General features: G+C 56.8%; 50 protein-coding genes and 3 tRNA genes (1 of these 53 running past the window's edge). 26 read left to right on the plus strand and 27 right to left on the minus strand.

Annotated elements, in window-relative coordinates; translation table 11 throughout:
• Positions 1–607: 607 nt before the first annotated feature.
• The gene (gene tyrS / locus BLV48_RS15075) at positions 608–1,903 is read right to left on the minus strand and encodes a tyrosine--tRNA ligase (protein WP_091827626.1); all 1,296 of its coding nucleotides are present in this window, start codon (positions 1,901–1,903) and stop codon (positions 608–610) included.
• A gap of 186 nt (positions 1,904–2,089) precedes the next feature.
• Between tyrS and BLV48_RS15080 the strand changes: the two genes are divergently transcribed.
• Together BLV48_RS15080 and BLV48_RS15085 are read left to right on the plus strand one after the other, a co-directional pair.
• Positions 2,090–3,484 carry an OapA family protein gene (locus tag BLV48_RS15080; protein ID WP_254775061.1) on the plus strand — a complete coding sequence of 465 codons (1,395 nt, stop codon included), beginning with the start codon at positions 2,090–2,092 and terminating at the stop codon, positions 3,482–3,484.
• Entirely contained in the window at positions 3,481–4,590 is a 1,110-nt protein-coding gene (locus BLV48_RS15085) for an anhydro-N-acetylmuramic acid kinase (RefSeq protein WP_091827628.1), read from the plus strand. Before BLV48_RS15080 ends, BLV48_RS15085 begins: the two co-directional genes overlap by 4 nt.
• A 64-nt stretch (positions 4,591–4,654) precedes the next feature.
• Here the strand turns inward: BLV48_RS15085 and erpA are convergent, their stop codons facing one another.
• Positions 4,655–5,002 carry an iron-sulfur cluster insertion protein ErpA gene (gene erpA, locus BLV48_RS15090; RefSeq protein WP_091827629.1) on the minus strand — a complete coding sequence of 116 codons (348 nt, stop codon included), beginning with the start codon at positions 5,000–5,002 and terminating at the stop codon, positions 4,655–4,657.
• 61 nt (positions 5,003–5,063) lie between these two features.
• On the minus strand, positions 5,064–6,098 hold the full coding sequence (gene argC / locus BLV48_RS15095) for an N-acetyl-gamma-glutamyl-phosphate reductase (protein ID WP_091827675.1): 1,035 nt from the start codon (positions 6,096–6,098) through the stop codon (positions 5,064–5,066).
• An 86-nt stretch (positions 6,099–6,184) separates the two neighbouring features.
• Here argC and BLV48_RS15100 point away from each other — a divergent pair, with 86 nt between their 5' ends.
• Genes BLV48_RS15100 through BLV48_RS15115 form a run of 4 tightly spaced genes read left to right on the plus strand, consistent with a single transcriptional unit; the run spans position 6,185 to position 10,461 of the window.
• Complete coding sequence (locus BLV48_RS15100; protein WP_091827630.1) at positions 6,185–7,912, plus strand: chloride channel protein; 1,728 nt, start codon at positions 6,185–6,187, stop codon at positions 7,910–7,912.
• Positions 7,912–8,559: a thiamine phosphate synthase gene (gene thiE / locus BLV48_RS15105; protein WP_091827631.1), complete on the plus strand. Its 648-nt coding sequence runs from the start codon at positions 7,912–7,914 to the stop codon at positions 8,557–8,559. Before BLV48_RS15100 ends, thiE begins: the two co-directional genes overlap by 1 nt.
• Positions 8,560–8,571: 12 nt before the next feature.
• The gene (gene hemL, locus BLV48_RS15110; protein WP_091827632.1) at positions 8,572–9,858 is read left to right on the plus strand and encodes a glutamate-1-semialdehyde 2,1-aminomutase; all 1,287 of its coding nucleotides are present in this window, start codon (positions 8,572–8,574) and stop codon (positions 9,856–9,858) included.
• Positions 9,859–9,861: 3 nt separating this feature from the next.
• The gene (locus tag BLV48_RS15115; protein WP_091827633.1) at positions 9,862–10,461 is read left to right on the plus strand and encodes a hypothetical protein; all 600 of its coding nucleotides are present in this window, start codon (positions 9,862–9,864) and stop codon (positions 10,459–10,461) included.
• Here the strand turns inward: BLV48_RS15115 and BLV48_RS15120 are convergent.
• Positions 10,455–11,033 (minus strand): tetratricopeptide repeat protein, encoded by a 579-nt coding sequence (locus tag BLV48_RS15120; protein WP_091827634.1) that lies wholly within the window; start codon positions 11,031–11,033, stop codon positions 10,455–10,457. The two genes, BLV48_RS15115 and BLV48_RS15120, sit on opposite strands and share 7 nt — an antisense overlap.
• A gap of 15 nt (positions 11,034–11,048) precedes the next feature.
• Entirely contained in the window at positions 11,049–13,382 is a 2,334-nt protein-coding gene (gene mrcB / locus BLV48_RS15125) for a penicillin-binding protein 1B (RefSeq protein WP_091827635.1), read from the minus strand.
• A 46-nt stretch (positions 13,383–13,428) separates the two neighbouring features.
• Between mrcB and BLV48_RS15130 the strand changes: the two genes are divergently transcribed.
• Positions 13,429–14,958 carry a bifunctional aminoglycoside phosphotransferase/ATP-binding protein gene (locus tag BLV48_RS15130; protein ID WP_091827636.1) on the plus strand — a complete coding sequence of 510 codons (1,530 nt, stop codon included), beginning with the start codon at positions 13,429–13,431 and terminating at the stop codon, positions 14,956–14,958.
• A 24-nt stretch (positions 14,959–14,982) separates the two neighbouring features.
• Positions 14,983–15,303, plus strand: coding sequence for a Rieske (2Fe-2S) protein (locus tag BLV48_RS15135; protein WP_091827637.1), 321 nt, complete (start codon positions 14,983–14,985; stop codon positions 15,301–15,303).
• Here the strand turns inward: BLV48_RS15135 and BLV48_RS15140 are convergent.
• Entirely contained in the window at positions 15,290–16,456 is a 1,167-nt protein-coding gene (locus BLV48_RS15140; RefSeq protein WP_091827638.1) for a pyridoxal phosphate-dependent aminotransferase, read from the minus strand. The genes BLV48_RS15135 and BLV48_RS15140 overlap by 14 nt on opposite strands.
• 240 nt (positions 16,457–16,696) lie before the next feature.
• On the opposite strand from BLV48_RS15140, the gene dksA reads away from it, so the two are divergent.
• The 10 genes from dksA to BLV48_RS15185 all read left to right on the plus strand — a co-directional run bounded on the left by dksA (position 16,697) and on the right by BLV48_RS15185 (position 28,111).
• Complete coding sequence (gene dksA, locus BLV48_RS15145; protein WP_091827639.1) at positions 16,697–17,128, plus strand: RNA polymerase-binding protein DksA; 432 nt, start codon at positions 16,697–16,699, stop codon at positions 17,126–17,128.
• A 55-nt stretch (positions 17,129–17,183) separates the two neighbouring features.
• Positions 17,184–18,068 carry a tRNA glutamyl-Q(34) synthetase GluQRS gene (gene gluQRS, locus BLV48_RS15150; RefSeq protein ID WP_091827640.1) on the plus strand — a complete coding sequence of 295 codons (885 nt, stop codon included), beginning with the start codon at positions 17,184–17,186 and terminating at the stop codon, positions 18,066–18,068.
• A 2-nt stretch (positions 18,069–18,070) separates the two neighbouring features.
• On the plus strand, positions 18,071–18,244 hold the full coding sequence (locus BLV48_RS19015) for a hypothetical protein (protein WP_175527696.1): 174 nt from the start codon (positions 18,071–18,073) through the stop codon (positions 18,242–18,244).
• Complete coding sequence (locus BLV48_RS15155) at positions 18,234–21,176, plus strand: sensor histidine kinase (RefSeq protein ID WP_091827641.1); 2,943 nt, start codon at positions 18,234–18,236, stop codon at positions 21,174–21,176. The genes BLV48_RS19015 and BLV48_RS15155 overlap by 11 nt, the downstream gene beginning before the upstream one ends.
• Positions 21,173–22,567 carry a sigma-54-dependent transcriptional regulator gene (locus tag BLV48_RS15160; RefSeq protein WP_091827642.1) on the plus strand — a complete coding sequence of 465 codons (1,395 nt, stop codon included), beginning with the start codon at positions 21,173–21,175 and terminating at the stop codon, positions 22,565–22,567. Before BLV48_RS15155 ends, BLV48_RS15160 begins: the two co-directional genes overlap by 4 nt.
• 504 nt (positions 22,568–23,071) lie before the next feature.
• Positions 23,072–24,538: a polynucleotide adenylyltransferase PcnB gene (gene pcnB / locus BLV48_RS15165; RefSeq protein WP_091827643.1), complete on the plus strand. Its 1,467-nt coding sequence runs from the start codon at positions 23,072–23,074 to the stop codon at positions 24,536–24,538.
• Complete coding sequence (gene folK / locus BLV48_RS15170; protein ID WP_091827644.1) at positions 24,531–25,025, plus strand: 2-amino-4-hydroxy-6-hydroxymethyldihydropteridine diphosphokinase; 495 nt, start codon at positions 24,531–24,533, stop codon at positions 25,023–25,025. Before pcnB ends, folK begins: the two co-directional genes overlap by 8 nt.
• A 36-nt stretch (positions 25,026–25,061) precedes the next feature.
• On the plus strand, positions 25,062–25,856 hold the full coding sequence (gene panB / locus BLV48_RS15175; protein WP_091827645.1) for a 3-methyl-2-oxobutanoate hydroxymethyltransferase: 795 nt from the start codon (positions 25,062–25,064) through the stop codon (positions 25,854–25,856).
• 1 nt (position 25,857) lies between these two features.
• Positions 25,858–26,703 carry a pantoate--beta-alanine ligase gene (panC, locus tag BLV48_RS15180; RefSeq protein ID WP_091827646.1) on the plus strand — a complete coding sequence of 282 codons (846 nt, stop codon included), beginning with the start codon at positions 25,858–25,860 and terminating at the stop codon, positions 26,701–26,703.
• A 226-nt stretch (positions 26,704–26,929) separates the two neighbouring features.
• Positions 26,930–28,111 (plus strand): acetyl-CoA C-acetyltransferase, encoded by a 1,182-nt coding sequence (locus BLV48_RS15185; protein WP_091827647.1) that lies wholly within the window; start codon positions 26,930–26,932, stop codon positions 28,109–28,111.
• 84 nt (positions 28,112–28,195) lie between these two features.
• Here the strand turns inward: BLV48_RS15185 and BLV48_RS15190 are convergent, their stop codons facing one another.
• On the minus strand, positions 28,196–29,032 hold the full coding sequence (locus tag BLV48_RS15190; RefSeq protein WP_091827648.1) for a 6-carboxytetrahydropterin synthase: 837 nt from the start codon (positions 29,030–29,032) through the stop codon (positions 28,196–28,198).
• 125 nt (positions 29,033–29,157) lie between these two features.
• Here BLV48_RS15190 and rsuA point away from each other — a divergent pair, with 125 nt between their 5' ends.
• The 3 genes from rsuA to BLV48_RS15205 are packed head-to-tail and all read left to right on the plus strand — an operon-like array spanning position 29,158 to position 31,575.
• The gene (gene rsuA / locus BLV48_RS15195) at positions 29,158–29,847 is read left to right on the plus strand and encodes a 16S rRNA pseudouridine(516) synthase RsuA (protein WP_091827649.1); all 690 of its coding nucleotides are present in this window, start codon (positions 29,158–29,160) and stop codon (positions 29,845–29,847) included.
• A 1-nt stretch (position 29,848) separates the two neighbouring features.
• A complete protein-coding gene (locus tag BLV48_RS15200; protein ID WP_091827650.1) occupies positions 29,849–30,907 on the plus strand; it encodes a class I SAM-dependent methyltransferase in 1,059 nt (352 codons plus the stop codon).
• Positions 30,904–31,575 carry a YciC family protein gene (locus BLV48_RS15205; RefSeq protein WP_091827651.1) on the plus strand — a complete coding sequence of 224 codons (672 nt, stop codon included), beginning with the start codon at positions 30,904–30,906 and terminating at the stop codon, positions 31,573–31,575. The genes BLV48_RS15200 and BLV48_RS15205 overlap by 4 nt, the downstream gene beginning before the upstream one ends.
• A 62-nt stretch (positions 31,576–31,637) precedes the next feature.
• Here BLV48_RS15205 and pnp read toward each other — a convergent pair whose 3' ends face one another.
• The 14 genes from pnp to ftsH all read right to left on the minus strand — a co-directional run bounded on the left by pnp (position 31,638) and on the right by ftsH (position 46,029).
• Positions 31,638–33,743: a polyribonucleotide nucleotidyltransferase gene (pnp, locus tag BLV48_RS15210; protein ID WP_091827652.1), complete on the minus strand. Its 2,106-nt coding sequence runs from the start codon at positions 33,741–33,743 to the stop codon at positions 31,638–31,640.
• Between the two features lie 181 nt (positions 33,744–33,924).
• Positions 33,925–34,194: a 30S ribosomal protein S15 gene (gene rpsO, locus BLV48_RS15215; RefSeq protein WP_091827653.1), complete on the minus strand. Its 270-nt coding sequence runs from the start codon at positions 34,192–34,194 to the stop codon at positions 33,925–33,927.
• Positions 34,195–34,304: 110 nt separating this feature from the next.
• Positions 34,305–35,255 (minus strand): tRNA pseudouridine(55) synthase TruB, encoded by a 951-nt coding sequence (gene truB / locus BLV48_RS15220; protein WP_091827654.1) that lies wholly within the window; start codon positions 35,253–35,255, stop codon positions 34,305–34,307.
• A 3-nt stretch (positions 35,256–35,258) separates the two neighbouring features.
• Complete coding sequence (gene rbfA / locus BLV48_RS15225) at positions 35,259–35,663, minus strand: 30S ribosome-binding factor RbfA (protein WP_091827655.1); 405 nt, start codon at positions 35,661–35,663, stop codon at positions 35,259–35,261.
• A 10-nt stretch (positions 35,664–35,673) separates the two neighbouring features.
• Positions 35,674–38,178 carry a translation initiation factor IF-2 gene (gene infB / locus BLV48_RS15230; protein ID WP_091827656.1) on the minus strand — a complete coding sequence of 835 codons (2,505 nt, stop codon included), beginning with the start codon at positions 38,176–38,178 and terminating at the stop codon, positions 35,674–35,676.
• A 27-nt stretch (positions 38,179–38,205) separates the two neighbouring features.
• Entirely contained in the window at positions 38,206–39,696 is a 1,491-nt protein-coding gene (gene nusA, locus BLV48_RS15235) for a transcription termination factor NusA (protein WP_091827657.1), read from the minus strand.
• A gap of 31 nt (positions 39,697–39,727) precedes the next feature.
• Positions 39,728–40,183 (minus strand): ribosome maturation factor RimP, encoded by a 456-nt coding sequence (gene rimP / locus BLV48_RS15240; protein ID WP_091827658.1) that lies wholly within the window; start codon positions 40,181–40,183, stop codon positions 39,728–39,730.
• A 133-nt stretch (positions 40,184–40,316) separates the two neighbouring features.
• A tRNA-Met gene (locus BLV48_RS15245) sits at positions 40,317–40,393 on the minus strand.
• Between the two features lie 46 nt (positions 40,394–40,439).
• Positions 40,440–40,525, minus strand: a tRNA-Leu gene (locus BLV48_RS15250).
• 15 nt (positions 40,526–40,540) lie between these two features.
• Positions 40,541–40,906, minus strand: a complete 366-nt coding sequence (gene secG / locus BLV48_RS15255) for a preprotein translocase subunit SecG (protein ID WP_091827659.1) — start codon at positions 40,904–40,906, stop codon at positions 40,541–40,543.
• A gap of 13 nt (positions 40,907–40,919) precedes the next feature.
• Positions 40,920–41,687 (minus strand): triose-phosphate isomerase, encoded by a 768-nt coding sequence (tpiA, locus tag BLV48_RS15260; protein WP_091827660.1) that lies wholly within the window; start codon positions 41,685–41,687, stop codon positions 40,920–40,922.
• A gap of 42 nt (positions 41,688–41,729) precedes the next feature.
• Entirely contained in the window at positions 41,730–43,082 is a 1,353-nt protein-coding gene (gene glmM / locus BLV48_RS15265; protein WP_091827661.1) for a phosphoglucosamine mutase, read from the minus strand.
• A 3-nt stretch (positions 43,083–43,085) separates the two neighbouring features.
• Positions 43,086–43,946 (minus strand): dihydropteroate synthase, encoded by an 861-nt coding sequence (gene folP / locus BLV48_RS15270; protein ID WP_091827676.1) that lies wholly within the window; start codon positions 43,944–43,946, stop codon positions 43,086–43,088.
• Between the two features lie 76 nt (positions 43,947–44,022).
• On the minus strand, positions 44,023–46,029 hold the full coding sequence (ftsH, locus tag BLV48_RS15275) for an ATP-dependent zinc metalloprotease FtsH (RefSeq protein WP_091827662.1): 2,007 nt from the start codon (positions 46,027–46,029) through the stop codon (positions 44,023–44,025).
• 313 nt (positions 46,030–46,342) lie between these two features.
• Between ftsH and BLV48_RS15280 the strand changes: the two genes are divergently transcribed.
• Positions 46,343–46,645, plus strand: coding sequence for a YhbY family RNA-binding protein (locus tag BLV48_RS15280; RefSeq protein WP_091827663.1), 303 nt, complete (start codon positions 46,343–46,345; stop codon positions 46,643–46,645).
• Positions 46,646–46,697: 52 nt separating this feature from the next.
• Here BLV48_RS15280 and greA read toward each other — a convergent pair whose 3' ends face one another.
• The 3 genes from greA to carA are packed head-to-tail and all read right to left on the minus strand — an operon-like array spanning position 46,698 to position 51,585.
• Positions 46,698–47,174 (minus strand): transcription elongation factor GreA, encoded by a 477-nt coding sequence (greA, locus tag BLV48_RS15285; RefSeq protein ID WP_091827664.1) that lies wholly within the window; start codon positions 47,172–47,174, stop codon positions 46,698–46,700.
• Entirely contained in the window at positions 47,171–50,395 is a 3,225-nt protein-coding gene (carB, locus tag BLV48_RS15290) for a carbamoyl-phosphate synthase large subunit (RefSeq protein ID WP_091827665.1), read from the minus strand. Before carB ends, greA begins: the two co-directional genes overlap by 4 nt.
• A gap of 50 nt (positions 50,396–50,445) precedes the next feature.
• Positions 50,446–51,585 carry a glutamine-hydrolyzing carbamoyl-phosphate synthase small subunit gene (carA, locus tag BLV48_RS15295; RefSeq protein ID WP_091827677.1) on the minus strand — a complete coding sequence of 380 codons (1,140 nt, stop codon included), beginning with the start codon at positions 51,583–51,585 and terminating at the stop codon, positions 50,446–50,448.
• A gap of 332 nt (positions 51,586–51,917) precedes the next feature.
• Between carA and BLV48_RS15300 the strand changes: the two genes are divergently transcribed.
• A tRNA-Phe gene (locus tag BLV48_RS15300) sits at positions 51,918–51,993 on the plus strand.
• A gap of 40 nt (positions 51,994–52,033) precedes the next feature.
• Here the strand turns inward: BLV48_RS15300 and BLV48_RS15305 are convergent.
• Positions 52,034–52,888 carry a LysR substrate-binding domain-containing protein gene (locus tag BLV48_RS15305; protein ID WP_091827666.1) on the minus strand — a complete coding sequence of 285 codons (855 nt, stop codon included), beginning with the start codon at positions 52,886–52,888 and terminating at the stop codon, positions 52,034–52,036.
• Positions 52,889–52,990: 102 nt separating this feature from the next.
• Here BLV48_RS15305 and BLV48_RS15310 point away from each other — a divergent pair, with 102 nt between their 5' ends.
• Complete coding sequence (locus tag BLV48_RS15310) at positions 52,991–54,019, plus strand: YeiH family protein (RefSeq protein WP_091827667.1); 1,029 nt, start codon at positions 52,991–52,993, stop codon at positions 54,017–54,019.
• On the opposite strand, the gene can is transcribed toward BLV48_RS15310, so the two are convergent.
• Positions 54,012–54,674 (minus strand): carbonate dehydratase, encoded by a 663-nt coding sequence (can, locus tag BLV48_RS15315; RefSeq protein ID WP_091827668.1) that lies wholly within the window; start codon positions 54,672–54,674, stop codon positions 54,012–54,014. The genes BLV48_RS15310 and can overlap by 8 nt on opposite strands.
• An 80-nt stretch (positions 54,675–54,754) precedes the next feature.
• On the minus strand, positions 54,755–55,819 hold the full coding sequence (gene hemE / locus BLV48_RS15320; protein ID WP_091827669.1) for a uroporphyrinogen decarboxylase: 1,065 nt from the start codon (positions 55,817–55,819) through the stop codon (positions 54,755–54,757).
• A gap of 160 nt (positions 55,820–55,979) precedes the next feature.
• Here hemE and BLV48_RS15325 point away from each other — a divergent pair, with 160 nt between their 5' ends.
• Both BLV48_RS15325 and putA read left to right on the plus strand, forming a co-directional pair.
• Complete coding sequence (locus BLV48_RS15325) at positions 55,980–56,780, plus strand: AraC family transcriptional regulator (protein ID WP_175527697.1); 801 nt, start codon at positions 55,980–55,982, stop codon at positions 56,778–56,780.
• A gap of 140 nt (positions 56,781–56,920) precedes the next feature.
• Positions 56,921–57,671, plus strand: the beginning of a protein-coding gene (putA, locus tag BLV48_RS15330) for a bifunctional proline dehydrogenase/L-glutamate gamma-semialdehyde dehydrogenase PutA (RefSeq protein WP_091827671.1). Its footprint extends 2,384 nt past the window's final position; the window shows 751 of its 3,135 coding nt (coding positions 1–751); it begins with the start codon at positions 56,921–56,923; the stop codon falls past the right edge of the window.

Consider the following 57,671-nt stretch of genomic DNA (forward strand, 5'->3'; position numbering starts at 1 on the left):
TGCCGCCAGCGTTCAATCTGAGCCATGATCAAACTCTTCAGTTTAAAATCTTGTGAATTCAAAGCTGCAAGCAGCTTTTCATTCGGCTCAAGGTATTACACAACGCTAAATGAATATTCAGTTAGGTTGCTTGCCTTGATTAAGCTTTGTGTGCTCAATCCTGACAAGCGCCCACACATATTACCTGATCAATTTGTTAAAGAGCGGGCTTGGCCAACCGCACCGTTCGGTGCAACCTGTTGTCTCAAGCGAGGCGCGTATTCTACCGCAACCCGTTTCAGTGTCAACCGTTTTTTTCGTTTTCTGTTTCAGTGCTGAGCACTCAAACAACGATTCGGCAGTCACTCAAGAAGCGCAATGATGAACCAAAAAACCACTTAATTCAACATCTTACCACTTGCTCAATCGATCTGCCCTGAACCGTTTCCGGTGGGGCGTCTCAAGCGAGGAGGCGAATTCTACAGACACCACTAAGGGAGTCAACACCTGCGTGTAAAAAAGTTTCAGAAAGATGAAAGCAGCCAGTAGCAACGCCTAACCCCCCAAAAAAATAACGGACGCCGAGGCGTCCGTTATTTTTAGATACACTTGGTATTCAGCCACGCAGTCAGTGCAGGTAGAACAGGTGATGCTTTTTCTTGCCCAACTTGACTAGAAAGTACTTACCGAACCGAGCCGCATCGCGTGAAAACAACTTATCTGCCGCCATATTCTGATCCATACCGCATTCTTGATCATTGATCACGACCGCGTTGCGTTGCAGCACATCCTTTACCTGCTTGCCTGAAGCGGCCAAGCCAGCCTCAACCAATAGAGTTGTCAGCGGCAGGTCAGTCAACTCAGCTGGCACCTGTGTTGCCGGCAGCCCATCCTGCTCCAGCTGGGCATAATCCGCAGCACTCAATTGAGATAGATCACCCGAAAACAAAGCTTCAGTGATGCGACGAGCCGCCTCGAGGGCTTCTTTCCCATGGACCATCTCGGTCATCTGCTCTGCCAAAACACGCTGAGCCTCGGGCCGGCCTTCACGGGCACGGTCTTCCGCCTCTATCGCGTCGATCTCGGCGACGGACAGGAAGGTAAAGAACTTCATGAAACGGTAAACATCTGCATCAGGCGTCTGTAGCCAGAACTGATAGAATGCGTAAGGAGATGTCTTTTTCGCATCCAGCCACACCGCACCGCTTTCAGTCTTGCCAAACTTGGTGCCATCAGACTTTGTAATCAGAGGTAAGGTCAACGCATGAGTGGCAGCGCCATTCACTCTGCGTGTCAGCTCAATACCGCCAACAATATTTCCCCATTGGTCGGACCCACCGATTTGGAGCGTACAGTCATACTTCTGATTCAGCTGCTGATAGTCATAGGACTGCAGAATCTGATAGGTGAATTCGGTGAATGACAAACCTGAGCCTTCACGCTCTATACGCTGCTTGACCGACTCTTTTGCAATCATTTTATTGACAGTAAAGTGCTTGCCGATGTCACGCAGGAAGCTGAGTACATCAACACTGGCTGTCCAATCGTAATTATTGGCCAATATGGCCCCATCTTCACCGTCAAAATCAATGAACCGGCTGATCTGGGATTTGAGGCATTCACTCCATTGCTGAACGATTTCAGCTGAGTTCAGCTGGCGCTCCTGATCCTTGAAACTCGGATCACCAATGAGGCCAGTCGCCCCGCCGACCAGAGCGATAGGACGATGACCTGCCTGCTGAAAACGTTTGAGCATTAACAGAGGCACCAGGTGGCCCAAGTGCAAACTGTCTGCCGTGGGGTCAAAGCCGCAATAAAGCGTCACCGGCCCCTGAGACAGATGCTCGACCAGCTCTTCTTCATTGGTCGTCTGGGCAACCAGACCCCGGGCCTTGAGATCCTCAATCAAACTGTTTGCGTTCATACCGCCTGAATCCCTCTATATGGGTTGAGTGTAAGCCGATGGCGCATTCTAAACGCTCACAGGAATGTGAACAAACTCTATCCATTACCAACGTTCCACTGACACCCGACAAATATAAAAATGTTGAATTTCCGTTATACTCCGGTGTCAACGTCAGCGAATTTTCAAAATGACATGGGTGTGTTCGTGACCTCTTTTCTCCGTACTTTGCGCCAGCTTCCTCCGATACACATTGCCGCTGCCATGATTTGTATTGCGGTGATCAGCCTGATTTTCATTTTGATGCCAACTGAAGAGGCCGAAGCGATTAACCGGCCCATTTCACATCAGGAGCCCCCTGCCTCAATCACTGTTGACGACACATCACAACTTGTGGAACCCGATACACAAAATACTTCACCAACCTCAGTGGCACTCCCCATACCCACCGAATCCGAGGCCAGCATCCATCCAGCCGAAGCAGCAAGTCCGGCCGAAAACTGGGTCGAATACCGGATCCAGTCCGGGGACAACCTGACCTCTCTGTTCAAACGAGCAGGCCTCGGTCCGCGTGATGTGTATCGAGTGTCCAGTGCCGTAAGCGGAAGCAATGCTCTCAAGCAGCTGCGCCCCGGCGAACATATCTCTCTTCTTGTCGAAGATGGCCAATTGACAAAGCTGCGCCATGTTCGCAGTCGCTTGAGCAGCACCCTGCTCGTGCAAACAGAAAAAGGCTATGAAGTTGTGGAGGAAGAGCGCACACCAGAAAAGCGCACTGCGCACGCTCAGGGCCAGATAGAAAATTCGCTGTTCCTTGATGCCGCCCGTGCAGGTCTTTCTGATAAAGTCATAATGGAGTTGGCCTCGATCTTTGGTTGGGATGTCGACTTTGCGCTCGACATTCGGCGCGGTGACAGCTTCCAAGTGCTGTTTGAGGAAGAGTTTCTGGAAGGTGAAAAAATCGGGGACGGCAAAATTCTCGCTGCTCGCTTCGTTAACCAGGGGCAGAGCTACGAAGCCGTCCGTTATACGGACAGCAAAGGCGAGACCAACTATTTCACCCCTGATGGTCGCAGCATGCGCAAGGCATTCTTGCGATCACCCGTCGACTTCCGGCGTATCAGCTCGCACTTCAAACCGGAACGCTTCCATCCAGTATTGGGCAAGAGACGCCCCCACCGAGGGGTTGATTACGCCGCCGCCACCGGCACACCAATCAAGGCTGCCGGTGATGGCAAAGTCATTTGGCGAGGCACCAAGGGCGGATATGGCCGTACCATCATCATCCAGCACGGTGGCAATATTACAACGCTGTATGCGCACATGAGTCGCTACCAAAAGGGCGTCAACAACGGCAGTCGCGTCAAGCAAGGCCAGGTCATCGGTTATGTCGGCGCATCAGGCCTCGCCACCGGCCCACACCTGCACTATGAATTCCGCATTAATGGCACTCATAAGAACCCGCTCACTGTAGCCTTGCCTCAGGCTGAATCGGTTCCGGCAAACGAGATGAATGCTTTCAACTCCCAGACAGGCAGCATCATGGCCGAGCTGAATCAGCGAACCGACACCCGCCTTGCCCTGAATGAGCCTGAACAATGACAGACCCGGAGTTTTATATCGGACTGATGTCCGGAACAAGCCTGGACAGCATAGACGCGGTACTGGTTCGATTCACACCGTCGTTCGAACTCTGCTCGGCTTACAGCCACCCCCTGCCCAGTGAGCTGCGCCACCAGATCACCCAGCTGACGCAGCCCGGCAATGATGAGATTGAACAACTGGGGCGACTGGATATAGCGCTCGGTGGAATCTTTGCAGACGCAACCCTGTGTTTGTTGCAACAGGCCGGAGTATCGACTGACGCAATCAAGGCGATAGGCTCCCATGGCCAGACCGTTCGCCACCGGCCGGGGGCTGGCTTCAGCCTTCAGATTGGCGATCCAAACACGATTACAGAGCGCACCGGTATTACTACCGTAGCTGATTTCCGTCGCCGGGACTTGGCCGCTGGTGGTCAGGGCGCCCCACTGGTACCCGCCTTTCATGAGGCGTTATTCCGCAGTCCGATTGCCGACCGGATGATCGCCAACCTTGGCGGCATGGCCAATATTACCTTATTGCCAGCTGACCCGATGAGTCCGGTGCTGGGCTACGACACTGGGCCGGCCAATGTGCTGATGGATGGATGGATCGAGCACAACCAACTCGGCTGTTACGACAGGGACGGCGCTTGGGCTGCAACGGGTACAGTCGACACCAAACTGCTGAATGCCTTGCTTGCACACCCTTTTTTTCACGCTGCGCCACCGAAAAGCACCGGACGCGAAGACTTCAACCCGAACTGGCTCAACATCATGCTTGCTCAATTCAACCATGAGCAGGCCTCTGAAAACATACAGGCGACACTGTTGGAACTGACAGCCATCACCCTGTGTGACGCCATCCGCAGCCAGCTGCTAATCCAACCTGAAGTGTATCTGTGTGGCGGAGGCAGCCATAACAGTCGCTTGGTGGAACGCATTCGCGCCCGACTCTCAGATTGCCGAGTTGACAGCACAACTGCACTTGGGCTTGACCCTGATTGGGTTGAAGCAACCGCTTTTGCATGGTTTGCCATGCGGACCCTTCAACAGCAAACCTCAAGCCTGCCAGAGGTGACAGGTGCCAAAGGCCCTCGCATACTGGGCACTATCTGTCCGGCCTGAATTCCGAAATGCAAAACGCCAGCTCAGCGGCTGGCGTTTTGACTGACTGATCGGTACAGAGAGATCAAATCGAAAAGGAAGAACCACACCCACAGGTTGTAGCGGCGTTGGGGTTGTTGATCACAAACTGCGAACCCTGCAGCCCTTCCTTATAATCTACCTCAGCGCCAGCCAGATACTGGAAGCTCATCGGGTCAACGACCAACAGCACACCATCACGCTCTACGACTGTATCGTCATCAGCCGTATTTTCATCGAAGGTGAAACCATAGGAAAAACCGGCACACCCCCCTCCGGTGATATAAACCCGCAGCTTCAGATTGTCATTTTGCTCTTCATCAAGCAAACGTCTAACTTTTCGAGCTGCCGCCTCGGTAAACGCAAGCGGAGCATCCTGTGCAGTTTCACTCATAGTCACACCAAACCTTTTCAATGCCGCGCATTTTGACTAAACCAACCAAATTAGTCAAGTATTACGGCATCAGTGCGACCTGTTCGAGGCCTGAACGCTCCGGCAGATCAAACATCAGGTTCATGATCTGCACTGCCTGACCGGATGCCCCTTTGACCAGATTGTCGATAACCGACAGCACAACAACGACATCTTCCCCCTGCGGCTGGTGCACACTGATGCGGCACATATTGGAACCTTTCACACTGCGTGTTTCAGGGTGGCTGCCGGCCGGCATCACATCAACAAATGGCTCATTGCGATAGCGCTCTTCAAACAGCGCCTGCAAATCAGGCCCCACTGGATCCTTCAGCACAGAGTACAGGGTTGCATGAATACCACGAATCATCGGCATCAGGTGTGGCGAGAAGGTTAGTCCCACCGGGCGTTCAGCGATACCGGACAGACCCTGACGAATCTCCGGCAGATGGCGATGACCGGGCACACCGTAGGCCTTGACGCTTTCGCTGGCTTCACACAGCAGAGTACCCACGCTGGCACCACGTCCCGCACCGCTGGCACCTGACTTGCAGTCCGCAATCAGGCGACGGTGATCAACCAGCTTGCTTTCCAGCAGTGGCAGATAACCCAACTGCACGGCAGTAGGATAACAGCCAGCACAACCAATCAACTCAGCACCCTTGATCTGATCACGGTTCAGCTCAGGCAGGCCATACACAGCCTTGGCCACCAAATCAGGGCATGTGTGCTTAAGGTTGTACCATTTTTCCCACAGCTCGATATCCTTGATACGGAAATCTGCGCCCAAATCGATTACACGCACACCGCGCTCGACCAGCTCTGGCGCCATGCTCATGGCAACCCCGTGAGGGGTGGCAAAGAACACTACATCACAGGCCGCCAACCGATCCACATCCGGAACCGTAAAGGTAATATCATGGTGGCCACGCAGGTTGGGATACATGTCGGCAACCGGGATACCTTCCTCGGATCGGGATGTAATGACCTCAACCCGCGCTTGCGGGTGATTGGCCAGAAGCCGCAACAATTCAACACCGGTATAACCGGTTCCGCCGACGATACCTACCTTGACCACATGCACCTCTCATCAGTATGCGAAAACTGTTAGGGTATAATACTCAGCCGTTCTGCAGATGACCACCGAGCACCCGAGAACCCATCATGCCACACCGACTGCTGTCACTGGAACACTTCCGAACCCGGCTGGCTCATGTTGATGCCTTGCCCCAGCTGGTGGTGCTTGGCGTATTGTCGGGGCTCGTGGCCGGCGGACTCATGAGCCTGTTCCGAGGCGCTTACAACCTGTTGCAGCATTGGCTGCTTTCCGGTGGCACCGAAAACTTTGAAAGCCTTCCCGAAATCAGTCGCCTGCTGTTTCCCGTGGTCGGCAGCCTGTTGCTGATTCTGCTCTACCTTTCGATCCCCGCCCATGCTCGCAGCGTGGGCATCGTCCACCTGCTGGAACGCCTCAACAACCATCAGGGTCGCATGCCCGGCAGCAACATGCTGGTCCAGCTGCTGGCCGCACTCATTGCACTGGCCAGCGGCCATTCGGTTGGCCGTGAAGGCCCGGCCGTCCATATGGGCGCCGCCTCCAGCAGCTGGCTTGGCCAACGCCTCAATCTGCCCAACAACACGCTGCGCCTGCTGGTTGGCTGCGGTGCCGCTGCCGGCATCTCAGCCGCTTTCAACACACCGCTGGCAGGTGTCATTTTTGCCATGGAAGTGATTCTGCTTGAGTACACTCTGGTCGGTTTTTTGCCCATTATGGTAGCAGCCGTGGTCGGGGATGTTGTTGTGCGCCTGACTGTAGGCGAAGCCATTGTATTCAATGCCCCGGCCCTTCAGATCCACAAGCTGTCCGAACTGCCGCTGGTAATGCTACTGGGGCTGATGACCGGGCTTCTCGCGGTCGGCTTTCATTTTCTGTATCGCCACACCTTTCGCATTTGCCAGTGGAGCATACCCACTCGCTTCCTTCTCGCTGGCACTCTCACCGGACTGGTAGCCATGCATTGGCCAGAAGTCATGGGCAGTGGCTACGATACAATCGAGGCCCTGTTCCACACCCAGCCTGCGGCAATCTGGCTGCTGGGGTTGTTGCTGGCCAAATGGCTTCTGACTCCAGTGATCATCGCACTGGGCATTCCGGCCGGGCTCATTGCACCCTCTCTGTTTATCGGTGCCTCGGCAGGCGCTTTACTTGGTGCGACAGGCAACAGCCTGGGGCTGACGGCCGACACTGCACTTTACGCCATGCTTGGCATGGGTGCGATGATGGCGGCTCTGCTCAACGCCCCGCTGGCAGCCCTGCTGGCGATGCTGGAGCTGACCCACAACACCGCGATCATCCTGCCCGGCATGCTGGCAATCGTCACCGCCAACCTCACCACCCGTTACGGTTTCGGCCTGCCTTCGATATTTCATGCCTCTTTGCAGGCACAGGGGATGGATCTACGCCAGGCACCCTTGACTCAGGTGCTGTCTCGAGCAGCCGTTGGCAGCCTGATGCAACGAAACTTTGCGGAGACTGAGAGTATCATCAGCCTGTCGTCTGCACGTGACCTGCTGACCGCAGCACCTCAGTGGCTGCTGGTGCAAAAGGGTGATAACAGCTTTTTGCTGCCGCCGGCGGACCTGAAAGTCTGGCTTGAAAATGAAACGGCAGACAAAACCGACCCCGAGCTGTCGATAAACCTGCTGGAAATACCGGCACAGCGACGGGATGTAATGCCCCTGCTCTATCGCTCCACGCTGAAGGAAGCGCTTGATCTGATGCTGCAACATCAGCTTGATTACCTGCTTGTCGTAAGCAACCAGGAGTCCCCACTGGGGCTGATCAGCAAAGAACAGATCGAGTCCTACTACAACCACAAGCAGAGCCTCTGATGCCTACATTCTCTTTATCAGGTCTTTACGGCATTACCGATGCCACCCTCATGCCCGATACCCAGACCATGCTGAACGCCTGTGAAGCGGCCATCGCTGGCGGCATGAAAGTCCTGCAGTATCGGGACAAGTCAAACAACTCAGCGCTTCGCCTCGATCAGGCCAGCGCCTTGCGTGCATTGTGCAAAAGCCATAATTGTATCTTCCTGATCAACGATGATGTGGAGCTGGCACTGTCCTGCAAGGCTGACGGCGTCCATCTGGGGCAGAAGGATGGCAGCCTCACGGAGGCACGACAGCGACTGGGCAAAACCGCCATCATCGGACAGACCTGCCATGACCGGCTTGAGCTTGCAATCAGGGCCCAGGCCGAAGGTGCCAACTATGTTGCCTTCGGCTCTTTTTTCCCCTCCAACACCAAACCAGGCGCCAGCCCGGCTCCTTTGTCACTGCTCTCCACGGCACGATCGCAACTGAGTGTACCCATGGTAGCGATAGGCGGCCTCAGCGTGGATAATGCGACACAAGTGATTGCAGCTGGCGCCGACATGACCGCAGTCGTACACGCCCTGTTCGCCGCGCAGGATATTCGCACTCGGGCTGAACAGTTCAGCCGGCTGTTCCGTATTCAGGCACAAGACCATTAAAGGAAGCGACACATGTCCCGTTCAGAATCCCTGTTCAAGGCCGCTCAGACTCACATCCCCGGTGGCGTCAATTCCCCGGTTCGCGCATTCAAGGGTGTTGGCGGCACCCCGGTTTTCTTCAAGCGAGGTGAGGGTCCTTTCCTGTATGACGAAGACGACCGCCGCTACATCGACTATGTAGGTTCGTGGGGCCCCATGTTGCTTGGGCACTCATTCCCTCCCGTGATTGAAGCGGTGCGCGCTGCATTGGATAACGGCCTCGGTTTTGGTGCCCCCACCGGCATTGAAACCGAAATGGCTGATCTGGTCTGCGAACTGGTGCCCTCCATGGAGATGGTCCGCATGGTCAGCTCCGGTACCGAGGCCACCATGAGCGCCATCCGTTTGGCCCGCGGTTACACCGGTCGTGACAAGATCGTGAAGTTCGAGGGCTGCTACCATGGTCACTCCGACTCCCTGCTCGTCAAGGCCGGCTCCGGCGCATTGACGCTGGGTGAGCCCAACTCACCCGGAGTGCCGGCCTCACTGGCCGAGCACACGATTACGCTGACTTATAACGATATTGACAATGTCCGCCAGGCCTTTGCCGAGATCGGCGATCAGGTTGCCTGCATTATTGTTGAACCCGTTGCCGGCAACATGAACTGTATTCTGCCCGCACCGGGCTTTCTGGAGTGTCTGCGCGAAGTCTGTGACGAACACGGCAGTGTACTGATTTTCGACGAGGTGATGACCGGATTCCGTGTGGCGCTGGGCGGTGCTCAGGAATATTTCAACATCAAACCGGACCTGACCACACTGGGCAAGATCATCGGTGGCGGCCTTCCGGTCGGAGCCTTCGGGGGCAAGCGTGAGATTATGCAGCATATCGCCCCGCTGGGTCCGGTGTATCAGGCCGGCACTCTGTCAGGTAACCCGCTGGCGATGGCGGCAGGTCTGACCATGCTGCAGGCACTGCGTGAGCCGGGTATCCATGAACAGCTTTCTGCCAAAACCGAATATCTGACCCAAGGGCTGGAAGCAATGGCCAAACGGCACGGTGTTGCGTTCACCACCAGCGCCATTGGCGGCATGTTCGGCCTTTTCTTCACCGAGCAGGAGACAGTCAGCAGCTTTGCTGATGTGATGCGCTGCGACGCGAAACGATTTGGTGAATTCTTCCACGGCATGCTGGACGCAGGTATCTATCTGGCGCCCTCTGCGTTTGAAGCCGGCTTTGTTTCCAATGCACACACAGAAGCCGAGCTGGATGCGACCCTGGAAGCGGCTGACAGTGTATTTGCCAAGCTGGCGGGATAACACATGGCGGGCGATATTGTACTGCTGGCAGCCGCCCTGTTCAGTGCGGTACTGATGTTCCGCCAGACGGAAGACACGTCTGAAGAGCAGAGTCTGTTGTTGAAAGTGAGCTGCCTCGCACTAGTGTTTGTGGCTCTGGCCGCACTGGGCCGCCTGACACTCACTGACAGCGGGCAGGATATCGAAACGCTGCAGCGCATGCTGGACAACTTGGCACTGTATGCTGCCCTGCCCCTGCTGGCCACCGTCATGGCAGGACAGGCGATGCAGTGGCACTGGTCCAGAGCGGGCTGGGGAAGATGGCTGCTGGGACTGTTTGCTCTGTTTGAACTGTGCCGACGCATAGGGCTTGGCGAGGCCTACACACTGGCGATGGGCATCGCCATCAGCCTTGTGCTGCTGGGTGCCGCCCTGCGCCTGCACGGCACCTTTGCACGACTGGCCTCAGCAGGCAGCGGGCTGCTGCTGGCGGTTGCCGTGTGCAGTCCGCTTCTGCCGGTGCCCCCGTTACCAGCCTTTGTGCTCAGCTCAGCACTGGCAGCGGCCCTGCCTCTGTTTGCCTTTGCCCTGTTGAGCCAGGTCAAACAGCCGTCGCCTCAATAGGCGGCGGCTCGCTGGCCCGCTTCAGCCGCACCTGCACTGTTACCTCCTTCATTGCGAATTTCGGCAACCAGCGTCCATAAACGGCGCAGGGCGCTGTCCTGCCCGGAAGCGATGCTGATTCCCTTCAAAGCAACCTGTTCCGCTTGCAAAAACTGCCCCTGTCGACGCTGCACATCCGCCAGCTGGATATAGACCTCAGGGTCACGCGGGGCGATACGCAGGGCGCGCTCCAATCGACTCTGGGCCGTGCGCAAATCGCCACTGCCGGTATCGCTGCGGGCATTTTCCAGCAAGGCAACAACCGCTGGGCTCTGTGGCTGTACCGGCAGCGTTTCAGTGATCGCCTGACCGGACATGGGCTGCGGTGCTTCACGCTGGGCACGTATCACCGGCGCTTCACCCACCGGAATCACCTGCACCCCCGGGGTTTCCTCAACCGGAACCACACTGCCAGGCGGCTCTGCAGCGGGAGCGCGCGCCCCCCTATCCTCTACAGGCGCACGATAGGGATTGGGGCCTGCACAGCCGGCAAGCAGAGCAGCAAATGCTGCCATCAAACAGATTTTTTTCATCCTGTCCTTCTTTGATCAGTTAAACCAGTTGCGGAACCAGTCAAGTGAGCGGTTAATCGGATTATGCTGACCGCAATCGACGCTTTGTTCTGGTGCTGTGCCCTTCAGGAACGGCAGCTGACGAGACCCCTCACAGCGCTCATCCGAGCGCAGACCTGTAGCCTCATCGATCCAGACATACTCAACACCGGCAGGGCGAGTTGCGATAAACGGTTCCGGACGTTCGCGTCGCATCAGCTCGGTCCAGACCCGCAGGGCTCCACTCGATCCGGTGAACGGCAGTGACGTATTATCATCACGCCCCAGCCAGACCACTGCAAGCCGATCACCCGTAAAACCAGCAAACCAACTGTCGCGCTGGTCGTTCGAGGTACCGGTCTTGCCGGCCACGTTCAGATTCGCCGGCAGAGTATTGTATACGCTGCGTGCCGTACCTTCGCGCGCAACCTCCTGCAAGGCATACTGCATCAGATGTACAATTTCCGGCTTGACCTGCTGTTTCAATGTAAACGGATAACGTGACAACTCTTTGCCTTCGGCATCGGTCACCCGGCGTATCACTCGCAAAGGCATCTTGAAGCCATTCGCCGCGATAGTCTGATAGATACTGGCCAGTTCCAGTGGCGAGAGCGCCTGCGCACCCAGGAGCAGAGAGGGAAAAGACTTGAGTTCGCGCTCGGCACCAAGACGCTCCAGCATGTCAATCACGCGCCCCAGCCCAACCTCCATACCCAAACGAGCGGTGGACTGATTATAGGAAAGCGCCAGTGAACGGTGCAACGGCACCACCCCGTGACTGCGGCGATCAAAATTCTGCGGCTGCCACAGAGATCCATCTGGCTGCTTCAGCTCAAAAGGCTCATCTTGCAGCGGCGTTGCCAGTGTATAGCCCTGCTCCAGCGCCGCCAGATATACCGCAGGCTTTACCAAAGAGCCGATTGGACGCAGCGCATCCAGCGCACGGTTGAAGCCTTCGTAGCGTGTTTCACGCCCACCAATCAGCGCCAGCACTTCACCTGTCTGAGGATCCGTTACCACCATGCTGGCCTCAAGTCCGGCAGCCTTATTGCCATAGCGCTGCTCCAGCTGCTTCAGGCTCTGTTCCAGAGCCGCCTCGGCACGGGTTTGTACCAGCGGGTCAAGGGTCGTGAAGATGCGCAGCCCTTCCGTTGCCAGATCATCATCGCGATACTCTTCCCTCAACTTGCGCTTGACGAGATCAAGATAAGCGGGATACATCCCCTTGTGCAGGCTGCGTTGCTGTACCACGCCCAGCGTCCGGCCTTGGGCTTCATCATATTCCGCCCGGCTGATGTGGCGCTGTTCAAACAGCATTTTCAGCACCAGGTTGCGGCGCTCAAGCGCGCGTTCTGGATGGCGACGCGGATCATACCAGGATGGGCCTTTCACCATCCCAACCAACAATGCCACCTGATGCAACTCCAGCTCGGTAATCGGTCGAGCAAAGAAGTACTGACTGGCCAGCCCAAAGCCGTGAATCGCGCGACTACCGGACTGCCCCAGATACACTTCATTCAGATAGGCTTCAAGAATTTCTTCCTTGGAATAGTGCAGTTCCAGCAGTACCGCCATCGGCAGCTCCAGCAGCTTGCGACTCAGGGTACGGTCCGAGGTTAGGTAGAAGTTCTTTATCAGCTGCTGGGTCAACGTACTGCCGCCCTGGGCAAAACGACCGGCACGGATATTGACCCACATGGCACGGGCGATTCCCTTGAGCGAAACGCCGTGGTGTTCATAGAACGCCCGGTCTTCGACCGTGACCAGGGCTTGCGCAAGATGAGAGGGGGCCTGCTCCAGCTTGATCAGGTCACGATCTTCATTGGAGCGAGGGTAAATACCACCGATCAGAATCGGCTCCAGCCGCACCAGCGGCAGTTGCTGTCCACCCTGAGCCCGGATGGATTCAAGCCGATCACCGGAGAAACTCAGCAGCATGTTATGCGATGGCTCAGCCCCATCAGGAAAATTGAAACCTCGACTGTGAATACGCGCCCTGCTACTTGCCCATTCGACACTTCCCGGCCGGCTGGCCTGGCGCTCAAAGCGATACCCCAGCGCTCTGAGTTCCTGTTTGAGCTCATCCATGGCCAGTTTCTGTCCGGGGTACAGCTCCAGCGGTCGTGCATATACTTTTGCCGGCAGTGCCCAGCGTTTGCCTTCAAACTTGCTGCGCACCTGGGCATCCAGATAGATCAGGCCAACGCCGGCGATAACCGACAAAACCACACCCAGTTTGAGCAGCCATCCCAACAGGCGGCGCAGACGAGAGGGTCGTTTTGCCTGACGGGAGGCAGATCGTTTTGCGGTGGTGGTTCTCTTTTTAGTCATCGCGTCAGTATAATCTTATGCCATCGCTGACAACAGCAGGAGTCTCATGTTACCCAAACTGATACAGTCACTGAGCGAGCCCGGGCATTATCCTCACCCGACCGGCCCGATCCGAGTGATTGAAACACACATCTCCTGGCTGCTGCTCACAGGCGAGTTTGCCTACAAAATCAAGAAGCCGGTCAACTTCGGCTTTCTTGACTTCACCACGCTTGAGCAGCGACGCCACTGCTGTGAAGAGGAACTGCGTCTAAACCAGCGCCTTGCACCGGATATCTACATCGATGTGGTTCCAATTGGAGGCTCTTGCACAGAACCCAAGCTGGGAGCCAGCGAGGAGATTATCGAATACGCGGTCCGAATGTATCAGTTCGATCCTGAACTTCGGCTTGACCGCCTGCTGCAGCGACAGCTGTTTGAAAGCCACTGGATCGACCTTTTGGCCGAGCAGATTGCAGAATTCCACCAAAAAATCCCGATCGTGGCTCAGGACAGCCCCTGGGGTGAGCCTGATACACTGTGGGAGGTCGTGGCTGACAACTTCCGCCATATCCCGCCTGATCATCTCGATACCGACGACTGGAGCCTGCTGCAGCGTCTGTCTGCACAGATCGCACAACAGTTCCGTGCACTGGAAGACAGGCTCAGGCAGCGCAAACGCGAGGGGCATGTCCGCGAATGCCACGGCGACCTGCACTTGGCCAACATAAACCTGTTTCACGATCAGCTGCGTCTGTTTGACTGTATTGAGTTCAATCTGGAGTTTCGCTGGATAGACACGATCTCCGATCTGGCGTTTCTGTTGATGGATTTGGAGGCCAACCAGCAATTCCGTTGGGCCAACCGCTGCCTTAACCGCTACCTGGAGCTGACCGGCGACTACTCCAGCCTGCCACTGCTGAATTTTTTCAAGGCCTACCGCTCCATGGTGCGCGCGAAGGTTGCAATGCTTGGGCTGGAGCCCGACCTTGAGACCTGCCGTCACTATCTGCAATTGACAGCCCACTACTGTCGAGAACGCAGCCCTACCGTATTCCTGATGCACGGGGTCAGCGGCAGCGGCAAAAGCTATTTGAGCGAACGCCTTGCAGAAGCGGTCGGCGTCATACGCATTCGGTCTGACGTCGAACGCAAACGCATCTACCGTGAGCTATCCCTGCAAGGCCATTCACTGGCACTGTATGGGGCCGAAATGAACACGCGGACCTTTCAGTATCTGCATGACACAACGGCTCAGGCATTGAAGGCCGGATACTCCGTGGTGGTTGATGCCACGTTCATTCGACAGCGCACCCGCAATGCCTACGTCGAGCTCGCAAAGAACCTCGGCATCCCGGTGAGAATTATCAGCTGCCACTGCGAACTCAACCTGATTGAGGCGCGTCTGAAACGACGTGAAGCGGAAGGCCGCGACCCTTCCGATGCCGATGTCAGCGTCATGCGCGAACAGATGAAAGTACAGCAACCCCTGACCAGCGAAGAGCAGCTGATCACATTGCCGGTGGACACCCGCGATGATGAAGCGATCGAACAGCTGATGGCGCAGCTGCGCGCACAACGTCTGATCACTGACTGACACCAACCGAAAGGCTGCTATCCCTTGAAACTGTGCACACTCGATGAATTACAGCTCAACAGCCCGCGGGGGTTTGATCTTGAGGATGGCACCGCTCTGTTGCTGATCCGACGCGGTGAGAGTGTTGTTGCCTGGCGCAACAGCTGTCCGCATCGTGGCATCCGATTGGAGTGGCAACCGAACCAGTTCCTCGACTACGAGAAACAGTTCATCCAGTGTGCCACCCACGGTGCTCTGTTCGGTATTGACGACGGCATCTGTATCGCGGGCCCCTGCCCCGGCGAGCAACTGGAAGCGTTGCCCGTCGAGGTCCGCGATGGCGAGGTGTGGCTTACGCGCGACTGATCCGCTGCTGCAGGCGCTCCAGCGCCAGTTCGATCCTATCCAGCCCCGTGGTATAGGAGAAGCGAATATGTCGCTCAGGCCGGTTATGACCAAAATCGGCCCCTGGTGTCACCGCGACATAATCCTCCTCCAGAAGCGACCAGCAGAAGGCAAAGCTGTCATCGGTCAGGTGAGAAGCATCGGCATAGACATAGAAAGCACCCTCCGGCATGCGAGGAATACCAAAGCCCAGCTCCCTTAACCCAGCCACAAGCCGATCACGACGTAACGCAAACGCCTGTCGGCGCTGTTCCAGTATCTCGATCGTGGCCGGCTCAAACGCGGCCAGCGCGGCATACTGTGACAGCGTTGCCGGCGAGATGAACAGGTTTTGGGCAATCTTTTCCATCTCAGCAACGGCCTCTTCCGGTGCCACCAGCCAACCCAGGCGCCAGCCGGTCATGCCGAAATACTTGGAGAAGCTGTTCAGCACCAGCGCATCCGGTGCCACACCCAACACAGTGTCCGCATCAAAGCCATAGGTGAGACCATGATAGATCTCATCCACGATCAGCGAGCCGCCACATTGGCGCACCTGATCCGCAATGGCGCGCAGATGATCCGTTGGTACAACCGACCCGGTAGGGTTTGATGGGGACGCCAGCAACACCCCTGCCGTATCGTCGGCCCAGTGTTGCTCCACCAGATCCGCATTCAACTGATAGTTCAGCTCCGGTCCCACCGGCACCAACTGCCCACGTGCTTCCAGCAGGCGTAGAAACTGACGATTGCAGGGGTAGCCCGGATCCGCCAGCATGAAACGACTGCCAGGCGCCGCCAGCAACGAGAACGCCAGCAAAAGAGCTCCAGAAGCACCGGCCGTAACCAACACCTGGCGCGGACTGATGTTGACGCCATAGCGCCGCTGGTAAAAATCCGCGATAGCTTCACGCAGCGGCATGATGCCACCTGCCGGGGTATAACGCGTATGCCCTGCATCCATGGCTCGACGTGCAGCCTGCATGATTGGCTCTGCTGTGGGAAAGTCGGGCTCCCCGGCCTCCATATGCACCACATCCCTGCCCTCGGCATCCAGCTCGGCTGCACGCTTGAGCAGATCCATCACCTTGAACGAATCAATCTCGCGTGCCCGTGCAGTCCAGTCCGATATCATCTTCACTCCTCCGATCCAGATAAGCGCCTCAGTATATCCGACAACACCTGTTGCAAGCCTCTGTTGCAGCGGGTGAAATCAATCGCGATGGCAAAAAGGCCAAACAGGTCTAGCCTAAAGACTGGGGTTCTGGTACTTTCACCGGCTTTTAAAGCACCATAGTGTTCCCATATCAGGGCGCCAGGCCGGAGCAATCGGGCTTTCCATGGTCTGAGCCCCCAATGACGTGAGGCTGCGCCCATGCCTAAAACAACAGATACCAAGTTCATGCACTTCGAACCTTACCCGCTGGATAACGGCGAAGAATACATGAACGAAGCGCAGAAAGAGCATTTCCGCAAGATTCTTCTTGGCTGGAAACGCGAGCTGATGGAGGAAGTCGACAGCACCATCACACATCTCAAGGAAGAAGCCTCCAACTTTGCTGACCCAAGCGACCGCGCCAGTCAGGAAGAGGAATTCAGCCTTGAACTGCGCACCCGTGACCGCGAGCGCAAACTGATTCGCAAAATCGACGAAGCGCTTGAGAGCATCGACTCCGATGACTACGGCTACTGCGAGGCCTGCGGTGTCGAGATCGGCATCCGCCGTCTTGAAGCACGCCCGACGGCCACTCTATGCATCGATTGCAAGACGCTGGCTGAAATCAAGGAAAAGCAGCTCGGCCGCTGAGCCCGCGCGTCGGGGCCTCTGGCCCCCGACTCCCGCCTGACATCGAGCCCTCACCTTGAGTTGCATCGGACGTTTTGCCCCGTCACCGACCGGCCCACTCCATTTCGGCTCTCTGCTTGCCGCACTGGCAAGTTATCTTGATATGCGTTCGCGCAATGGCGAGTGGCTGCTGCGGATAGAAGATCTTGACCCGCCACGCGAACAGCCCGGTGCGGTCGATTCGATTCTGCACACCCTTGACGCCTTCGGCCTGCACTGGGATGGCCCTGTGATATACCAAAGCACGCGGCTGAAGTGCTATCAGGACGCACTGGAGCAGTTACTGGACCAAGGCACTGCCTATCGCTGCAGCTGCAGTCGCAAGCAGCTCAGAACCAGAGGCGTGACGGGCTTGTATGATGGCCACTGCCGGCGTCATCCGCCATCCGCCTCTGCCAGCTGCGCCGTTCGGGTGATTCACCCACAGGCAGAGCAACAGTTTCATGACCGCATCCAGGGTTTCAGAACGTACGACTGGCAGAATGATCGCGGGGATTTTGTCGTGTTTCGCCGTGATGGACTGTTTGCCTATCAGCTGGCCGTCGTCGTTGATGACGCGGCCGCAGGTGTAACCGACATTGTGCGAGGAAGCGACCTGATCGACGAAACACCGCACCAGATCGCGCTGCAAACCCTGCTTGGCTATTCGACACCCCAGTACGCGCATATACCCGTGATCACAAACCCGGCCGGGCAGAAGCTGAGCAAACAGAACCTAGCACCGGCGATCGACCCTGGCCAACGCCAACAACTGCTGCTGCGCGCGCTGTCACTTCTCGGCCAGAAGCCACCCGCCGACCTGGCAACAGCCAGTCGAGATGAGTTGCTCTCGTGGGCCATCACGCACTGGAACATCACTGCAGTTCCCGGCACACTGAGCCTGTGTGAACCCGAGACCTGAATATGTATCTGCATCGCCTACTGCTGCTTCTGTTGCTGGCCACTCTGCTGCTGCCGGGACTGGTCGAGCTGTGGCTATTCCACAGCGGCCACTGGCTGATGCCTTTTCTGATCTGGGCGCTGCTGATCCTGCTGGCAGCGACCGCCGAATGGCGCCACCGTCACCATGAACTTTGATCTCAGTCTGCTGGCCCTGCTCGGCTGTGGCTATCTTCTCGCATTGTTCGGCGCCGCCTGGCTCACCGACAAGGGGTTACTGCCTGAACGCATCACCCGACACCCATTGGTGCATGTGTTGGCACTTGGTGTGTTTACCAGCGCCTGGAGCTTCTATGGCATCTTTGGCGTTGCGTATCATTCCGGCTATGTCTATTTGATCTCTTACATGGGGGCCTCCATCAGTTTTCTCCTTGCCCCATTGGTGCTGATTCCATTGCTGAGAATTACTCGGCGACACCAGCTCAGCTCGCTGCCGGATCTGTTTGCCTTCCGTTTTCGCAGTGGCGGTGTAGGAACGCTGACTACTTTATTAATGCTGTTTATCAGCCTGCCGCTGATCTCGATCCAGATTCAGGCACTGGCCGACTCGCTGCCCATGCTGAATGATCGCATCTCTTCCAATCGGGCGGCAGCCGGCTTCTGCATCATTCTCACCCTCTTCACCCTGCTGTTTGGTGCTCGACATGCCTCTCTTCGCAGCAGCCATCGCGGGTTGGTATTCGCCATCGCGCTTGAATCTCTGTTCAAACTGATTGCCCTGCTGCTGATTGCAGCCTATGCATTCTGGGCCTTGCTGGGTGGTGTCGATGGGCTCGGGGACTGGCTGCAGCGTAACCCGGAGGCGCTGCAGCGACTGCAACAGCCGCCGGACACCAGTCACTGGCAAATTCTGCTGCTGGCGTTTTTTGCCTGTGCCTTTGTCATGCCGCACATGTTCCACATTGCGTTCACGGAAAACCTGCCCACCGAAAGCCTGTACCGCGCCAGCTGGGGTATTCCTCTTTTCCTGCTACTACTTGCCATCACTGTTCCCCCCATTCTCTGGGCCGGCATGAAGCACGATGCGATCACCAATCCCGAATACCTGCTGCTGCAGTTGGGGCAGAACCTGCAATTGCCGTGGTTCAGTCTGTTGACGTTCATCGGCGGGCTATCGGCGGCCAGTGGCATCATCATAGTGGCCACCGTGGCGCTGGCATCGATGCTGCAAAACCATGTCGTACTGCCCTTGGTACGGGTACCGGACAATGTCCGCTTCTACGCTTGGTTGCTGTGGTTGCGACGACTGATCATTATGGCGGTAATGCTGGGCAGCTATCTGTTTTTCCGCCATATAGGTCAACAGTTTTCACTGAACCAGCTTGGGCTGCTGGCATTTATCGCCTTTCTTCAGTTTCTGCCGGGAATACTCGCAACCCTGTACTGGCCCAACGCCAGTCGCACCGGTTTTCTTCTCGGCCTGACAGGGGGGATAGGCCTCTGGGCACTGGGCATGCTGCTGCCGATGATGCTGGATGGCGCTCCGCTGGATGCCGGAGCCTTGAGTCAGTGGTACAAGGTCGCTCTATTATCGGTACTGCTTAACACGGCACTGCTGGTACTCGGCTCCCTGCTTTTCCCCGGCCACGAGGGCGAGAGACAGGCCGCCGAAGCCTGTGCGCTCAACGTCGTGCCCCGTCCTCTGGGCTTGGGCCTGGCTGCCGCCAGTGAAGCGGAGTTTGTCGCCCGCCTGACACCCAGACTGGGGGAACAGCCTGCACAGCGGGAAGTCCAGCGTGCCATGTTCACACTGCAGCTGAGCCCAGGCCAGCTGAGACCTTTGGACAGCCTGCGCCTGCGGACCCAGCTGGAACAGAACCTTTCCGCCTTGCTGGGACCTGTGGAGGCAACAGCACTGCTGCAACCATTGGAAACTGATCGCAGCGCCGGTTTCAAGGCCCGCGAGGTCCATTTGCTGGAGCAGCAACTTGAAACCTACGACCAACGCCTATCGGGCCTTGCAGCCGAGCTGGACCAGCTCAGACGCTACCATCGCGCCACCTTGCAGCGCTTGCCTATCGGGGTTTGCACGCTGGATGCAGACCACCGCATCCTGTTCTGGAATGCCGAGCTGGAGCAGTACACAGGGCTGAGTGCAGAACAGGCTCTCGGCAATCCTTTGGCACACTTACCACTGCCATGGAGCCGCCTGCTGAAGGAATTTGCAGACAACGATACCCTTCACCAGGAAGCTCAAATGATTGAGCTGCACGGCGAGCATCGCTGGTTCAGCCTGCACAAGGCACGTCTGGATGACACACCTGCGCAAGGCAAGGTCCTGCTGATTGAAGAGGAAACAGAGCATCTGATGATGGCCCGCAAGTTGGCCCACAGCGAACGCCTGGCCTCCATCGGTCGCTTTGCGGCCGGCGTCGCTCATGAGATCGGCAACCCGGTGACCGGCATCGCCTGTCTGGCCCAAAATCTGAAGCTGGAAACGGATCTGCCCGAGGTGCTGGAAACCGGCGATCAGATTGTTGATCAGACCCGTCGCATTAACCGCATCGTTCAATCGCTGGTGCGTTTTGCCCACACCGGCCGCCAGGAAGGCCCGGAGCATTTCGAGTCGCTCGATTTGCGCCACTGCATTGATGAAGCGATCCATCTGGTCACCCTCGACAGCCACAGTCGACAGCAGCATTTTGTCAATCAGGTTGATCCGTCCCTGCAGATCCGCGGCGACCTGCAACTGCTGCTGCAGGTATTCGTAAACCTGCTTAACAACGCCAGTGATGCCTCGCCACCGCAGGGGCTGATTGAAATCGAGGCACAGGGAAGCGAAACAAGCATCTGCATTCGTATTACCGATGAGGGCACTGGCATCGCCCCGGAGCACCTCACTCGCCTGTTCGAGCCATTTTTCACCACCAAGGAACCCGGACGCGGAACCGGTCTAGGCCTGCCTTTGGTCTACAACATCATTGTGCAGCATTATGGTAATATCGAGATTCTTAGCCCGGCCAACAAAAACCAGAACAAAGGCACTCAGGTCGTAATCACCTTACCCCGGCTGAACGAGGAAAATACCCTTGCATCGCCGGCTGCTCATGGAGAAGGTTTGTCCGGATGAGTCGAATTCTGATTGTCGAGGATGAAAGTATCATCCGTTCAGCGCTCAGGCGCCTGCTGGAAAAAAACGGATATGAAGTCAGTGATGCAGGCTCGGTAGCCGAAGCCTGTGGCGACTTCAGCCTGGATAGCTTTGACCTCATCATCACCGATTTGAGGTTGCCCGGTGCGCCTGGCACCGACCTCATCGGACTGGCCGGATCGGTGCCGGTATTGATCATGACCAGCTATGCCAGCCTGCGCTCCGCGGTGGATGCCATGAAGCTTGGTGCCGTCGACTATATTGCCAAGCCGTTCGATCACGACGAAATGCTGAAAACCGTGGCGGCCACGCTGTCACAGTCCCGTACTGCTTCAGACAATGAAATCGGCGGCAGCACCAGCGGTAAAGCACCCGAACAGACGCGCATCATCGGCTCCTGCAAGTCAATGCAGGAACTCTACCGCCGCATCGGCAAGGTCGCACGCACCGACGCTACCGTATTGATCCTTGGCGAATCCGGCACCGGCAAGGAGCTGGCCGCCCGCGCCATTCACGAACAGAGCAACAGAGCCAACCGCCCCATGGTCTGCGTCAACTGCGCCGCCATACCGGAGACTCTGATCGAGTCCGAACTGTTCGGGCATGAGAAGGGGGCCTTTACCGGTGCAACCAGCGGCCGCAGTGGCCTGATTGAAGCCGCCGATGGCGGCACCCTGTTTCTGGACGAAATCGGTGAACTGCCTCTGGAAGCTCAGGCTCGTCTGCTGCGTTTCCTGCAGGAGGGTGAAATTCGCCGGGTTGGGGCAGTACAACCACTCAAGGTGGATGTGCGTCTGATCGCTGCTACACATCGTGACCTCAAGACCCGCGCTCGTTCCGGCCAGTTCCGTGAAGATCTGTATTACCGCCTGTATGTGATGGAGCTGCGCATGCCTCCGCTGAGGGCACGAGAAGACGACATTTTGGAACTGGCGGAAGCCTTCCTGTCCAAGCAGGCCGAAAAGATGCGGTGTGAGTCTCTCAACTTCAGCCCCGAAGCACTGGAGCTTCTGCGCCGCTATCACTGGCCCGGCAATGTGCGAGAGCTGGAAAATGCGATTGAGCGCGCCGTCATTCTGGCCGATGGTCGGCAGATCACTCCTGATCTTCTGGGCCTTGAACTGGAACAGCAAAGCCTGGCCGACATCGAAAGCCAGTACGCCCAGCGGCACAGACTGCCACCTGTCGACAGCGACGCTTCCTCCGGCGCCCGCACAGACCTGTCCCTGGATGACTACTTCCAGCGCTTCGTCCTTGAAAACCAGGACCAGATGAGTGAAACCGAACTGGCCAAAACGCTCGGAATCAGCCGAAAAAGCCTGTGGGAACGACGCCAGAAACTGGGTATCCCCCGCAAACCCAAGGGGTAACAATCGGTAACACTCACAAGTGTTACCTTACTACCCAACACCGCCCACAAACCGTGACATTCGGTAACACTCTGTTGCCAGAAACGAAAGAATGATCGAGTTTAATATAGCCTTAATCATATAAAACAAAGGGTTATGATTTTTGGCACGCGTTCTGCTTTATTACAAGCAGAACAACAACAACGTACACCCTGAAACAGCGCCGGCAATAAAAATAAAAATGGCTCTGCGGATGAGTGACCTGCCTCGAATAAAAATAAAAATGAGGCTTAGTCGGTCGATAGAGTGGCACTGCAGCGCTCCCCAATCAGTGCTCTTAGGAAGAACAACAACAAGCTAAGCTTCATGGTGTCACTTTACGACCGACACCCCCCACCCTCCTGACTCACGCCTCACACTTTGCCACACCACGCAACCATGCCCGCTCCGAGCCTTATACTAAGCTTTAGCAGGTGTTATGATGCCCCATCCGTGATCAGCCATTACAGGGACCCCCAGTAAACGATGTCTAATACTCTGCTCATCATTCTGCTCGCATTTGCTGCAGCAGCCCTGATCGCCTTTGTCATGTTCAGTCGTCGCCGCACACCCAGTACCACAGCCCCACAGGAGAACTTGCCACCGGCACCCGTTGCCGAACAGCTGATTCCATTGGGACAGCGACGCATCGTCAACGAGTCCGAGCACCAGATTCCTCGCCGTCACCTGGACGACAATGCAATGAAGGTTGTCTACCGGCTGCAGGATGCCGGCTTCGAGGGCTACCTTGTCGGCGGATGCATTCGCGACCTGCTGCTGGGACATACTCCCAAGGATTTTGACATCGCCACATCAGCTCACCCCGAAGAAGCCGAAGAGCTGTTTCGACGTGGTCGCCTGATTGGGCGCCGCTTCAAGCTGCTGCATGTCCGTTTCGGTCGCGAGGTGATTGAGGTCGCCACCTTCAGGGCATCGCATGATCAGGAAGAGACAACTCAGGACCAAGCCCGCACGGCTGCCACCGGCATGATCCTGCGCGACAACGTATACGGCACCATCGAAGAAGATGCCCTGCGCCGCGACTTCACCATCAATGCACTTTACTACGATGTGCGTGACCATACCGTACTCGATTTTGCCAATGGCTATCCCGACCTCAAACAGCGCCAGCTGCGCATGATCGGTGATGCACGTGAACGCTACCGTGAAGACCCGGTGCGCATGCTCAGGGCTGCACGTTTTGCAGCCAAACTCGGTTTTGAAGTGGAACCCGGTACCGCAGCGCCGATTCGAGAACTGGCAGCGCTGCTTGGCAATGTATCCCCCGCACGCCTGTTTGATGAAGTGCTCAAACTGCTGCAGAGTGGACACGGTGAGGCATCCTACCGACAGCTGCAACGCTTCGGTCTGTTCGCCTTCCTTTTCCCGCAAACCGATGCGGCGCTGGAACATGACGAGTATCCGGTGGAAACCCTGCTGATCAACGCCCTGTGCAACACGGATCGACGTCTGTCTCAAGGCAAGAGCGTCACCCCGGCCTTTCTGTTTGCGGCCTTACTCTGGTATCCATTGCAGCTGAGAATCAAACAGCTGGAGCAGATCTCAGATCTGCCACCGATCCCGCTGCTGCATGAGGCCGCCAATCAGGTTCTGGCTGAGCAGGTCCGCTCAACTGCCATTCCACGCCGGTTCTCCACTCCTGTGCGTGAAATCTGGGAACTGCAGCTGCGCCTGCCGCGTCGACAGGGCAAGAAAGCCGATCAGCTTATGGAGCATCCTCGCTTCAGAGCTGCATACGATCTTCTGGTACTGCGTGAGAACAGTGGTGAGCCGCTGCAGGGCCTGAGCCAGTGGTGGACCGACTACCAGTCCTCCAATCCGATGACGCGACGTGACATGGTCCCCGCGGATCAGGATGACAAGCCGCGCCGCAAACGTCGCCGTCGCCCGCGCAACCGTCCAACGCAGGACAGCCGCCCCAGCAATGAGTAAGACTCAGTTACGCGCCTGGATTGGCCTGGGCAGCAACCTTGAGGACCCGCTGGTGCAGGTCAGCACCGCGCTGCAAGAGCTGAAGCTACTGCCTGACACCACGCTGGCTGCACGCTCGTCGCTCTACCGTTCCGATCCTGTCGGCCCCCCCGGCCAGCCCGATTACATCAACGCGGTTGCTGCTCTGGATACCCGTCTGGAGCCCGAAACCCTGCTCGATGCGCTACAGGCAATCGAGCAAATGCACCAGCGCGTGCGCAAGATCCACTGGGGACCTCGCACCCTTGACCTGGACCTGCTGCTGTATGGTGACCAGGTGATATCGACGCCGCGCCTGACCGTTCCCCATGCCTACATGACCGAGCGCAATTTTGTTCTCTGGCCTTTGGCTGAACTGGCACCTGAACTGATCCTGCCCGATGGTCGCCCACTGAATACGCTTCTTCAGCACTGCCCTCTGGGCACGCTGGAAAAGATATCGTTATAATCGCGCACAAGCTCAGACAATGATGAAGAGATTGCTATGTCCAACATTACGCTGCATACCCTGACCGCCCGCAAACAGGCCGGTGAAAAGTTTGCCGTACTGACCGCTTATGATGCGACCTTTGCCCATCTGGTGAGCAGCGCCGGTATCGAGATGATTCTGGTCGGTGACTCACTCGGTATGGTACTGCAGGGGCAGAGCAGCACCCTGCCGGTTACCGTCGATGAGATGGCTTATCACACCGCAAGCGTTGCGCGTGGTAATCAGAGTGCCATGATCATGTCGGACCTGCCGTTCATGAGCTATTCCACCCCAGAGCAGGCTATGGACAACTCGGCCAAGCTGATGCAGGCAGGCGCGCACATCGTCAAGCTGGAAGGAGGCGACTGGCTGTGTGACAGCGTGCGCATGCTGGCCGAGCGCGGCGTGCCCGTGTGCCCGCACCTTGGCTTGACACCTCAGGCCGTCAACAAGCTTGGCGGTTATCGTGTGCAGGGACGTGACCGACAGTCCGCCCTGAAAATGATTGAAGATGCGAAGAAGCTTGAAGATGCTGGCGCCAGCATGCTGCTGCTGGAGTGTGTCCCCACACTGCTGGCCGAAGAAATTACCCGCAACGTGGAAATTCCGGTTATCGGTATCGGTGCAGGCCATCACACGGATGCCCAGGTACTGGTGATGCATGACATGCTTGGCATTACACCTGGACGCCGTCCCAAGTTCGTCAAGGACTTCATGACAGAAGCCGACAGCATTGAACAGGCTTTCCGTTTGTATGGCGATCAGGTCAGGGCCGGTACCTTCCCCGGACCGGAACACGGGTTCGAGTAATATGAAAACCATCCACACCATTGCGGATCTGCGCACAGCCCTGAAACAGACACGACTGTCCGGCCAGAAAATTGCGCTGGTGCCCACCATGGGCAATCTGCATCAAGGCCACATCAAACTGGTGGAAACAGCACGCCGGCAAGCCGATACCGTGGTGGCCAGTATCTTCGTCAACCCGCTGCAGTTCGGTGCCAACGAAGATCTCGACAGCTACCCTCGCACTCTGGCCTCCGATCAGGAGAAGCTGATGGCAGCGGGTTGTGACCTGCTGTTTGCACCCGGTGTCAGCGAGGTCTACCCGGAAGGCCAGGACAACCAGACACTGGTTGAGGTCCCGGGCTTGTCCGATCTGCACTGCGGCGCCAGCCGGCCGGGACACTTCCGTGGTGTAACCACCGTGGTATGCAAGCTGTTCAACATTGTCCAGCCGGATCTGGCTGTGTTCGGACTCAAGGATTATCAACAGGTTGCCGTGATTCGCAAGATGGTACGTGACCTCTGCATCCCCGTTGATATTGTGGGTGTTCCGACTGAGCGAGCCGGCAGTGGACTGGCGCTCAGTTCACGCAACGGCTACCTCAGTGCGGACGAACTGGCCACTGCCCCCCTGCTGCAACAAACCCTGCAACAGACCGCCGATGCCGTGCGTAACGGCGCCACGGATTTCAGCGCACTGGAACAGCAGGCGCAACAGCAGCTTGAAGCAGGCGGTTTCCAACGTGACTACTATCGTATCCTCTGCCGGGATTCACTCCAGCCGCCTGAAGCCGGAGATGTTCGCCCTCTGGTCATTCTGGCCGCCGCTCGACTCGGTCCTGCCCGCCTGATCGACAACCTCGAGATCTGACACCGCCGTACAGGGGGCCTTATACTCCCGTTGTGCGGCGCACACAGTTTTGCCTTGGTCTACTTGACACCGCCTGAGCCCTTCGCGCAGACTCGAAGGACCTCATGGCGGTATGGATACCCGTACGCCTGCCCGAGCTGATGCCGACTGAAATATCCCTTTCACCGGCGTGCGTTACCCTGAGCCCGGGATCAATAATGATATGAACCAAAGAGGCACTTCCATTATGCGTGATGTTGTTATCGTTGCCGCTGGCCGTACAGCGGTGGGTACTTTCAACGGCTCCCTCTCCTCACTGACCGCGGCTACTTTGGGCGCTGAAGTACTCAAGGGCCTGCTGCAGAAAACCGGACTGAACCCGGCAGAGGTAGACGAAGTGATTCTGGGCCAGGTACTCACGGCCGGCTGTGGCCAGAACCCGGCTCGTCAGGCCTTGATCCACGCAGGCATCCCTCAGGAAGTGCCCGCCATGACTATCAACAAGGTTTGCGGCTCCGGCCTCAAGGCCCTGCAACTGGCGACCCAGGCGATCCGCTGCGGTGATGCTGACGTGATCATCGCCGGCGGTCAGGAAAACATGTCCCAGTCCCCCCACCTGTTGCCCAACTCACGTAATGGTGCACGCATGGGCGACTGGAAGATGATCGACTCCATGATTACCGATGGCCTGTGGGATGCGTTCAATAACTACCACATGGGCATCACTACCGAGAACATTGTCGAAAAATACGGTTTCAGCCGTGAAGAGCAGGACGCTTTCGCTTCTGCCTCTCAGAACAAGGCTGAAGCAGCCGTCACCTCTGGCCGCTTCAAGGACGAAATCATTCCGGTCAACATTCCGCAACGCAAGGGCGACCCCGTAGTATTCGACACCGATGAACAGCCCCGCTTTGGCTGTACCCCGGAGGCTCTGGCCAAGCTGCGCCCGGCCTTCAAGAAAGACGGCACCGTTACCGCCGGTAACAGTTCCACCATTAATGATGGTGCGGCTGCCGTGATTCTGTGTTCAGCCGAAAAGGCGGAAGCACTGGGGCTGCCGGTTCTGGCCCGGATCAAGGCGTATGCCTCTGCCGGTGTTGATCCTGCCATCATGGGCACAGGCCCGATCTGCGCCACCACCAAGGCGCTGGAAAAGGCGGGCTGGGGCATCAACGACCTGGAACTGGTTGAAGCCAACGAAGCCTTCGCGGCTCAGGCCATGTCCGTCAACAAGGATCTGGGCTGGAACACCGATATCGTCAACGTGAACGGCGGTGCAATTGCGCTGGGCCATCCGATTGGCGCGTCCGGCTGCCGCATTCTGGTGTCACTGGTGCACGAAATGATCAAGCGTGATGCCAAGAAAGGTCTCGCAACTCTGTGTATCGGTGGTGGCATGGGTACAGCACTGGCGATCGAGCGCGACTGATTCGCACCACCTCAACGCAAACAGCCGCCCGAGGGCGGCTGTTTTGTTTCGGTAACACACCAGGTATGAATACCGCCAGGGCCATCACGCCGTAGCAATTGCGCCTTTGCCGATGCCCTCAAATGCACGCACAACCACTTCATCCTGCGGATGGTCAATTTTGATCTGCTCTGCCAGATGTGCCGCAATTTGCTCGACGGTACTTTCGGTATCAATCAAATAGCAGCAGCGCGCCGGCAGCTCCAGCTCGAACGCGCCCTGAGGCGCCGTATAGGCATAATGGTGCGCACCGGCCGACTGGTTTTTCAGATGGCTACGGGTACCTATATAGATATCACGGAAGCACTCGGCCCAGCGCCCTTCCAACACCTCATCGCGATGACCGTTACGGTAGATCATGATGCGCGAGCGGTGGCCATGAGCGATCCGCTGGCAGTTACCGTCATGCTGCTGAAGGCCGTGACTGTAATGATAGTAGTGCCCATCGATTGACTCGGCCGTGAAGGCAAGCTCAACCCCCTGCACCTGCTCTGGAAACAGCTGACGCAACTGATCTCGACACCAGTGGGCAACACTAAGCTCGTCAATTTCAGTACAGGGCAGTACAGCAATGGCCTGCTCGGGCGCACGGCAGCGAAAAAGACCACCCTCAGGGTAATGCCAACGCACCTCGGTCATGCCGCCCACCTGCTCAAGCTGCAAGCCCGGCAGCTGGGCCGGCACAGCCAGCATATGATCAAGATGTGCATCCAGCCACTGCTTGACACGACGCTTGACCACACCGAAATCACAGATCATTCCCTGAGGGTCAAGACTGCCATCCAGTACCAGCTGCACCGCCCAGGATTCGCCCACCAAACCGCGCTTGGGATGAAGGTAGGAAAAATCCACATGGGTCAGATTATCGACGAAGAGCTTCACGGTGGCCTCGCAACAAGTTTGGGAGCGCTATTCTAGCGGATTCACCGACAGCTTTCATGAGCCCCTGTCGGTGATCTTGCCCGCTACTATATACTAGTACCCTTTGAGCACTTTGCAGGTTGACCATGCGACTCGACAAATACATAGCCAGCGTAACCGACTTTTCCCGCAAAGAGGTCAAGCGCATGCTGCATGCGGACGAAGTGACCGTCAACGGGGAGCATGAGCGTGACGCTGGGCGCAAGGTCAGTGACACCGATGACGTATGTCTGCAGGGAATGCCCCTGGACCCGCCCAGCGCCCGTTATATCATGCTGTACAAGCCCGAGGGGGTCGTATGCTCAAACGACGATCCGACCCACCCGACCGTAACGGCGCTGCTTGAGATGCCGCGTGTCGAGCGCCTGCACATCTGCGGCCGACTCGATGTGGATACCACCGGACTGGTACTGCTGACCGATGACGGCCAGTGGGCTCACCGTGTCACATCGCCCAACCGCCACACCGGCAAGATCTATCACGTAATCACCTCGGACCCGATCACGCCCGATACCGTCCGCATCTTTGCCGATGGCATCATGCTGAACGGGGAACACCGACGCACCAAACCGGCTGAGCTTGAACTGCTGTCAGAGCGTGAGGCCCGTGTCTGCCTGCATGAAGGACGCTACCATCAGGTCAAGCGCATGTTTGCCGCCGTCGGCAATCGAGTTGATGCCCTGCATCGCGAGCAGATCGGCGATATCATCCTCGATGAAATGCTCGAACCCGGTGAATACCGTGAACTGACCCCTGCCGAGATCACCAGTGTCTGATATGGATCCCATTGCCCGCGAACTGGAACAGCAACTCAGCCGTCTGAGCGCTCAAGCCCTCTGGCTGGTGGATGAAAACCCGCTGCCACGCTGCCGTCCGAACCCGTCAGTAGAGGTAGTTGGCAACCGTTTCGATGTGATTGAGCAGCTCCAACAGCAGGGCTGGAATGCCCGGTTCAATGACTTTGAACTCGAAACACTGCCAAGCGCCTGCTTCAACACGATCCTGTACCGGGTCTCCAAGGAAAAAGCTGTGGTACACCATCTGATCGGCGCGGCAAAACGCCTGCTCAAACCAAACGGTGAACTGATGCTGCTGGGTGACAAGGCCGAAGGTATTCGTACCTACGTGCGCAAGGCCGAGACGTGCCTTGGAGGCAGCCGCACTGAGAGCAAACTCGGGGGCAACAGCTGGTGTGCTCGCATAATGCGCGGTGGCGAAGGGGGTGAGTGCCCCGACAGTCAGAGTTATGCCGAACTGCGCTCGGCCTGTTCGGATCAGCGACTTGAATACTGGGCCAAACCCGGCCTGTTTGGCTGGAACAAAATCGACCGTGGCAGTGCTTTCCTGATCGAGCAGTTACCGGCCATGCTGGAAACACCTCTGCCACTGTCCGGTTCAGTGCTGGATCTGGGCTGTGGCTTCGGCTACCTTGCGCTCAATGCAGCAGGTCCTGAAACCCGGCTGGTGTGCACTGACAATAATGCCGCTGCCCTGCTGGCCTGCCAATACAATCTTCGGCGTGCCGGAATCAGTGGCGAGGTACTGGCCAGCAATGCGGGGGATAGCATCCGGCAACAGTTTGATACCCTGCTGTGCAACCCCCCCTTCCACAGCGGTTTCAGTGTCGATGGTGACCTAACCGACCGTTTCCTGGCAGCCGCACAGCGCCTGCTGACATCACAGGGTAGCGCCTGTTTTGTCGTCAATCAGCACATCCCGCTTGAGCGCAAGGCGGTTGGTCGCTTTGCCGACATCAGCCTGTGGGCCGATAATGGCAGCTTCAAGCTGGTTCGATTGCGCAAACCGATTAATTCAACTGTTCAGGGACACTCATGACCTTCGATTATCTTCGCCAGAGCCTGTTCTTTTTCCGTACTCATCTTAGCCGGCTGGCGCTGATTCAGATCCCCTTCCTGTTGCTGATCACGGTGGTGCAGTATCAGCTGCTGCAAGGAGGGGAGTCCGCTGAGGCTGCGCGCACTACCAGCAGCGTCTTCATCAGCTCGGCACTGAATCTGGCCCTGATGCCAATCTATTGGGGGGCCACTCTGCTGTATATGCAGTCGGTGCTGCAGGGGCAAACACTGTCCACCAGCCAGGCGATCAGCCTCAGCCTGGCCTGCTGGGGACGCCTGCTGCTGACGTATATTCTGACAACCCTGGCGGTTTCGACCGGTCTTTTGTTACTCATTCTCCCCGGGATCTACATTAGCATCAGGCTGGCCTTTGCCAAGTTCTACTGCGTGATGGAAGGCAAGGGGCCGATGGAATCCCTCCGCGCCAGCTGGGCCAGCAGCAGTGAATTTTTCTGGCCACTGCTGCAGGGGCTGGCACTGATTTTCGGTGTATTGATGCTGGCTGAAGTGATGATCGGGCAGATGTTGAGCGATACTCGCATACTGATGCTGGCGCTGTCACTACTGGTTCAGTTTCTGGGCGTCATGTCGAGCATCTACGCCTATCGCATCTACTGTGTAATGAAAGAGGAACACAAACCGCTCTGACCATAAAAAAACCCCTGCCGACGCTAATCGGCAGAGGTTTTTCAAAGTCGATACAACACTGTTTAGCTGGAAACAGACTCGTCTTCGATCAGGTCCTTCATGGACAGTTTGATGCGACCACGCATATCCACATCCAGCACCTTGACCTTCACCACGTCATCCATCTTGATGTAGTCAGTCACGGCCTGAACGCGCTCCTTGGCAATCTGGGAGATATGGACCAGACCATCTTTGCCCGGGAGGATGTTAACGAATGCACCGAACTCTTCGATACGCACCACCTTGCCTTCGTAGATCTTGCCCACCTCAGCTTCAGCCGTGATCGCCATGACGCGATCCAGAGCCGCTTTGCCCTTGGCTTTGTCATCAGCGTAGATGCGGACAGTACCGTCATCTTCGATATCGATCATGGCGCCGGTTTCTTCGGTCAGGCCGCGAATGGTGGCACCACCCTTGCCGATCAAGTCACGGATTTTCTCCGGGTTGATCTTCAGCAGCTGCATGGCCGGCGCGTTATCCGGCAGTTCAGGACGTGCATAGCCAATAACCAGCGCCATCTCTTTCAGGATGTGCTTGCGCGCTTCATGTGCCTGCTCCAGCGCGATCTCCATGATCTCTTCAGTGATACCGGTGATCTTGATATCCATCTGCAGGGCTGTAACACCCGCTTCGGTACCGGCTACCTTGAAGTCCATATCACCGAGGTGGTCTTCGTCACCCAGAATATCAGTCAGAACGGCAAAGCGATCATTTTCCTTCACCAAACCCATGGCAATACCGGCCACAGGCGCTTTCAGCGGTACACCCGCGTCCATCATCGCCAGAGAGGCGCCACAAACGGATGCCATGGAGCTGGAGCCGTTGGACTCGGTAATTTCGGATACGATACGGATGGTGTACGGGAACTCTTCCTGCGTCGGCAACACAGCCGCAACACCACGACGAGCCAGACGACCATGACCAATTTCGCGGCGGCCTGCACCACCCATGCGACCGGCTTCGCCAACCGAGTACGGAGGGAAGTTGTAGTGCAGCATGAACGGATCCTTGCGCTCACCTTCCAGCGCATCGATGATCTGCTGATCACGGCTGGTGCCCAGGGTACAGGTCGCGATCGCCTGAGTTTCACCGCGGGTAAACAGCGCTGAACCGTGTACACCCTTGAGCAGGTCGATTTCGACATTGATCGGACGTACGGTTTTGGTATCACGGCCATCGATACGCGGCTCGCCATCGATAATGCGATTACGCACGATCTCTTTTTCCAGCGAGCTGAAAATCGCGGACACTTCCTTGCCGGAGGGCTGACCCTCTTCACTGCCAGACAGTGCTTCAACCGCCTGCGCACGCAGTTCAGCCAGGCTGGACTGACGCTGCATTTTGTCAGCAACCTGATAGGCAGATGCAATACCGGCACCAACCAGTTCACGCACTTGAGCGATCAGAGCTTCGTTCTTGGCCGCGGGCTGCCAGTCCCACTTCGGCTTGCCGGCTTCAGCTACCAGTTCGTTGATGGCGTTGATCACCACCTGCATTTCCTGGTGTGCAAACAGTACGGCGCCAAGCATTTCGTCTTCGGTCAGCTCTTTGGCTTCAGACTCAACCATCAGTACTGCATCGCCAGTACCGGCTACAACCATGTCCAGCTCAGAGGTTGCAAGCTCCGCATAGGTCGGGTTCAGGATGTAACCGTCAGCTTCAGTAAAGCCTACACGTGCTCCGCCGATCGGACCCATGAACGGCAGGCCGGAGATTGCCAGTGCCGCAGAGGTACCGATCATGGCCGCGATATCCGGATCGTTGACCTTATCAGCCGACATCACGGTACAGACCACCTGAACTTCGTTCATGAAGCCTTTCGGGAACAGCGGACGGATCGGACGGTCGATCAGGCGCGAGGTCAGCGTTTCCTTCTCGGAAGGACGCGCTTCACGCTTGAAGAAGCCACCCGGTATACGGCCTACAGCGTAGTATTTTTCCTGGTAATGAACCGACAGCGGGAAGAAGTCCTGACCTTCACGCATCTCTTTGGAGCCGACTACGGTACAGAGTACCTGAACGCCGTCCATGGTAACCATGACGGCACCGGTGGCCTGACGGGCTACCTTGCCGGTTTCGATGGTGATGGTATGTTTGCCGAACTGAAATGATTTACTGATCGCTTGCACGATAGAAACTCCTCGGGTTTGTGTATTCCCGTCAGCGGACCAACCAACCCTCTTTTCAAGCCAGTACTCAGTTGCCGACTGTAGCAGTCGTCAAGTGAGTACAGGCTGGATGATTGTGTCGCTTTAACGGGCTGTAGATAAAACTGAGGCCATACACTGTATGGCCTCAGGATGGAACTGCTTAGCGACGCAGCCCAAGACGGCCGATCAGCGCCAGATAGCGGTCAGCGTCTTTGCCTTTCAGGTAGTCCAGCAGCTTACGACGCTGGTTTACCATGCGGATCAGACCACGGCGAGAGTGGTGATCCTGCTTGTGCGACTTGAAGTGACCCTGCAGGCCTTCGATGTTCGCAGTCAGCAGCGCAACCTGTACTTCGGTAGAACCGGTATCACCAGCGCCACGACCGAATTCAGCAACGATTTCCGCTTTTTTCTCGTTAGAAAGAGCCATTGTATATCTCCTCGTTAATATGCACACAGTGACCTGCACTGCGGATTGATAGACGCGCTGCACCGAGCATATTTTCAGTACAGCGTCAGTTTGGCTTCAGCCAAATCGGTTCAAGCGGTGCTGACAAGGCGTTTGCCCTTCAGCGCCCCTTTGGCATCGCGTTCGGCGATACCGAAAAATTCGTCGGTTACACGATTGAATACCAGAAACTCATCCGCATCCGGCAATCGATCGTCAACACGCAGCCTTTGCCCCATCTGCAGTCTTTCGGCTTCAGCCGCTTCCAGCTGAATCCGTGGCAAATCGGACACCGGCGCCCAAGCCGGTAATAATAGCGCATCCAGCCGCTGTTGTATGCTGTTTTGAGCCTCCTCTGCCTGAGGTTGTGCCAGGCTTTGCAGCTGCTCCAGCGTCATCATCTGGTCGGCATGGAAAGGGCCGGTCTGCAGCCTGCGCAACACACTGACATGGGCACCACAGCCCAGCAGCAAGCCCAGATCCTCAACGATGCTGCGGATATAGGTGCCCTTGGAACAGAATACCTCCAAATCCACCTCATCCGCGCGCAACGCCAGCAGCCTGATCTCATGAATCCGTACACGGCGAGGTTTAACTTCAACCTCGACACCCTGACGTGCCAGCTTGTACAACGGCTGGCCGTTAAGTTTGAGAGCCGAATACACCGGCGGAACCTGCTCTATCTCGCCACTGAAATGCTCTACCAGCAGTGCTTCAATCTGCGCTCGACTGAGGCTTGCGGGGACCGGTTTTTCTTCGGTGATCTCCCCCTCAGCATCACAGGTATCGGTACGCTGCCCCAGTTTTGCAGTGGTCAGGTAACGCTTGTCCGAGTCAAGCAGGTACTGGGAAAACTTGGTTGCTTCGCCCAGACATATCGGCAGCAGGCCAGTCGCCAGTGGATCCAGCGCTCCGGTATGACCCGCCTTGGCGGCGCCATAGATTCGCTTGACCCTTTGCAGGGCAGAATTGGAGGACAGTCCCTGAGGCTTGTCCAACAGAAAAAGGCCGCTGATTGGGCGACCTTTTGGTTTGCGGGCCATGCTTCAGTTCCCGTTATCGTCTTCATTATCCGGGCGGCTGCTCTCCTGCTGCCAGGCCTTTTCGATCAGGCCATGCAGGTGGCGCCCCCGCTCAACGGTTTCATCAAAATGGAATCGAAGCTGCGGCATGACCCGCAACTTGATTCCGCGAGACAATTCCGTGCGCAGGAATCCAGCGGCGTTATTGAGCACCGTACGGGAGCTCTTAATAACCTCGGCCTCAGTCTGATCACCAATCGCCAGCACTGTGAAGTAGATATCGGCATAGCCGAGATCCTTGCTCACCTTGACGTGGCTGATGGTTACCATACCCAGCCGCGGATCCTTTATCTCGCGCTGGATCAGGGTGGCCAGATCACGCTGAATCTGGTCCCCCACCCGGTCGGTACGTTTGAAATCGCGTGCCATGATGCTCCGCTTACAGCGTACGCTGTACTTCAATGGTGTCGAACACTTCGATCTGGTCACCGACCTTCACGTCGTTGTAGTTCTTCACCCCGATACCACATTCCATACCCTGACGTACTTCTGCCACGGCATCCTTGAAGCGACGCAGAGACTCCAGCTCGCCCTCATAGATCACCACGTTGTCGCGCAGTACGCGGATACGCTTGTTACGGTAAACCGTACCTTCGGTCACCATACAACCGGCGATGGCGCCCAGCTTCGGCGAACGGAACACATCACGCACCTGAGCAATACCAACGATCTCTTCGCGGTATTCCGGTGACAGTAGACCGGTCATCGCCTGTTTTACGTCATCAATGATGTCGTAAATAACGCTGTAGTAGCGCAACTCAAGCTCTTCGCGTTCAACCACGGCCTTGGCCTGGTTATCGGCACGGACGTTGAAGCCAATCAGAATTGCCGAAGAGGCCAGTGCCAGGTTGGCATCGGTCTCGGCGATGCCGCCCACACCGCTGGAAACAATGTTCACCTTCACTTCGTCGGTGGACAGGTCTTCCAGTGACTGGATGATCGCTTCCAGAGAGCCACGCACATCCGCCTTGAGGACGATGTTCAGTGACTTCACATCACCGGCCTGCATGTTCTCGAACAGGTTTTCCAGCTTGGCTTTCTGCTGACGGGCGAGCTTCACTTCGCGGTACTTGCCCTGACGGAAGAGCGCCACTTCGCGGGCTTTCTTCTCGCTGGACACCACGGTGAACTCGTCACCGGCATCCGGGGTACCGTCAAGGCCAAGGATCTCGACCGGAATCGCGGGACCGGCTTCATCAATCGGCTTACCGTTTTCGTCCAGCATCGCACGTACACGGCCGTAATGCAGACCAGCCAGCACGATGTCACCCTTGCGCAGGGTACCGTTTTGTACCAGCAGGGTGGATACGGAACCACGCCCCTTATCAACACGAGACTCAACCACCACACCCTGACCCGGTGCATCTTTCACGGCAGTCAGCTCAAGCAGTTCAGCCTGCAGCAGGATCGCATCCAGCAGTCCATCGATGCCTTCGCCGCTCTTGGCGGAGACATGTGCAAACTGAACGTCACCACCCCACTCTTCAGGCAGTACGTCACGCTGAGCCAGCTCGTTCTTAACGCGGTCCAGATCGGCATCTTCCTTGTCGATCTTGTTCACGGCCACCACCAAAGGTACACCGGCGGCTTTCGCGTGCTGGATCGCTTCTTCAGTCTGCGGCATCACGCCGTCATCTGCGGCAACAACCAGCACTACAATGTCAGTCAGCTGAGCACCACGTGCACGCATGGCGGTAAACGCCGCATGCCCCGGAGTATCCAGGAAAGTCACCATGCCATTGTCGGTTTCAACGTGGTAGGCACCGATATGCTGGGTAATACCACCCGCTTCACCGGTTGCCACCTTGGTGCGACGGATGTAGTCAAGCAGTGAGGTCTTGCCGTGGTCAACGTGACCCATGACAGTTACCACCGGTGCACGGCCAACCTTTTCACCCTGAGCCGCCTGAACGCTCTCGATCAGCGCGTCTTCAATGGCATTTTCCTGCATCGGAATGGCCTTGTGACCCATCTCTTCCACTACCAGTACGGCGGTGTCCTGATCCAGTACCTGATTGATGGTCGCCATGGCGCCCATCTTGAACATTACCTTGATGACCTCAGCGGCCTTGATCGACATCTTCTTGGCCAGTTCGGCCACGGTGATGCTCTCAGGGATATTTACCTCATGCACCACCGGTGCAGTCGGCTTTTCGAAGCCATGCTGGTTCGGGCCACCACTGCGGCCTCGGCCTGCAGGTGCACGTTTGCCAGCCTTGCCGCGACGGCCGCGAGTATCGTCCTGACGAGCGGTTTTACCGCCCTTGCCACGACGAGGACGGTCGTCATCATCACTGCGACGAGACTTTTCCTTGTCTTTGCGGCGCGGGTTTTCAGTGACAGGCTCAGCCAGCACTTCGGGCTCAGGTGCAGCGGTGGCGGCCGGTTTGGCCTTCGCCGTCACTTCAGCTGACGGTGCTGCCTGTTCTTCAGCAGGCGGCGCTTCGGCATCAGTCTTAGCGGCTTCGGTCACGGCTTCAGCCTGAGGCTCTGGGGCGGGCGCAGCTTCCACAACAGGCTCTGCCACAGCAGCCACTTCTTCTACAACCGTCGCAGGGGCTGCGTCATCTTCCAGCAGCGAACGCTTAACATAGGTACGCTTCTTGCGCACTTCAACGCTGACCGTCTTGCGTTTGCCTGAGGCACCGGAGACTTTCAGCTCAGACTTGGTCTTGCGCTTGAGCGTAATCTTGCTGGGTTCAGCAGCATCCACGTTTTCGCCATGACTACGCTTGAGGTGACTCAGAAGCTTCAAGCGCTCCTCTTCGGTCACACTCGACTCAATTTTCTTTGCACCGATGCCGGCTTCCTGCATTTGCGTCAACAGACGCTCAGCGGATACACCAACCACATCGGCAAGTTGCTTCACGGTTACTTCTGCCATATATGTGTTCTCCTCTTCCGCTGGCGTTTACTGCTCTTGCGCAAACCAGGGCGCACGGGCTGTCATGATCAGCTCGGCTGCCTGTTCTTCAGTAAGACCTTCCACTTCCAGCAGATCTTCAACCGCTTGCTCGGCAAGATCTTCCATGGTGATGATGCCACGGGATGCCAGCTGGAATGCCAGCGTGCGTTCCATGCCATCCATGTTCAGCAGGTCTTCTGCCGGTTCCGCATCGCCAAGCTGCTCTTCACTGGCGATCGCCAGATTGATCAGAGCATCCTTGGCACGGCTACGAAGGGCTTCAACCAGCTCTTCGTCAAATTCTTCAATTTCGAGCATCTCTTCTTCCGGGACATAAGCCACTTCTTCAATGGAAGTGAAGCCTTCAGCCACCAGTATTTCAGCCAGCTCTTCATCAATATCAAGATGCTTGATGAACATATCCACCACAGCACCCACTTCAGTCTGCTGCTTCTCGGCCGCTTCATCTTCGGACATGACATTCAGCGTCCAGCCGGTAAGCTCACTGGCCAAACGCACATTCTGTCCGCTGCGGCCAATCGCCATAGCCAGTGCTTCTTCAGCCACGGCCACATCCATGGAGTGACTTTCCTCATCCATCACTATGGACGCCACTTCAGCCGGGGCCATCGCGTTGATGACCAGCTGGGCCGGGTTGTCATCCCACAGGATGATATCGACCCGTTCGCCACCCAGCTCATTGGATACGGCCTGAACACGAGAGCCACGCATGCCGACACAGGCTCCGACCGGATCAATACGACCGTCATTGGTCTTGACCGCAATTTTGGCACGCGCTCCCGGATCACGTGCTGCTGCACGGATTTCGATGACATCTTCTGCAATCTCGGGTACTTCGATGCTGAACAACTCGATCAGCATGGCGTTGGAGGTACGGCTGAGTACCAGCTGCGGACCACGCCCTTCGCTGCGGACTTCCTGCAGCACAGCACGCACACGATCACCCATGCGGAAGCTTTCACGCGGAATCAGATTCTCACGCGGCAGCAGCGCTTCAGCGTTGTTGCCCAAGTCCACAATAATATTATCGCGGGTGACTTTCTTCACAGTGCCGGCCACCAGCTCGCCCTTGCGATCCTGATACTGCTCAACCACTTTGGCACGCTCGGCTTCACGCACTTTTTGCACGATAACCTGCTTAGCGGTTTGTGCAGCGATGCGCCCAAAAGCAACAGATTCAACCTGCTCTTCCCAGATATCACCGGGCTTGAGGTTAGGGTCGATCTCCAGCGCTTCTTCCAGGGTCAGTTCAGTACCCAGCGCAGGCACTTCATCATTACTGACCACCAGCCAGCGGCGCCAGGTTTCGTAACCGCCGGTTGCACGATCAATTACTACACGGATATCCGCTTCTTCGTCATAGCGTTTCTTTGTAGCCGTAGCCAAAGCCACTTCTATCGCTTCAAAAATGACGGCCTTGGGCACATCCTTTTCATTAGAAACAGCTTCTGCAACCTGTAGAATCTCTTTATTCATACGACTGCCTCGCCAAACCTTTAAACCGGTGTTAAAACTGGGGAATCACATTGGCACGATCGATATAGTCGATCGGCAACAGATACTCTTCGTCATCGACAACCAGCAGAACTTCGTCACCTTCGACGCCATTCAGCAGGCCCTTGAATTTTCTGCGCCCCTCAAAGGGCACCCGCAACCGCAGTTGCACCTGATGCCCGGCATACGCCTGGAATTGTTCCAGCGTATACAAGGGACGATCCATGCCGGGTGACGACACCTCCAGCATGTATTGTTCAGGGATGGGGTCTTCCACATCCAGAATACCGCTTACCTGATGGCTGACGCGGGCACAGTCATCCACGCTGACCCCATTTGGACCATCAATATAGATCCGCAACGTACTGTTACGACCGGCGGAGTGAAAATCCAGTCCCCAGAGCTCAAGCCCCAGGGCGGTCACGACCGGCTCAATCAATTCCTGCAAAGTTTTCAATCTGGCTGACACAGAGGACGACCTCGTTCTGCATGTACCTGAAACAAAAAATGGGTCTCTGAGGACCCATTTCTGACGCGGCACCTGGTGCCCTTTTGTTCACCTACGAAAAAGCCCCTGAAAAGGGGCTTAAACGTAAAGAAAATGGTAGCGGGGGCTGGATTTGAACCAACGACCTTCGGGTTATGAGCCCGACGAGCTACCAGACTGCTCCACCCCGCATCAGAAACAGGTGCACATTATACACAACACCTGCCTGTCTTACAAATGGTGCCGAAGGCCGGACTCGAACCGGCACGAGCATAGCTCACCACCCCCTCAAGATGGCGTGTCTACCAATTTCACCACTTCGGCTTTAACTGTTTGATCTTACTCGGCAACCGGAATATCAGATTCCGATGCCTTGCCTGCAGCCGCATCCAGCTCAGGAAGATCACGCTGGGGTTCTGCTGCTGACTCAATCAGCTCTGCAGACGGGATACCCGCGTCATTAACACTTTCCGCACGCTGCTTGGCGTAAACGGCCAGTGCAAAACTGGTGGCGAAGATACCTGCAGCAAGCACTGCAGTCAATCGCCCAAGAAAACTTTTTGACCCCTGACTGCCAAACACGGTCTGGGACGCACCACCACCGAAGGCGGCACCCGCTTCTGCACCCTTACCCTGCTGCAGCAGCACCAGCGCAATAATTGCAGCAGCCAGCAGTACATGAACGATCAGAACCAGACTTTCCATCATCTATACCGTATCAGCCGGCGACTGCCGCGGCACGGCAGATCGCAATAAAATCATTAGCCTTCAATGAAGCCCCCCCAATAAGGCCGCCATCAATATCAGGCTTTGCGAACAGCTCTGCGGCGTTATCAGCATTAACACTGCCACCGTAGAGCAATTGAACATTTTGACCGGCAACACCCGCCACCCTGACCAAAACTGTCCGAATATGTGCGTGTACTTCCTGAGCTTGCTCGGGCGACGCTGTTTTTCCGGTACCTATGGCCCATACTGGCTCATACGCGACCACAAGGCGCTCAAACTCGTCTGCTTCAAGACCGGATACCGCAGCACACAACTGCCGGGCAACTACATCAAGCGCCTCACCGGACTCTCGCTGCGCCAGGGTCTCCCCCACACACAGAACCGGCTTCAGCCCCGCACGCAAGGCGGCCAGTGTCTTTGCTGCCACTTGCTCATCATCTTCATGATAAAGAGAGCGCCGCTCCGAGTGACCCACAATAACCATGTGGCAGCCAACATCTCGCAACATCGCAGCAGACACCTCTCCCGTATAGGCCCCGGCATTATGCTCGCTCAGATTCTGAGCACCAAGCGAGACCACAGAACCTTCCAGCTGCAAACCTACCGAGTGCAGATAGACTGCAGGCGGACAGATACCAACCTCAACACTACCGACCGGACTGACTTCAAGCGACTCGACAAGTGAGGCAACCAGTGTATGGTTGGCCGCAGTCTCACCGTTCATCTTCCAGTTTCCGATTACCAGCGCGTTTCGCATTGATATCCCCTTACGAAAGAGGCGCATATGTTATCCGAGCACTCACTGGCTGGCAAGTACCGCCAGTTCTTTTTCTACCCTTGCGGCCAGTTCCTGACAGAGGCGCTTCACTTCAGCACCATCCTCACCTTCAACCATAACCCTCACCACCGGCTCGGTACCCGATGGGCGCAGCAGAACACGCCCACGACTGCCCAGCTCGGACTCAGTGGCTGCTACAGCCTCCTGCACCGGCGCGACCTGACTCAGATCAGGCCGACCCGGCATGGAAACATTGATCATGACTTGCGGCATTTTGTGCATACCGGCCTTTAATTCATGCAGAGACTGGCCGTGTTCCTGTATCGCTTTCAGAACCTGAAGCGCCGCAACCAGTCCATCGCCAGTCGTGGTCAGATTGCCGCACACGATATGGCCCGAGCTTTCACCACCGAGGACCCAGCCATGCTGCTGCATCTGCTCGATCACGTAGCGATCACCGACCTTTGCTCTAACAAAAGGCACATCCAGCTGCGCGAGCGCTTGCTCCAGACCAAAATTCGACATCAGTGTGCCAACCACACCCCCACTCAAAGCCTGTTGCTGCAGCAGGCTCCGCGCGATAATAAACAGAATTTCATCACCATCAACCAGCTCACCGAGATGATCCACCAGCATCAGGCGGTCACCATCACCATCCAGTGCCACACCCAAGTCAGCCTCTTCGGCCATCACCACTTTTTGCAGCCGTGTTGTGTCGGTAGCACCACAGGCTTCATTGATATTGACCCCGTCAGGCGAAGACGCAATCTCAATCACCTCGGCACCCAGCTCCGCCAGCACTTTTGGTGCCACGTGATAGGTCGCGCCATTGGCACAATCGAGAATGATTTTGAGCCCCCTGAGATTCAGGTTGCCGCTGACAGTCCCTTTACAGAATTCTATGTAGCGCCCTGCCGCATCATCAACACGGCGAACCTTGCCCAAGTCGACGGACGGCACCGTCGTCATGGACAGATCCATTTGTGCCTCAATCGCACGCTCAATGCTGTCCGGGAGTTTGGTGCCATCGCCGGAAAAGAACTTGATGCCGTTATCGGAATAGACATTGTGCGAGGCACTGATCACAATTCCGGCGTTTGCTCTGAAGGTTCGGGTGAGGTAGGCAATCGCAGGTGTGGGCATGGGCCCGGTGAGCAGCACATCCACCCCCGCCGCTGACAACCCGGCCTCAAGTGCAGACTCGAACATGTAACCTGAAATACGCGTATCCTTCCCAATCAGGATTTTGCTTCGCCCCTCACGGGCAAAAACACAGCCCGCCGCCCAACCCAGTTTGAGAACAAAATCAGGCGTGATCGGGAACTGGCCTACCTCACCACGAATACCATCGGTTCCAAAATACTTCCTGCTCACCGGTCACACTCCTGCCGTTTCGTTAAGAACCGCTTCGGTCATTCGCACCACATCTACCGTAGGCGCCACATCATGAACGCGGATAATTTTTGCCCCCTTGCCAACCGCCAGTGCGACAGTAGCCAGACTGCCATAGAGACGCTGATCCACCGGCCTGCCAAGTGCCAGCCCTACCATTGATTTGCGGGAGGTCCCCACCAAAAGCGGTGCACCGAGCGCCTGCAGTCGCTGCATCCGATTCAACAGCTCAAGATTATGCTCAAGTGTCTTACCAAAACCAAATCCGGGGTCCAGCACTATCCGATCATCCGAGATGCCTGCCTCTCGACAACGCTGGAGCTGAAACTGTAAAAAATGCTCCACTTCTTCCGTCACATCACGATAATGTGGCCTCAGCTGCATGGTAGCTGGGCTGCTACCCTGCATGTGCATGACGCAGAGTGCCAGATCAGACGCAACTGCCACCTCAAAAGCCCCCGGTCGCGAGAACGAACGCACATCATTGAGCAGATGCGCACCGGCACTTGCGGCAGCCTGCATCACTTCAGGCGCACTGGTATCGACTGAGAGCACCACATCCAACTCGCGTGACAGCCTCTCCACCACCGGTACGACTCTTTCCAGCTCTTCCTGAACCGGTACCGGTTCAGCGCCGGGACGAGTTGATTCACCCCCGATATCGATCAGGGTTGCGCCCTGATTTACCATCTGCGCAGCTTTCTGTAGCGCGCGTTCAACCGAGAGATGCTGTGCTTCATAGACGCTGCCACCATCCGAAAATGAGTCGGGTGTGACGTTAAGAATCCCCATCACCTGCGCCCGCGCCAGATCCAGCGTGCGACCGGCACATTTCAAAACCGCCATAGCTGTTAAATCCTGCAACTGAAACAAAAAAGGCCAGCGCGCACGCCAGCCTTTATATAATACCAGAGCCCCGACTTCAGCGATCATCCTCGCGGCGAGGCCTTTCCTGATCATCCTGATTCGGAGCCTGCGGGTCATCATCGACACCTGCATCCCCTGTACCGACATCCGCCTCGTCGCTTGCCTCACCCGGCTGTGACTGCTCACGAGTCTTGCGTTCTTCCATATCACGCTCGGCCTGATCTGCTCGCTCCTGAGCCTCAACCCAGCCGTCCGGCGGAGTTACCTCCTGCCGTGCCATCAACTGATCCAGCTGCACTGCACCGATGGTTTCGTACTTCATCAATGCCTGGGCCATGGCATCCAGAATATCGCGATTATCTTCAAGCGTCTTCTTCGCGCGGGCATAGCATTCATCGATGATCGTCTTCACTTCAGCATCGATGCGACGCTGAGTTTCTTCCGACATCGGTTTGGCACCCTGCCCCATGCCACGACCAAACGGATCATCATCTTCATCACCGTACAGCAGCGGGCCAAGGTTTTCACTCAGACCCCAGCGAGTCACCATATTGCGAGCCAGAGACGTGGCTTTCTGAATATCGTTGGAAGCACCGGTAGTCACACCCTCCTTGCCCAGTGTCATCTCTTCCGCCAGACGACCACCATACAGGGAACAGATCTGGGAAATAATCCACTGACGGCTGTGGCTGTAACGATCCTCTTCCGGCAGGAACATGGTAACGCCCAGCGCACGTCCACGCGGAATGATCGACACTTTGTACACAGGGTCGTGCTCCGGCATTACACGGCCAATAATGGCATGACCTGCCTCATGATAGGCCGTATTCAGGCGCTCCTTATAGGACATCACCATGGATTTGCGCTCAGCACCCATCATGATTTTGTCCTTGGCCTGCTCGAATTGCTCCATGCCGACCGTACGACGGTTGTTGCGCGCTGCAAACAACGCAGCCTCGTTGACCAGGTTGGCCAAGTCAGCACCAGAGAAGCCGGGCGTACCGCGCGCAATCAATTCAGGTTTAACGTCATCACCCAGCGGCACCTTGCGCATATGTACTTTCAAAATCTGTTCACGACCGCGGATATCCGGCAGACCTACATGCACCTGGCGGTCAAAACGGCCGGGGCGCAACAACGCAGGGTCAAGCACATCGGGGCGGTTAGTGGCTGCAATTACGATAATGCCTTCGGTACCCTCAAAGCCGTCCATCTCGACCAGCAACTGGTTCAACGTCTGCTCGCGCTCATCGTTGCCACCACCCATACCAACACCACGGTGACGACCTACGGCATCAATCTCATCGATGAATATGATGCAGGGGGCATGCTTTTTGGCCTGCTCGAACATGTCACGCACACGCGAAGCACCTACACCCACAAACATTTCCACAAAGTCAGAACCGGAGATACTGAAGAAAGGTACGCGCGCCTCACCTGCGATTGCCTTGGCCAACAGAGTTTTACCGGTACCAGGAGACCCTGCCATCAGCACACCGCGCGGGATATGCCCCCCCAGGCGCTGGAACTTGCCGGGATCACGCAGGTAATCGACAAGCTCTTTCACCTCTTCCTTAGCTTCCTCAACACCCGCCACATCATCAAACGTGGTCTTGACCTGATCTTCGCTCATCATGCGTGCCTTGGACTTGCCGAACGACATGGGCCCACCCTTGCCGCCACCGCCGCCCTGCATCTGGCGCATGAAAAACATGAACACGGCAATAATCACCAGGATCGGGAAAGAGGCGACCAACAACTGGGTCCAGATGCTCTGCCGCTCCGGCTGCTTGCCTTCGATCACCACATTATGTTGCAGCAGGTCATCGATAAGCTTGGGATCCTGTACCGCCGGTCGCACGGTCTCGAAACGCTCCCCATTACTGCGTTGCCCAATGATGGTATAGCCATCGATGGTGACCTTGGATACACGGTCAGCCTGAACCTCAGCAACAAAGTCTGAATAACTCAGCTTTCCGGCATCACTCTCGGCACTGAAATTGTTGAAGACTGTGAGCAGGACTGCTGCTATCACCAGCCACAACACCAGATTTTTTGCCATATCGTTCAATGGATCACCCTCTGTTCACTCAATTCTGTCGGCCATACTGATTGCCACTTTCAACCAATCGGTACCGCCCTGCAACCTGTTTATCGTTGTACGCGTGCAAACCCTGTTCCGAGCAGGCAGCAACATGAAATCCTATTAACTTCCTTCGATTCGCCAAATCGAAAAATGTTCCTTAGCGCCCCCTCGGCAACATCACCGTCAGGCGAGACCGAAGCGCTACTCAGGCCGGCATGACTCAGGTAAAATACCTCTTTATCTGATCAAACGGGATCCATCCCCGAATCAAGAGGCACCATATTCTAGTATGAGCTTGACGCCTGAGCAAAAGAAGCACTTCCGCACCCTGGGTCATAACCTGAACCCGATCGTTATGGTGGCCGGCAAGGGGCTGTCCGAAAACATTCAGCTTGAAGTGGATCGCGCCCTTGAAGACCACGAACTGATCAAGGTGAAGTTCTCCGTTGGAGATCGCGACATCAAACGCCAACTGGTGCGCGAGCTGTGCGATATCGTGGAAGCAGAACTGGTACAGCAGATCGGCAACATTGCCCTGCTTTATCGACCTTCACGCGACCCCAACCCCAAACTGTCCAATTTACTGCGCTGAGACGCAGCCAAAAAAAACCGCCGACACCCGGCGGTTTTTTTATTTCAGCTGACTAGATATGCTCTACCGCTGCAATTTCATACTCGATCATGCTGGAAGGCGTCTGCACAGCTGCAATATCCCCTTCCATCTTACCTACCAGCGCGCGCGCGATCGGTGAGTTGACCGAAATTTTGCCGTCCTTGATGCTGGCTTCATCATCACCCACGATCTGATAGCGCACTTCCTCTTCGGTATCGATGTTGATCAACTCCACCGTGGTGCCGAAAATCACCTTACCCGTATGCGGAATAGCTGTAACGTCAATTACCTGAGCCTGAGACAACTTGTACTCAAGTTCACGAATACGACCCTCAATAAAACCCTGCTGCTCTCGAGCGGCGTGGTACTCGGCATTTTCTTTCAGGTCGCCATGTTCACGCGCTTCAGCGATGGCCGCAATCACCGCGGGACGCTGGACCGACTTGAGGTCGGCCAGCTCTTCACGCAGTTTCTTTTCACCGGCAACCGTCATCGGTACCCGTTTCATTCTGCTACTCCTGCGTGCACGTCCTGCAGACGACGCACGGTTTTCTCTTCGCCATATTTCAGCGCTTCAGCGGTCGCTGCTGCCCCTGCCAGTGTTGTGGTATAGGGAACCTTGTGCTGCAGCGCCGAACGACGAATTTCAGCGGAATCGGCAATCGCCTTGCGGCCCTCAGTGGTATTGATCACATAAACGATTTCACCGTTCTTGATCATGTCCACGATATTGGGACGACCTTCCGCCACCTTATTCACCCGTGCCACGCTAAGCCCTGCCTCTTCAAGCAGCGCAGCAGTACCTGCCGTTGCCACCAGGGAAAAGCCCAGTGCTGCCAAGTCTTTGGCTACCGGCACGACTGCAGTCTTATCCACGTCACGTACGGAGATAAACGCTTTGCCACTGGCTGACGGCATCTTCTCACCGGCACCAATCTGCGCTTTCATGAACGCTTCGCCAAAAGTGGCTCCGGTACCCATAACCTCACCGGTCGACTTCATTTCCGGGCCAAGGATCGGGTCCACGCCCGGGAACTTGTTGAACGGGAATACCGCTTCCTTCACGTTGAAGAATTTCGGTACGATCTCCTCGGTGAAACCAAGTTCCTGCAAGGTCCTGCCGGTCATCACCAGCGCTGCGATCTTGGCCAGCGATACTCCGATGCACTTGGAAACGAACGGTACGGTACGAGAAGCACGCGGGTTCACCTCAATGACGTAAATTTCGCCATCCTGATAGGCCAACTGCACGTTCATCAGACCGACCACGCCCAGTTCCAGTGCCATCTTGCGGACCATCTCACGCATTTCGTCCTGCACATCGGCCGCCAGGCTGTACGGCGGCAGCGAACAAGCCGAGTCACCAGAGTGAACACCCGCCTGCTCGATATGCTGCATGATGGCACCGATGACGACGGTTTTGCCGTCGCTGACGGCATCGATATCGACCTCAACCGCGGCATTCAAGAAATGGTCCAGCAACACCGGAGCATCGTTGGAGACCTGCACCGCAGTGGTCATGTAGCGACGCAGCTCGTCCTCCTTGTAGACGATTTCCATGGCACGACCACCCAACACGTAGGAGGGACGCACCACCAGCGGGTAACCGATCTTGCCGGCGCCAACGATCGCCTCTTCCAGGCTACGCACGGTGGCGTTTTCCGGCTGTTTCAGACCCAGTCGCTTGAGCATCTGCTGGAACTGTTCACGGTCTTCGGCACGGTCGATCGCTTCCGGGCTGGTACCAATTATCGGTACACCGGCCTGCTCCAGCGCTACCGCCAGTTTCAGCGGCGTCTGACCACCGTACTGCACGATCACACCCTTGGGCTTCTCGACATGAACGATTTCAAGCACGTCTTCGAGGGTAATCGGCTCAAAGAACAGTCGGTCGGAGGTGTCATAGTCGGTGGAGACGGTTTCCGGGTTACAGTTGACCATAATGGTCTCATAACCGTCTTCACGCGCCGCCAGCGCTGCATGTACGCAGCAATAGTCAAACTCGATACCCTGGCCGATACGGTTCGGGCCACCACCGATCACCATGATCTTCTCACGGTCGGACGGGTTGGCTTCGCACTCTTCCTCATAGGTGGAGTACATGTAGGCGGTGTCGGTGGCAAACTCGGCGGCACAGGTATCCACGCGCTTGAACACCGGGCGTACACCCAGGCTTTGACGCTGCTTGCGGAACGACTTTTCACTCACACCCAACAGTTGCGCCAGGCGTGCATCGGAGAAGCCCTTGCGCTTGAGGCGGAAGATCTGACCCTTGTCCAGATCGCTCAGCGCGGTTTCGGACACGCGCTGCTCATCCTTGATGATGTCTTCGATCTGTACCAGGAACCAGGGATCCACGCCGCTCAGCTTGTAGATTTCATCCACGCTCATGCCGAGACGGAAAGCGTCACCGATGTACCAGATACGCTCAGCACCCGGCTGGGTCAGTTCACGCACGATATCGTCACGCGCGTCTTCGGCATTCAGATCCACGATCGGATCGAAGCCGGTAGCACCGACTTCAAGCCCGCGCAGGGCTTTCTGCAGTGACTCCTGCTGAGTACGACCGATCGCCATCACCTCGCCCACGGACTTCATCTGAGTCGTCAGACGGCTGTTGGCCTGCGGGAACTTTTCAAAGGTGAAACGCGGAATCTTGGTGACAACATAATCGATGGACGGCTCGAACGATGCCGGGGTGCGGCCACCGGTAATATCATTCTGCAGCTCATCCAGGGTGTAACCTACCGCCAGCTTGGCCGCGATCTTGGCGATCGGGAAGCCGGTGGCCTTGGATGCCAGGGCGGAAGAGCGCGACACACGGGGGTTCATCTCGATCACAACGACACGGCCAGTTTCCGGGTCCACGCCGAACTGCACGTTGGAGCCACCGGTTTCGACACCGATCTCACGCAGTACCGCGATCGATGCGTTACGCATGATCTGGTACTCCTTGTCGGTCAGGGTCTGAGCCGGGGCCACGGTAATGGAGTCACCGGTATGCACGCCCATGGCGTCAAAGTTCTCGATCGAGCAGACGATGATGCAATTGTCGTTCTTGTCGCGAACAACCTCCATCTCGTACTCTTTCCAGCCGATCAGGGATTCGTCGATCAGCAGCTCTTTGGTCGGCGACAGATCCAGACCGCGCTCACAGATCTCGATGTACTCTTCGCGGTTGTAGGCGATACCGCCACCGGAGCCACCCATGGTAAAGGAGGGACGGATGATGGCCGGGAAGCCGATGGAGTCCAGCACCTGCAACGCTTCTTCCATGCTGTGCGCGATGGCGGAGCGCGGGCACTCAAGGCCGATGTTCTTCATCGCCTTGTCGAAACGCTCACGGTCTTCCGCCTTGTCGATGGCATCCTGGGTCGCACCGATCATCTCGACGCCGAATTCGGCCAGCACACCTTCGCGGTCCAGGTCCAGCGCACAGTTCAGTGCAGTCTGGCCGCCCATGGTCGGCAGCAGTGCATCCGGGCGCTCTTTTTCGATGATCTTGGCAACGGTCTTCCAGTTGATCGGCTCGATGTAGGTCGCATCCGCCATGGCCGGGTCGGTCATGATGGTCGCCGGGTTGGAGTTCACCAGAATGACACGGTAACCCTCTTCACGCAGCGCCTTGCACGCCTGGGCTCCGGAGTAGTCGAATTCGCAGGCCTGTCCGATCACGATCGGGCCCGCACCAAGGATGAGAATACTGTTTATGTCCGTACGTTTTGGCATCTGTCTTAACCGGTCGTCTCTGTTGCTGTCACTGACTTGTCAGGGCGGATTCAGGCCTGCTGGCGCGCTTGCATCTGCTCGATAAAACGATCGAACAGAGGCGCGACATCATGCGGGCCAGGACTGGCTTCAGGGTGCCCCTGGAAGCTGAACGCAGGCACGTCCGTGCGCTCGATCCCCTGCAGTGTACCGTCGAACAGGGATTTATGGGTTGCACGCAGATTGGCCGGCAGCGAGGCCTCGTCTACGGCAAAACCGTGGTTCTGGCTGGTGATCATCACACGGGCGCTGTCCAGATCCTGCACCGGGTGGTTGGCACCGTGGTGACCATGGTTCATTTTCAGCGTTTTGGCACCGGAGGCCAGCGCCAGCAGCTGATGCCCCAGGCAGATACCGAATACCGGCACGCCACTGCTCAGAATCTCGCCGATCGCCGTAATGGCGTAATCGCAGGGTTCAGGGTCGCCGGGGCCGTTGGACAGGAACACGCCATCCGGATTCAGCGCCAGCACCTCTGCAGCGGGAGTCTGGGCCGGAACAACGGTCAGGCGACAGCCACGCTCGACCAGCATCCGCAGGATGTTGAGTTTCACACCGAAGTCGTAGGCCACAACATGGAACGGCAGCTCGGCATCAGTTTTATCCTGATGGCCTTCGCCCAGCTTCCATGTAGTGGAGCGCCAGTCGTAACGCTCGGTCACGCTGACCTCTTTGGCCAGGTCCATGCCCTTCAGACCCGGGAACGCACGCGCGGCTTCCAGGGCCTTGTTTTCGTCTAGATTTTCACCGGCCATGACACAGCCGTTCTGCGAGCCTTTCTCACGCAGAATGCGGGTCAGGCGACGGGTATCGATATCGGCGATACCGACAATGTTATTGGCCTTAAGGTACTGGTCCAGCGACTGTTCCGAACGGAAGTTGCTCGCCACCAGCGGCAGATCACGGATCACCAGGCCGGCGGCCCATGTGCGATCGGATTCGGCATCTTCCGCGTTGGCACCGGTGTTTCCGATGTGTGGGTAGGTCAGGGTCACAATCTGGCGGCAGTAGGAAGGATCGGTCAGGATCTCCTGATATCCGGTCATGGAGGTGTTAAACACCACCTCACCACTGGACTCACCATCGGCGCCAATTGCTATTCCCCTGAAAATGCTGCCGTCTTCAAGGGCTAGAATGGCTGGTCGCGTCAATTGAACCTCCCCGCGCATGCGCTGCATAATCTGGACAGTTGGATAGGATACGTGCAAAAAAGCGAGGCAAAACACGATGTTTACCTCGCTTTCATATGTCTGGCTGTGTTCCGCCTGCATTCGTAGCAGGTTAAACGCCAGTATTCTAGACGATCAGCGCTCTGGAGTCCACGCGAAAAGCCCCTTAGAGGGCCTGTGTGGCGGGCCCGAATCACAACGAACAGGAGCAGACCTGCCCTACCACCCAATCGTGAGCCGACACTTTTGTGAATAAAAATCAGCAAGATACTTGACGCGTCAGTTACAGACTGGTTGAATAGGCGCCTCTTCCAGCCCAGATAGCTCAGTCGGTAGAGCAGGGGATTGAAAATCCCCGTGTCGGCGGTTCGATTCCGTCTCTGGGCACCAAGATTCCGAAGGCCTGCATGCAAATGCAGGCCTTTTTCGTTTAAAGCTCAGCCGGCCGATCTATCAACTGCATGAATGCAGCCGTCGCTGCCGTATCCGGCCGCTGCCGATGGCGCAGAATATACAGTGGCCGACGGATACTGCGCTGCGGAACCAGCCTCACCAGCTCGCCACTTTGAAGCGAACGTCCCACCACCTGCAGCGATAGACAGCTTACACCCAAACCAGCCAGTACGGCGTGATGAATCGCCTCGGAGCTCCCCAGCTCCAGCCTGACACTGCTTGCCGTGAGCTCGGGGAACTCCCCCTCTACCACACTGCGCGTGCCCGAGCCTTTTTCTCGCATGATCCAGGGCATCTGCTCCAACGTCACAGCGGCTTCAGTCCAACCGCCAGCGGCCGATGCCACCACAACCATCTCATCATCCTGCCAATGGGTCAGCTCCAGATTTGGATGCCGCGCCTGTCCTTCCACCAACCCAATATCCAGCTCACAGCGCGCCACACGTCCTGCAATCACTTCGGTGTTAGCGACCTCAACTCGGCGACAGGGTTGATCAACACCACCCCGCCCCAATAATTGCGGCAGCATGTAGTTGCCGATAGTGGTACTGGCTCCGACTGCCAGCCGCCCCTGAGTACTGGAAAACAACTCATCCAGCTCACATGCCTGCGCCATCAGCAACTGTGCCCTTGGCTGCAGTCGTCGGCCCGCCTCATTCAGTACCAATCGCTTGCCGACACGGTCAAACAGCCGCACACCCAGGCGCTGCTCCAGCTCGGCCAGCGCATTACTGATGGCTGACTGTGACAGCGCCACCTGCGCCGCAGCTTGCGTAGTTGATCCCTTGGCAGCAATGGCCAGGAAAATTTCCAGCTGGCGAAGAGAGATCATCTTTTTTACCTATTTTTATGGTAGATATTATATAAATTACTCCTTTTACTAATACATTGCAGCTCTATAAGGTAGCCAGCCCAGCCAAGAGGTCTCGCTGCCATGTTTGTTACTCTGCTCAGTCGACATTATCTATTTACAGGCCTGGCACTGGCCTTTTTTCTAACATTGACCGCCCTGTCGCTGGTCCAAATGCCGCTGCCAATATTCCCCCTGCTGGGTCCACTGACACTGGCCATGTTACTGGGTATGGCAGCAGGCCACTGCAGCAGTTCGGATTTCACCCAGCAGACCGAACGCGGCCTGCAATTTTCCCGTCACTACCTGCTGCGAGCTGGCATTATCCTCTATGGACTGCGCATCAGCCTGGATGACCTCAGCACTGCCGGTTGGGGGGCTCTGCTGATTGATGCAATTGTGGTCACGACCATCCTGCTCACAGCGGCCTGGGCCGGGGTGCGCTGGTTTCGACTCGACGTACCGACAGCCCTGCTGATCGGCGCCGGCAGCGCCATTTGTGGTGCTGCTGCCGTTCTGGCCACGGCGCCAGCCCTGCGCGCGCGCAACCAGGCCGTACCTGTCGCCATTGCAACGGTTGTATTGTTTGGGTCAGCGGCCATGCTGCTGTACCCCTGGCTGTTTACACAAACCTGGGTAATGACGCTGCTTGATGGTTCGGCACGGGACTTTGGCCGCCTTGTTGGGGCCACTACACATGAGGTCGCACAGGTTACCGCCATAGCCGCTACGTTACCTGCGGATGGCGCTCACACAGCTGTGGTTACCAAGCTGATGCGTGTGATGCTGCTGGTACCGGTTCTGCTGGTTCTGAGTCGTCTGTTTCAGCATCGGACAGAGAGCAGCGAAACACCGAGCCTGACCATCCCCTGGTTTGCGCTGGTTTTCATGCTGCTGCCGCTGGTGAACAGTCTTGAGCTGGTACCAGCCGCCATACTGACATGGCTCCACCAGCTGGACCAGCTGCTGCTGGGGATGGCGATGACCGCTCTGGGATTTGCAACCCGGATCAGTGCGATTCGGGCTGCCGGCTGGCGCCCACTGGCGCTGGGCGCTCTGCTGTTTGTGTTGCTGCTGACAGGGGGTACCCTGCTGACGCTGTTGATCAGCTGAAGGCGCGGGCCGCTTCGATCCTGTTCTGTGCTCCCTGCAACTCACTCTGGGCACTTTCAGGCCCCTCGGCGCAAAATTCAAGATCGGTCAGGCGACCGTTCTTAAGGCTGTAAATCCAGCCATGCACACTCAGCTCCTGACCACGATTCCATGCATCCTGCACCACAGTAGTGTTACAGACGTTATAGGCCTGCTCAATCACGTTCAGCTCGCACAACTGATCGATCTGCTGCGGCGTATCCTTCCAGACACCGACCAGCGCACGGTGCTTGTAGTACACATCGCGAATATTGCGCAGCCAGTTGTCAATCAGACCATGTGGCCGCTGCTCCATCGCGGCGCGCACACCACCACAACCATAGTGCCCCACCACCATTACATGCTTCACCTTCAGTACCTCCACTGCGTACTGCAGCACAGACAGGCAATTCATGTCGGTATGCACCACGATATTGGAGACATTACGGTGAACAAACAGCTCGCCGGGCAACAGATCAACGATCTCGTTGGCCGGAACACGACTGTCGGAGCAGCCGATCCAGAGGTACTCGGGCGCTTGCTGACTGGCCAGCGTGGGAAAGAACTGAGGGTCCTGCTCCCGGATGCGATCAGACCAGTTGCGGTTATTGGTAAAAAGCGTCGACAGTTTCTTCATGTTTTTTCAATCCGCAGATACAACACAGGCAACGGTGTATCACACCGCTGCCTGTCAGACTCGCACAACAGGGAGGTGGGTTAGCGGTGATACTGGGCACTCAACTCGTGCACCGCATCCACAAACACCTTGGCACTTTCCGGATCAACAAACTGATGAATGCCGTGCCCCAGGTTGAACACATGACCATTGCCAGAACCAAAGCGCTGCAAAATATCCGCCACCTCGGCGCGAATACGATCAGCCGGCGCATACAGCACGCTTGGGTCCATATTGCCCTGCAGCGCAATACGGTCACCAACGCGGCGACGGGCATCATCGATATTGGTGGTCCAATCCAGGCCCAAAGCATCGGCACCTGCTTCGGCCATCACTTCAAGCCACTGCCCGCCATTTTTGGTGAATAGAATCACCGGCACACGACGGCCTTCGTGTTCACGAATCAGGCCATCAACGATCTGCTTCATGTATTTGAGCGAAAATTCCTGATACATGGGGCCGCTGAGCACACCACCCCAGGTATCGAAGATCTGTACCGCCTGAGCGCCACTGCGGATCTGCTCATTCAAGTAGGTAGTCACCGACTGCGCCAGCTTGTCCAGCAGCGCATGCATCACCTCGGGCGTGGCATACATCATCTGCTTGATATGGCGGAAATCCTTGCTGGAACCGCCCTCAACCATGTAAGTCGCCAGCGTCCAGGGGCTGCCGGAAAAACCGATCAGCGGTACACGACCGGACAGAGCGCCACGAATCTCTTTCACGGCTGCCATGACGTAGTCCAGATCGGTGGCGGCATCGGGGATCGGCAGCTCGGCCACATCCTTCTCGGTTCGGATGATCTTCTTGAAACGCGGGCCTTCACCCTGCTCAAAGTAGAGCCCCAGACCCATGGCATCGGGGATAGTGAGGATATCGGAAAACAGGATGGCCGCATCCAGATCGTAACGCTCCAACGGCTGCAGTGTCACTTCACAGGCCAGCTCACGATTTTTGCACAGACTCAGAAAGTCTCCGGCCTGCGCACGGGTGGCACGGTATTCCGGCAGATATCGCCCTGCCTGTCGCATCATCCAGACCGGTGTCACATCGACCGGCTCACGCAGCAGCGCCCGCAGGAAGCGATCATTTTTCAGTTCAGCCATCGCGCTCTCAATCCTGTTCGCAGTTAATTCAAGGGGCCTATTGTAACCGCTAAAAGGCACAAATGCGCATGGACCTGATCACATCCATCCAATTGCACCGTACAATAACTGGTCTATGGTTAACCCATACTCCATTGACCACGGCAATGACGGCACTCACATGAACCGATCGACACAACTGATCAGCCTGCCCAGTTCGGCAGACCAGCACGACCATCATTACCACCAACTGGTTTTTGGGCTTGAAGGCGAAACGGAATTTGAGCTGGTAGGCCACAGCCGAGAAGTCAGCATCGGCCATGGCTGCCTGGTTCCCTGCTCGACCGAGCATATTTTCAGCGGACTGGGCGACAACCGCATTCTGGTCGTCAATCTGCCGGCATACAGTGAAGACCGTCAGCAGCAGGAGCGTGTCGAGCAGCTGTTCCGCAGTGCACGCTACTTTAACTGCCCACCGCAGTTGCAGTTGCTCTTGCGCACCCTCAGCCGCGAGGTAGAAAGCAGCCCCGAAGACTCGCTGCTGCTTGAAGCCTGCAGCAACACACTGCTGTGCTCATTGCAGCGTCAGCTGGAATACCTTCCTCTGCCACAGCCTCGCAGCATGGCAGGACGACTCAACCTTGAGCTGCTGGATGATTACCTTGAACTGCATATTGAAAGGCGCATCAGCGTAGCCGAATTGGCAGGCCTGTTTTGCCTCAGCAGCAGCCAGTTTTTTGCCCGCTTCAAAACTGAAACAGGTCGCACACCGCAGGAATACGTCAGCGAGTACAGGCTGCGAGCTGTGCGCAGCGCCCTGGAAAACTCCGCGGCACCCATTGCACAACTTGCAGGGCGTTTCGGGTTTTGCAGCCAGAGCGCGTTGACTCGCACATTCAGCCAGCGCTTCCAGATTTCACCGGCGCATTATCGGCGCCAACACGGCCAGGCTCTGCCGGAGGATTTGGCAAAACAAGCATAGATTCAGACAAGACCTCTCCGCACAGCCTGTTATTAAATGCAGTTCGAGTGGGTAATCCTGCCCTCTTGAACGGCCGCGACTGACGATACGGCCTGCGTGTTGCAGCCCGCCATCTGCGGAGAAGAGTTGAGGAAAAGTCTATGTTCAAAGCGATTGATGCCCTGCATCCGGGATACATCGAGCAGCCACTGGAAACGCTCCAGGCGCAGATCTCCCCGCTTTATGCCATCGACGAGGGCCAATGGCTGCGCGAGCTGATGCCACTCGCCGAGCCGAGCCGCGATCAGATCAGCAGCACTGAAGCCACCGCCACCCGCCTGATTGAGCAGGTACGTGCCGATGATGGCGCCATCCACATGATCGATGCCCTGTTGCTGGAATACAGCCTGGACACCCGCGAAGGAATCCTGTTGATGTGTCTGGCTGAAGCACTGATGCGGGTACCTGACGCCGAGACAGCCGACGCCCTGATCCGCGACAAGCTCAGTGTCGCCGACTGGAAAAGCCACCTTAAGCATTCGGACTCCGTACTGGTCAACGCTTCCACTTGGGGTCTGTTGCTGACCGGCAAGGTCGTAACGCTGGACGAACGCGAAGACGGCACACCGTCCGGTGTCATCAACCGTCTGGTCAATCGACTCGGCGAGCCTCTGATCAGAAAGGTCATGCAACAGGCAATGAAGATCATGGGGCATCAGTTCGTACTCGGCCGCAATATCGATGAAGCCATGAAACGCGGCAGTGACTTTCGCCAAAAGGGCTACACCTATTCCTTCGACATGCTCGGCGAAGCGGCACTGACCCGCGCCGATGCAGCCAAATACCTGAACGATTACAGCAACGCCATCAACTTTGTCGGCAACTATCAGGACAAAAAAGCCAAGGGACCCA

Origin of the sequence: Marinobacterium iners DSM 11526 (genome assembly GCF_900107855.1) — a bacterium.
Classification (GTDB): domain Bacteria; phylum Pseudomonadota; class Gammaproteobacteria; order Pseudomonadales; family Balneatricaceae; genus Marinobacterium; species Marinobacterium iners.

What these genes read in the sequence shown, in the direction of transcription:
- truB (WP_091827654.1), bottom strand. Translation starts at nt 35,255, where the DNA reads ATGGCCCGCAAACCAAAAGGTCGCCCAATCAGCGGCCTTTTTCTGTTG.
- greA (WP_091827664.1), bottom strand. Translation starts at nt 47,174, where the DNA reads ATGAAACGGGTACCGATGACGGTTGCCGGTGAAAAGAAACTGCGTGAA.
- hemL (WP_091827632.1), top strand. Translation starts at nt 8,572, where the DNA reads ATGTCCCGTTCAGAATCCCTGTTCAAGGCCGCTCAGACTCACATCCCC.
- pcnB (WP_091827643.1), top strand. Translation starts at nt 23,072, where the DNA reads ATGTCTAATACTCTGCTCATCATTCTGCTCGCATTTGCTGCAGCAGCC.
- BLV48_RS19015 (WP_175527696.1), top strand. Translation starts at nt 18,071, where the DNA reads ATGTATCTGCATCGCCTACTGCTGCTTCTGTTGCTGGCCACTCTGCTG.
- panC (WP_091827646.1), top strand. Translation starts at nt 25,858, where the DNA reads ATGAAAACCATCCACACCATTGCGGATCTGCGCACAGCCCTGAAACAG.
- tyrS (WP_091827626.1), bottom strand. Translation starts at nt 1,903, where the DNA reads ATGAACGCAAACAGTTTGATTGAGGATCTCAAGGCCCGGGGTCTGGTT.
- rpsO (WP_091827653.1), bottom strand. Translation starts at nt 34,194, where the DNA reads ATGGCTCTTTCTAACGAGAAAAAAGCGGAAATCGTTGCTGAATTCGGT.
- carB (WP_091827665.1), bottom strand. Translation starts at nt 50,395, where the DNA reads ATGCCAAAACGTACGGACATAAACAGTATTCTCATCCTTGGTGCGGGC.
- BLV48_RS15130 (WP_091827636.1), top strand. Translation starts at nt 13,429, where the DNA reads ATGTTACCCAAACTGATACAGTCACTGAGCGAGCCCGGGCATTATCCT.
- erpA (WP_091827629.1), bottom strand. Translation starts at nt 5,002, where the DNA reads ATGAGTGAAACTGCACAGGATGCTCCGCTTGCGTTTACCGAGGCGGCA.
- BLV48_RS15185 (WP_091827647.1), top strand. Translation starts at nt 26,930, where the DNA reads ATGCGTGATGTTGTTATCGTTGCCGCTGGCCGTACAGCGGTGGGTACT.
- hemE (WP_091827669.1), bottom strand. Translation starts at nt 55,819, where the DNA reads ATGGCTGAACTGAAAAATGATCGCTTCCTGCGGGCGCTGCTGCGTGAG.
- panB (WP_091827645.1), top strand. Translation starts at nt 25,062, where the DNA reads ATGTCCAACATTACGCTGCATACCCTGACCGCCCGCAAACAGGCCGGT.
- BLV48_RS15115 (WP_091827633.1), top strand. Translation starts at nt 9,862, where the DNA reads ATGGCGGGCGATATTGTACTGCTGGCAGCCGCCCTGTTCAGTGCGGTA.
- BLV48_RS15200 (WP_091827650.1), top strand. Translation starts at nt 29,849, where the DNA reads ATGGATCCCATTGCCCGCGAACTGGAACAGCAACTCAGCCGTCTGAGC.
- can (WP_091827668.1), bottom strand. Translation starts at nt 54,674, where the DNA reads ATGAAGAAACTGTCGACGCTTTTTACCAATAACCGCAACTGGTCTGAT.
- BLV48_RS15120 (WP_091827634.1), bottom strand. Translation starts at nt 11,033, where the DNA reads ATGAAAAAAATCTGTTTGATGGCAGCATTTGCTGCTCTGCTTGCCGGC.
- BLV48_RS15100 (WP_091827630.1), top strand. Translation starts at nt 6,185, where the DNA reads ATGCCACACCGACTGCTGTCACTGGAACACTTCCGAACCCGGCTGGCT.
- mrcB (WP_091827635.1), bottom strand. Translation starts at nt 13,382, where the DNA reads ATGACTAAAAAGAGAACCACCACCGCAAAACGATCTGCCTCCCGTCAG.
- rsuA (WP_091827649.1), top strand. Translation starts at nt 29,158, where the DNA reads ATGCGACTCGACAAATACATAGCCAGCGTAACCGACTTTTCCCGCAAA.
- folK (WP_091827644.1), top strand. Translation starts at nt 24,531, where the DNA reads ATGAGTAAGACTCAGTTACGCGCCTGGATTGGCCTGGGCAGCAACCTT.
- thiE (WP_091827631.1), top strand. Translation starts at nt 7,912, where the DNA reads ATGCCTACATTCTCTTTATCAGGTCTTTACGGCATTACCGATGCCACC.
- BLV48_RS15155 (WP_091827641.1), top strand. Translation starts at nt 18,234, where the DNA reads ATGAACTTTGATCTCAGTCTGCTGGCCCTGCTCGGCTGTGGCTATCTT.
- folP (WP_091827676.1), bottom strand. Translation starts at nt 43,946, where the DNA reads ATGGCGGTTTTGAAATGTGCCGGTCGCACGCTGGATCTGGCGCGGGCG.
- BLV48_RS15160 (WP_091827642.1), top strand. Translation starts at nt 21,173, where the DNA reads ATGAGTCGAATTCTGATTGTCGAGGATGAAAGTATCATCCGTTCAGCG.
- BLV48_RS15085 (WP_091827628.1), top strand. Translation starts at nt 3,481, where the DNA reads ATGACAGACCCGGAGTTTTATATCGGACTGATGTCCGGAACAAGCCTG.
- nusA (WP_091827657.1), bottom strand. Translation starts at nt 39,696, where the DNA reads ATGAATAAAGAGATTCTACAGGTTGCAGAAGCTGTTTCTAATGAAAAG.
- dksA (WP_091827639.1), top strand. Translation starts at nt 16,697, where the DNA reads ATGCCTAAAACAACAGATACCAAGTTCATGCACTTCGAACCTTACCCG.
- BLV48_RS15280 (WP_091827663.1), top strand. Translation starts at nt 46,343, where the DNA reads ATGAGCTTGACGCCTGAGCAAAAGAAGCACTTCCGCACCCTGGGTCAT.
- secG (WP_091827659.1), bottom strand. Translation starts at nt 40,906, where the DNA reads ATGGAAAGTCTGGTTCTGATCGTTCATGTACTGCTGGCTGCTGCAATT.
- BLV48_RS15305 (WP_091827666.1), bottom strand. Translation starts at nt 52,888, where the DNA reads ATGATCTCTCTTCGCCAGCTGGAAATTTTCCTGGCCATTGCTGCCAAG.
- BLV48_RS15140 (WP_091827638.1), bottom strand. Translation starts at nt 16,456, where the DNA reads ATGATATCGGACTGGACTGCACGGGCACGCGAGATTGATTCGTTCAAG.
- BLV48_RS15310 (WP_091827667.1), top strand. Translation starts at nt 52,991, where the DNA reads ATGTTTGTTACTCTGCTCAGTCGACATTATCTATTTACAGGCCTGGCA.
- BLV48_RS15325 (WP_175527697.1), top strand. Translation starts at nt 55,980, where the DNA reads ATGAACCGATCGACACAACTGATCAGCCTGCCCAGTTCGGCAGACCAG.
- BLV48_RS15205 (WP_091827651.1), top strand. Translation starts at nt 30,904, where the DNA reads ATGACCTTCGATTATCTTCGCCAGAGCCTGTTCTTTTTCCGTACTCAT.
- ftsH (WP_091827662.1), bottom strand. Translation starts at nt 46,029, where the DNA reads ATGGCAAAAAATCTGGTGTTGTGGCTGGTGATAGCAGCAGTCCTGCTC.
- infB (WP_091827656.1), bottom strand. Translation starts at nt 38,178, where the DNA reads ATGGCAGAAGTAACCGTGAAGCAACTTGCCGATGTGGTTGGTGTATCC.
- rbfA (WP_091827655.1), bottom strand. Translation starts at nt 35,663, where the DNA reads ATGGCACGCGATTTCAAACGTACCGACCGGGTGGGGGACCAGATTCAG.
- tpiA (WP_091827660.1), bottom strand. Translation starts at nt 41,687, where the DNA reads ATGCGAAACGCGCTGGTAATCGGAAACTGGAAGATGAACGGTGAGACT.